Consider the following 46,700-nt stretch of genomic DNA (forward strand, 5'->3'; position numbering starts at 1 on the left):
GTGCGCCCGGATGAAGGCGTGCTTCATTGGGACCCTCGCGCGAAGTACGCCGTTGCTTTTTAGGATATCGCGCTCCTCGGTGACCCGAGCGAGTTCGCGCTTCAGGCGCCGGTTCTCCGCCTCCTTGGCTCAAAGCAAGAGCGCAAAGCGTCTACAAATCCAGGGGAACCTCAGTCTGATGCAGATCTTATTGCAGCAGCTCCAATGCTATTGAATAGCTATCTTGCCCCTTTGAAGCCTGTAACTCGGATCGAGCGAGAAAGCTCTTCATCAAACCATCAATGCCCTCAGCTGAGGTTAGCTCCAGGAAGGAGGAGGATCCCAAAAATCTTTCGGATGCATCGACAAACTCGTCGAGCTGCCTGTCTATCGGCAGATTTCCATAGTGTTTTCCGAAACCAAATGCACCAGAGAAAACCTCTTTCAGCGGTGGATTCCCGAGAACCTCGTACCATAAGGTTCGATCGCTAGATTCTCGCCCGACCATCGCCTGCAACTCACGCATCGCATTCAGTGCCAAGCGCAAGTTTTCGTCACCTTCGCCTACCCGGTACTCATACTCGCGTTGGATATATTCTTTTGATACGCTATCTTGAATGTTTGAAACATCGACGCTTCCGCCTTCAAAGTCAAATGCGCTCGCCAGTCGAAGGTACCGCGCGTCGCTCAGTCGGTTTACAAATGAATCATCATCATCGAGATCCGATTCTAGAACCTTTTGTATGAACGCCTTGCTGCCGATATCATCATCAAGCCCGAATGCGCGCAATGCAACATGCAATGTCTTATAATCTTTGACCAGCTCAGCTGCGGTTTCAATATCCCCGATCCGCTCCCGAAACGTGTTCGTCGATCGCTGAACAACTGGATCCTGAGAAACCATTTCAATGTGGCGTGATGCCTGATTTTGCAAAATTCGCCAGCCCTGAATGCCAGAGGCTCCGACAGAAATCGCACTCATGCTCTCTCCTGTTGGGCGATGGTGAGCAATCGGGCTTCACGTGGCAACAATCCGCGCAACTGTCGCAGTGACTGATAGAACTCGGCGCGAAAAACATGCTCGGTGGCTTCATTCAGAATTCTGCGGCTGTCCTGATCAAAGAACACCTGACTTAAATTCTCTATCGCCAAGGAAAGCTGCCTGCCTCCTTCATTTCGGCCTGCATCACCAGATAGAATAAGTTGCGCGATGTAACACGCGCGGGCAACCGGGGTATTTGCCATATCTGGGTGAATTGCATCGCGCAGTCGCAATACATTCACATCCGGTGTGACAATCGCGATTTTTGACCGACGCTCACCATTTTCTATGACGGCGCCATTGATCAAAACTCGTTCATGGGGGGCGAGTTTTAAAACCAAACCACTCATGCGTTTTGCTCTCCTCTCAACCCTTTCAGAACGGACATGTTAATATCGATCAGGATGTCCGAGCCAGCTTCACCGGAAAGAACCTTGTGGCCGTGGCGGATCGAAAACGCCGCCAATGACAACAAACCCGACTTGACATCATCTGGCAGTCGATTCCCAGGATCTGCGAGGTCGGTCGCGAACAACGTCCATAGCTCATTATTCTTGTGAACGGCCATAATCGCCTCTGCAGATCGACCCTCGCGATCGGCCTGGCGCAACAGTCGCGTGACACGAGAAATCACATCATATTCTGCGCTACGCTCGGTACGGATAATAGCTTCGCCATATCCGGTTGTTGACAAAGGAGTTACCGCGTTCACTGCTTATGACCTCGATTATCCGTGAAGAGAAAATCGGGGCGCCGTCAGGCGCCCCCATGGATCGTTAGCGGAACAGAGCCATGATCGAAGAAGGTGCCTGATTGGCAATGGACAGCGCCTGGATGCCAAGCTGTTGCTGCGTCTGCAACGCCTGCAGGCGTGCCGAAGCCTCTTCCATATCGGCATCGACAAGCGAACCAATGCCTGAATCGAGCGAGTCTGCCAGTTTCCCGACAAAATTTGCCTGATCCGCAATACGTTTGCCCGACGAACCGAGCGCCGCCGCACCATTCACAGCAACCTCGATCAACGCCTCGAGGTCGCCAACGGCAGTCTGGGCAGATGCACGGTCAGTGATCGCCGTCAGCGTACCACCGACGATATTGGCTTCAAAGTCGACCGAAGCGACCGCAATGGTTCCCGGGGTCGTTGCTGCCGCGCCAACCTGGCGATCCAGCGAAGCCAGAACCGTAAAGGTCGCACCACCGTCAACGCCGTTGGTGCTGAGCAAGTTGACCCCATTCATCTGCGTGCCCGACACGATCGACGTGATCTGAGCCATCTTCGCAGTGATATCGGTCTGAACCTTGTCATAGTCAAAGCCGTCCGTTCCTGCATTCAGAGCGAGATTCTTCATCTCTTTCAGCAGATCAGTGACTTGTTCAGCGCCCGTACGCGCAGTTGCCACGGTCGCCTCTGCCACGTTCAACCCGCTTTGCATCGTCTTGAACGCAGCCTGATCGGTTTCCATCACCTTCGAAATCGCCCAGATTGCGGCATTGTCTTTGGCATTGGAGATCGACTTACCAGTCGAGATTTCCGACTGGGCCTTGTTAAGATCGGTGTTGATCGACTTGAGCGTCTGCAGCGCGACCATTGCGCCATTGTTGGTCAGAATGCTGGACATGTTGTCCTCCTAGGATGGGGTGCTTTGCACCTGCGATTGAGACAATGGGCCTTCTGACCTTTTTCAGCGGCTAACCCGCAACGCATTTATTCTGATGCGCCCCACCTTTTTACCGGTGGTCCATTTACAAATAGTGAATTCGCCCTTTCTTCTCAAACGCGCTTCAATGCAAATTTTATTCAATATCTCTTGGCTGCATCGAGCGTGTTCGTTGATACCCGTCGTTTCCCCAACCCGTCATAGGTCTGCAAAATTCGCACGGATTGCACAGCAACCCTTACATCCTCGACGCCCTTCTTGGCCCCTCGCAATGATGCCTCCGCCAGATCCAGCAACTCTGAAATCTGGCGGCGCGTCTGTTCGCGGTCGCAAGCATCGGGCGTCGCATCAGCCAACCGTGCTGAAATTTTCTCTATTGTCTTCAATGCGACATCATGATCCGCCGACAAAATTGCAGCCTTCGATTTCGCAAGATCACGAGATAGATCACTCATGGTGCCCCCCTGGGGTCAAGCCCAAACCAAGATCCAACTTTTCGGCCATCATCGACGCATACTCCCTATTCAGAAAACTTGAGAACTGCCCCTCTCCGGCACCGCCCGAGAAGGCACCTTCCGACGGACCGGGCCCACAGTACTTCAGCATTTCTTCAAGAAAAGCTTCCTCCAAACGGTTCCCTACCGAGGAGCGCGCATGACTTGAAACAACAGGAAAAACCTGAACGACATCCATCTCATTCCCTCCACGAAATCAATACTTGGTCGAATTTAAGTCATTCGGGTAAATAATTGGTAATCAGTTTGGTCCATAAGCATGAAAAACAGTGGGCCGATCTGATGAATGGTGAACAGCTTGTAAATATTCTCTCGGCGTCACCAAAGGGGGGCGACAGGACACCGGCAATCGTCCTGCCGGTGGACCCGACTGATACTGCGCCCGCAGATACTGCGCCGGTTGATACCGGGTTTGAGCGGCTGTGGGCCTCTGACGTCGTTCAGCACGAGCCTGCGAAATCCGACCCGAAGCTCGCGCCTCATCGGGCGAACGATACCGCCGACCATTTGGCAGATGAGGACGTCTTGGATCTCGACCAGGCCGATACTCATCCTGAACCCTTGATTCTCATTCTCGAGCGCATGACCGGCGTGACCGCTTCGGTTCCTGAAATGAAGCGGTCTCTGCCTGTCGAAGCGACACCGACCGCAAACAAGAGCGCCGATTCGCGATTGCCGAGTATAGATCCGGATGTCTCCGAAGGCTCCGACGGTGTCGAGCTGCCTGAGGGTGACGCGAAACGGTTGACCGGCAAGACGGCAAATTCCGAGATGCCGGCCACCAGATCCCTGCCCCCAGAAACCCATCCTGCAAAGGCAGCTACGGCGCCCGCCGAGCTTGCATCAGACCACGATCCGGGTGCATCCCCGCAACCGTCGGAACATCTTCAAACCCTTGCCATGAAGGAACAAACACACGCGTTGCCGACACTGCCACAAGTAACCTCGGTTCATCAGACCAGGCCCGTAATGCGTCAAATCACGGATGCCATCGTCACGACCTTTGAAGATCAGGTCGAAATCACGCTTTCTCCCGAAGAACTGGGTCGCATCCGCATGACTGTCATGGGCAATGATCGTACGCCCAACATCGCCATCTGGGTTGAACGCCCGGAAGTCATGAACTTGATTCGACGCAACGCGGCCACCCTGCAGGAACAATTCGCTGAGGCAGGCTTTGACGGTGCGACATTCGAATTCCACGATGAGCCACCTTCGCATCCGGACAGCCAAAAGCACCGAGGCAGCAGGGATTCCGTCGTTTCCGTCGCCCCGCCTTCATCACAGGCGAATCCAACGGCGACAGGACGCGTATTTATCGATGGTCGCATCGATATTCGATTGTAAAAGGGGTAAATCACATGATCCAGGCAATTGGCACATCATCCTCGGCCGCCGTGACATCCACCGGCACCGCGACCTCTGCGGCCGGTGCGGCGGATTTTGACACATTCCTGCATATGCTGACGGCACAGTTGAAGAATCAGGATCCCCTGAACCCGATGGAGGGCACCGAATTCGCCGTTCAGCTTGCCACGTTCTCCGGGGTCGAACAGCAAACCAGAACCAACCAGTTGCTCGAACAAATGGTTTCTCAATCAGGGGCCGGGCTTGGCCAGTTGGCAGAGTGGATCGGCAAAGAAGCCCGCACCACACAACCGATCTGGTTCGGAGATACGCCGCTGACATTGGATATCGCGCCGGATCCCGCAGCAGACAGCGTTCAACTGATTGCCCGGGACCGAACCGGACGCGAATTGACACGCGAGGAAATCGGACCGGGGGCCGGGCAAATCGAATGGTATGGCAAGGACGGCACTGGCGAACGACTGCCCGAAGGGCAATACAGCTTTGAAATTCTCAGCATTCGAAATGGCCAAACCCTTCGTCACGATCAGGTCGGCGCATATGGCCGGATCGTCGAAGCACAGCTTGGCAATTCTGGAACCGAGGTGATTTTCGAAGGCGGATCAACCGCCCGGCCCGACGATATTACCGCTTTGCGTGACGGCGGTTGATGCACCCGGGCGCGTGCGGTCTTGACGCAGCCCGTGCAACGGGGCAGGCCATTGCAGGCTAGGCCGCTACGTGACCACAGGGGAAACCGCCATGACATTCGACCGAGAAACCAAGATCGCGCCTTCGATCCTTTCCGCCGATTTCGCCGATTTCGGCCGCGAAATTCAGGCTATCGAGGCCCAGGGGGCGGATTGGGTGCATATTGATGTGATGGATGGACATTTTGTACCGAACCTGACCTTCGGCCCCCCGGCCGTCAAAGCGTTTCGCCCCCATGTCAAAACCTTCATGGACGTGCATCTGATGATCGCCCCCGTGGACCCCTATATCGAAGCCTATGCCGAGGCGGGCGCAGACATGATTACCGCCCATGTCGAGGCAGGCCCACACCCTCACCGCACGCTGCAGGCCATTCGCGCGACCGGCAAGAAGGCCGGAATCGCGCTGAACCCCGGCACCCCTCTGGAGGCGGTCGAATATCTGCTGGACCTATGCGACATGGTTCTTGTCATGACCGTGAATCCCGGTTTCGGCGGCCAGAAATTCATTCACAGTCAGGTAGACAAGATCGCACGCTTGCGCGGCATGATCGGCGATCGTCCGATTCATATCCAGGTCGATGGCGGCGTGGACCCGCGCACCGCCCCCCTGGTGGCGAAGGCAGGGGCCGACGTGCTGGTTGCGGGTTCGGCAGTATTCAAGGGCGGTTCAGTCGATGCCCCGCAGGTCTATGGCGAAAACATGTCCGCGTTGCGCGAGGCGATCCTGGCACAAAGCTGATTCGACAAAGACCGGCTTGTCGCGGCAAGCAATATCGCAAGACATTCGAACCAACAGGAGCAGAACGACATGGATCTGGGGATCGCGGGAAAACGAGGGCTTGTCTGCGCGGCATCAAAAGGGCTGGGCCGCGGCTGTGCCGAGGCACTGGCCGAAGCTGGTGTCGACCTTGTGATAAACAGCCGCACTGAAGCGGACATCACCCGGACTGCGCAAGAGATTTCGCAGAAATACGGTGTATCCGTAACGCCCGTCGCCGCCGATATCACCAGTGACGAAGGACGCGCCAAGGTCTTGTCCGCGGCTGGTAAGATCGACATCCTTGTCACGAATGCCGGCGGACCACCGCCGGGAATCTGGACCGATTGGAATCGCGAAGATTTCATCAAGGCGATCGATGCAAACATGCTGTCTGCCGTCGCCCTGATGCAGGCGCTTGTGCCCGGAATGATCGATCGGGGCTGGGGGCGCGTGGTGAACATCACGTCGCAATCCGTTCGCTCTCCCATTCCCGAACTGGGGCTTTCCAATACGGCGCGGGCAGGTCTGACCGGCTTTGTCGCCGGCATGGCGCGACAGGTTGCGGGTCACGGCGTCTGCGTCAACAATATCCTGCCCGGCATTCACGCGACAGACCGCGCCGACAACCTCGACAATGCAATTGCACAGAAAAGCGGGCTCGATATCGAGGATGTTCGCCGAAATCGCAAAAGCGGGGTTCCCGCCAATGCCTATGGCCAGCCCGAGGATTTTGGCGCGACCTGTGCATTCCTGTGCAGCCAGCACGCGCGTTTCATCATCGGCCAAAACATCCTGCTGGATGGCGGCGCGTTGAATGTAACCATCTGACACTTGCTTGCGACCCGCGCCCGCCCCTGCTAGGGCGGGCCAGATCTTGGAACAGGAACGGCCAACTCGTGACTGAATCGCCGCGATTGCAGGTTCGGAATCTGATCCGTGCTTTCGACGGGCAACGGGTCGTCAATGATGTGTCCTTCGCCGTGTCAGCTGGCGAAGTGGCCTGCCTGTTGGGGCCGTCCGGTTGCGGCAAGTCGACGACGCTGCGCATTGTGGCCGGGGTCGACATGCAAGATAGCGGCAGCATTCATGTTGATGGTAATCTGATCTGCGACACGCATTTTCGCATCCCGCCCGAGCGGCGCGCGATCGGCCTGATGTTTCAGGACTTCGCGCTTTTTCCGCATTTGCCGGTATCAGAAAATGTCGCCTTCGGGCTGAAAGGTGGCTTTGTCGCCAATCGCGCACGTGTCGCCGCACTGCTTGAGCGGGTGCAGATGTCACGTCACATCGACAGCTACCCCCACGAGCTTTCGGGCGGTGAACAACAGCGGATCGCACTGGCCCGGGCCTTGGCGCCACGGCCGCGCGTGTTGTTGATGGATGAACCGTTCAGCGGCCTTGACGAACGGCTGCGCGACGGTATCCGCGATGATACGCTGGCCCTGTTGAAAGACGAAGGAACCGCGGTTCTTCTGGTCACGCACGAACCCCACGAGGCCATGCGGATGGCCGACCAGATCTTGCTGATGCGCAATGGATCAATTGTCCAACAGGGTGCGCCCTACAATCTTTACAACGCACCGGCCGATCGGATGGCTGCCGCATTCTTCAGTGACATCAATGTCTTGACGGGCCGCGTTCACGGCGCCTTGACCCAGACACCTTTCGGTCAGTTCCTGACACCGGGCATGGAAGACGGAAGCGAGGTCGAGATCGTCATCCGGCCACAGCATCTCAAGATCGATTTTGACCGTGCCGGACAAGGGCCCGCGCCCACGGCTGAAAACGGCACCGCAGCCTTGGCGCGTGTGACCCGCGCCCGCTACCTGGGTCGCGAATCACTTGTCGAGTTTTCGACCGATCAGGGCGGCATCGCTCTGAATGCGACGGTGCCGGGTGTGTTTCTACCCCCCGCAGGCACACCGATGTGGCTGATGCTGCGCCGCGATCGGGTCTTTGTCTTTCCCAGAACCTGAGACCGGTGGCGCGCACACCTCCCGATTGCGACCTTCTGGCCGACATCTACGACAAAAGGCTTGCGCCATCGTCGCCACGCAGATAGCTGTGAGCAAGGAATTCGGGAGAAGCTGGTGAAACGCCGGTGCCGAAGGAGCAGCCGCCCCGGCGAACTCTCAGGCAAAAGGACCGTCTTCCATCAAGACTCTGGAGAGAGGCCGAAAGGCCCGCCGAAGGGATAACGATCTCAGGCGTCCGCAAGGACAGGGACAGAGGGGGCATCGGAGCGCGGAGCTATCCGCAATCACGGTGCCGGTCTGTCCGGCGACACACAGAGGAGGCCACATGGCCGAGGAACTGCGCCGGACCGGTCTGTATGACCTGCATGTCGCCCAAGGGGCGCGCATGGTCCCGTTTGCGGGTTGGGAAATGCCCGTCCAATATCCGATGGGCGTCATGGCCGAACATCTGCATACCCGCGACAAGGCCGGCCTGTTCGATGTCAGCCATATGGGGCAGGTGCTGGTCCATCCGCTGGACGGCGATCTGGACAGCGCGGGTGCCGCGCTGGAGACCGTGATCGCGGCCGCCGTGCTGGGCCTGCCCGAGGGGCGCCAACGCTACGGCCTGTTCACCAATGACCGTGGCGGCATTCTGGACGATCTGATGTTTGCCAATCGCGGCGATCACTATCTGCTGGTCGTCAACGCCGCCTGTGCCGAACAGGACATCGCCTTTCTGCAAGGCCTGTCGGGGGTCGAGGTCACGCCGGTGACCGATCGCGGGCTGATCGCGCTGCAAGGCCCCAAGGCCGCCGAGGTGCTGGCCCGCCTGCTGCCCGCCGCCGCCGAGATGCGATTCATGGACAGTCGCAGCCTCGACTGGAACGGTGTCGATCTGTGGCTGTCGCGGTCGGGTTATACCGGCGAGGATGGTTTCGAGATTTCCGTTCCGAATGATTGTCTGGCCACATTCGCGCAGGCATTGCTGGATCATGATGAGGTCGCCCCGATCGGCCTGGGCGCCCGCGACAGCCTGCGGCTGGAAGCAGGAATGCCGCTTTATGGCCATGACATGACCGGTGATGTGACGCCGTCCGCCGCCGGGCTTGGCTGGGCGATTTCAAAGGCCCGCCGCGCCGATGGCGCACGCAAGGGCGGCTTTCCCGGTGCCGCGACCGTGCTGGCCGAGCTGGCAGATGGCGTCAGCCACACCCGTCGCGGGCTGCGCCCCGAGGGCCGCGCCCCGATCCGCGAGGGCGTGCAGATCTTTGCCGAAGCCGAAGGTGGTGTGCCGATCGGCGACGTCAGTTCCGGCAGCTTCGGTCCTTCGGTCGGCGGTCCGATCGCCATGGCCCGCATTCCGGTCGACTTGGCCGATGGCGCCACGGTCTTTGCCGAACTGCGCGGCAAGCGGATGCCCGTCACCGTCACCGCCCTGCCCTTCATCACCCCAAGCTACAAACGCTGAGGAGCTTCCCCATGCTGAAATATACCGTCGATCACGAATGGCTGCGCGCCGAGGGCGATGAGATCGTCGTGGGCATCACCAAACATGCCAGCGAACAGCTGGGCGATGTCGTTTTCATCGAACTGCCCGAAGAGGGCCGCGAGGTCGAGGCCGAGGAAGAGGTTGTCGTGATCGAGTCGGTCAAGGCCGCCTCCGACATCACCGCCCCCGTGGCCGGCGTCATCACCGCCGTGAACAGCGATCTGGCCGACAACCCGGGCAATGTGAATGACGACCCGATGACGGCCTGGTTCTTTCGGATCAAACCGGCGTCGCTGGATGTGCTGGACAGCTTCATGGACGAAGCCGCCTATGGCGAGCTGATCGGCTGAGGCGGTTTCCGGGGCCGGCCCGGCCCCGGTCCGGGTATTTGGACAAAGAAGAAGGGGCGGCTTGCCCCCTTATGGATAGCGGCATGACTTTGTGGACTCCGACCGACTACAACCCCGACGATTTCGCCAATCGCCGCCATATCGGCCCCTCGCCCGCCGAGATGGAGCAGATGCTGGCCGCGGTTGGGGCCGACAGCCTTGACGCGCTGATCGAGCAGACCGTTCCGAAGGCGATCCGGCAGGCCGACAGCCTTGACTGGCCCGCGCTGTCCGAAGCCGCGCTGCTGGCCCGGATGGAGCAGGTGGCGAAGAAGAACCGCGTCATGACCAGCCTGATCGGGCAGGGATATTACGGCACCGTCACGCCGCCCGCGATCCAGCGCAACATCCTGGAAAACCCGGCCTGGTACACAGCCTATACCCCCTATCAGCCCGAAATCGCGCAGGGCCGGCTTGAGGCGCTGCTGAACTTCCAGACGATGGTGGCGGATCTGACCGGCCTGCCCGTCGCCAACGCGTCCCTGCTGGACGAGGCGACGGCGGCGGCCGAGGCGATGGCCATGGCGCGGCGTCAGTCGAAATCCAAGGCCGATGCCTTCTTCGTGGCCCATGACCTGCATCCCCAGACCATTTCCGTGATCGAGACGCGCGCGGCCCCCCTGGGCATCCGCATCGTCACGGGGTCGATCGACGATCTGCAGGCCGATCAGGTATTCGGCGCGATCTTCCAGTATCCGGGCACCTATGGCCATGTCCGCGACCTGACCCCCGAAATCGAGGCGCTGCACGCCGCCAAGGCGCTGGCCATCGTGGCGACCGACCTGCTGGCGCTGTGCCTGCTGAAGGAACCGGGCGCGATGGGCGCCGATATCGCCGTGGGCAGCGCGCAGCGGTTTGGCGTGCCGATGGGCTATGGCGGCCCGCACGCCGCCTTCATGTCCTGCCGGGACGAGCTGAAGCGCGCCATGCCCGGCCGCATCGTGGGCGTCAGCGTCGACGCGGCGGGGAACCAGGCCTATCGCCTGTCGCTGCAGACCCGCGAACAGCATATCCGCCGTGAAAAGGCCACGTCGAATGTCTGCACGGCGCAGGCGCTGCTGGCGGTCATGGCCAGCTTTTACGCGGTGTTCCACGGCCCCGTGGGCCTGCGCGCCATCGCACAGCGCGTGCATCTGAACGCGGTCGCCATCGCCGACGCGCTGCGCGCCGCCGGGGCCGAGGTTGCGCCCGATGCCTTCTTCGACACCGTGACCGTCAAGGTCGGCGTCGGCCAGCAGGGCATCATGGCGGCCGCCCGCCATCGCGGCATCAACCTGCGCCGCGTGGGCCGCGACCGCGTGGGCATCAGCGTCGACGAGACCACCGATGCCGGCGTCATCGCCCGCCTGCTGGACGCCTTCGGGATCGAGGATCAGGCCGCCCGCGCCGACAGCCCCGCCATCCCCGAGGCGCTGCTGCGCGACAGCGACTACCTGACCCATCCGGTCTTTCACATGAACCGCGCCGAATCCGAGATGATGCGCTATATGCGCCGCCTGTCGGATCGCGACCTGGCGCTGGACCGCGCGATGATCCCGCTTGGCAGCTGCACCATGAAGCTGAACGCCGCGGCCGAGATGATGCCCATCACCTGGCCCGAATTCGGCGCGCTGCATCCCTTTGCCCCCACGGATCAGGCCGCCGGTTACCACGAGGCGATCACCGACCTGACCCAGAAGCTGTGCCGCATCACCGGCTATGACGCGTTTTCCATGCAGCCCAACAGCGGTGCGCAGGGCGAATATGCGGGGCTGCTGACGATCCAGGCCTATCACCGCGCCAATGGCGACGATCAGCGCGACATCTGCCTGATCCCGATGTCGGCGCATGGCACAAACCCCGCATCGGCCCAGATGTGCGGGATGAAGGTCGTGGTGGTGAAATCGGCCCCGAACGGCGATATCGACCTTGAGGATTTCGCGGACAAGGCGGCGAAGGCGGGCGACAAGCTGGCCGCCGTCATGATTACCTATCCGAGCACGCATGGCGTTTTCGAGGATACGGTGCGCGAGGTCTGCGACATCACGCATGGCCATGGCGGGCAGGTCTATATCGACGGGGCCAACATGAACGCGCTGGTCGGGCTGGTGAAACCCGGCGAGATCGGCGGCGATGTCAGCCACCTGAACCTGCACAAGACCTTTGCGATCCCGCATGGCGGCGGCGGTCCGGGCATGGGCCCTATCGGCGTGAAATCGCACCTGGCGCCCTTCCTGCCCGGCGATCCGCGCACGGGCGACGGCGCGGTCAGCGCGGCCCCCTATGGCAGCGCCTCGATCCTGCTGATCAGCTGGGCCTATTGCCTGATGATGGGCGGCGAGGGGCTGACGCAGGCGACCCGCGTGGCGATCCTGAACGCGAACTATATCGCGTCGCGGCTGGCCGGAGCCTATCCGATCCTGTTCATGGGCAATCGCGGCCGCGTGGCGCATGAATGCATCATCGACACCCGCCCCTTCGCGGATCATGGCGTGACCGTGGACGACATCGCCAAGCGCCTGATCGACAACGGCTTCCACGCGCCGACGATGAGCTGGCCGGTGGCCGGAACGCTGATGGTCGAACCCACGGAATCGGAAACCAAGGCCGAGATCGACCGCTTTGTCGCAGCCATGCTGTCGATCCGGGACGAGATCACCGACGTGGCCGAGGAACGCATCGCGGTGGAGCAAAGCCCCCTGCGCCATGCCCCCCACACGGTCGAGGATCTGGTCAAGGATTGGGACCGCCCCTATTCGCGCGAACAGGGCTGCTTTCCGGCGGGGTCGTTCCGCGTGGACAAGTACTGGCCGCCCGTCGGGCGCGTGGACAACGCCTATGGCGACCGCAACCTGATCTGCACCTGCCCGCCGCTGGACAGCTATGCCGAGGCGGCGGACTAGGCCCGGACAGGATGCTGTCTGGCAAATTACTCTGCCTTGCCTGTGGGCAACCGGGCCGCATTGCCGGGGATCAGGTAAATTCTGATCCCCGATGCGACATATGCGGTGCCGGGCTGCTGCCTGCCAAACCGCTATCCATTGATGTTGCGATTCTTGCCAAGGCCGCCAAACTTGACCAGATTCCCCTTTTGGTGGATTTCTGGGCACCATGGTGTCGCCCCTGTCGCGCAATGGCACCGGATTTCGAAAAGGCCGCCAAGGTGCTGAGGGGGCGGGCGCGCCTGGTCAAGCTGGATACACAGGCGCATAGTTCTGCGGCGACGCGCTGGAAAATTCGTGGCATTCCGACGCTTGTGCTGTTTCTTGGGGGGCGCGAAGTTGCAAGGCTTGCCGGAACGCGCAACGCAGCCAGCCTGGTCAGCTTTGTCGAACGGCGCGGCAAGAACTAGTCGAACAGATCCAGCGTCGCCAACAGCTCATCGCTGCGCAGATGAAAGATGTCATGGCTGCCTTCGGCCACCAGCAAACCAAAACGCTGGCCCAGACGGTCGCTTTGCTGTTTCAGGGTGGCTGCCACACGCTCTGGCGGTTGGATGGGAACAATCGCGGCACCTTCCGGCGCAACAGTCAGGCCATGAACCAGATGGCTGCCCTCGACGCCAACAATTGCCTTGGCGGCGGCGCAGGCGTCGATCAGTTCATCCACACTGACCGAAAGCGGATCAATAACCTTGAAACCTCGTTCTCGCTCTAGCAAAGCTGCGAGTTCCTGTTCATTGGTCAACAGGCGCTGATCGCCGGCCTGACCGCGCAACAGGAAAACCCCCGGAACAGGTTCTGGTTCGCGCCCCCTGACAAGGGTGTTCCGCAGGGCACGAGCACGGCCACCCTTGTGGCTGTTATTGGCAAGATCGTCCAGCATCACCAACTCATCGAAATGAATGTCGCCATCCAGATGAATCGGCGCCATCCCGATCAGCGTCTCGTATTCGGCCTGATGCGCCCCCGGCATCGAACGCGGCATCGTCGTGACGGGCTGGCCGATCCCGGCCGCCAGATCATAGGCAACGCAGGCATCCATAAGCCAACTGCCGAACCAACGATTCGTTGCCCAGGTTTCATACAGGACCCCGCTTGCCCGGCTTTGCGGGCGACGTCCCAATGACAAGGGGTGCTTGCGCTTGTGCAGATGATACTCGCCGCCATTGTGATAGAGAACGCCGTCGATCAGGTCGACATTCTCAAGACGCCATGCACGTGTCGGCCCCTCATGGGTCAGACCGGCGCGGGTCAGAGCCTCGATCGTATCTGGCAGGGGCGCGAAAACGGATGCACGTATTCGTTCGACCTGCCCCGGCAAATGAAATGACGATTGATATTGCAGCGTCTCTGCAGGGGCCAGTTCCCATGTTTCCACGGCACCATCAAAGAAATCGCGATGCTGCAATCTGGCAATCTTGCGAAACCGCGCGTTGAACGGTCTGAACAAATCAAGCATCTGATCCGGTGCACCCATGACGATTTACATCAGACAATTGTCCAGGCTTTGCCCACAATTGGCAATTGAAATTTCCTTTAAATGTCATGTTTCCGGTTGCAAGAACGGGTCAGGTCGGGAAACTCGCAACCAAGCAACGAGAACAGCCGAGGTTCCCATGTTCGTTCAGATCGTCAGTATTCAGGTCATCCCCGGTCACCGCGATGCGTTCATCGAAGCCTTTCGCATCAATTGCGAGGGAACCGCGCAGGAACCGGGCAACCTGCGCTTTGACCTGCTGGCAGATCCAGATGACGAAAACAGCTTCACCGTCTACGAGGTCTTCAGCAGCCGCGATGCCTTGCGCCAGCATGGGCAGACCGAACATTACCGCCGCTGCATCGAACTGATCACACCAATCACCACCGGACAGCGCAGCAAACGGTATTTTCATCCCGTGATCGTCGAAGATACCGCCCCGTCAGGACGCATCCCGGCCTGAGACCGGCGCCCGCAGCACCGGTCGTTCAGTCGATCAAAGCCCTTCGGCCTCGTCCGCGTCCAGCATGATATTCATGTTCTGGACCGCTGCACCCGAAGCGCCTTTGCCAAGGTTGTCCAGAACCGCGAATGCCGTCGCACAGCCGTTTTCTTCGCTTCCACACACGCCAATCTGCAACATGTTGGTTCCGTTCAATGCGGTCGGAACAATACGCGACCCGACCTGATCGGGCGCGATCATCTGAACGAATTTCTGCCCGTCGTAATGATCGGCCAAAGCCTCGAACAAGCTGCGAAGATTGCGTTCCTCGTCCAGATGCAACGGCAGCTGAACCACCATACCCTGTGCAAAGCTGCCGACAGAAGGCGAAAACACCGGCTGCGTGGCCAGCCCCGTATGGGCCATGATTTCGGGAATATGCTTATGCGCCTGGGTCAAGCCATAGAAAAAATGTGCTGGCGCCGACCCATCTTCGTATTCCGCGATCAATGCCTTGCCGCCGCCCGTATATCCGCTGACGGCGTTGATCGCGACCAGTTCTTCTTCGTCAATCAACCCCGCTTCGATCAGCGGCGCAATCAAGGCGATGGCGCCGGTTGCATAACAGCCGGGGTTGCTGACCAGTTGCGCATCGGCGATCTGGTCTCTCATTTCCGATGACAGCTCTGGGAATCCGTAAACCCAGTCGCCATGCACCCGATGAGCCGAGGACGCATCGATCAGCCGGACATCCAGATCCTGCGTCAGCTCGACCGCTTCACGCGCGGCGGCATCAGGCAGGCAGAGGATCGCGATATCGGCCTGGGAAAATGCCTCGCGCCGGGCATCGGCATCTTTTCGGCGTTCCGCAGCGATCTGAATCAGGTTGATATCTTCGCGCGTCGCCAGTCGCTCGCGGATCTGAAGACCCGTGGTGCCAACTTCGCCGTCGATAAAGATATTAAATGCCATGATCGGACCTCTCGTGGAACGCGCCGCTTATAGGTCAATCAGTGCATCATAACAATGCGCAGAGCGCGATCAGATCGAACAGATCTCCGAGCGCGTCAGAAAGCGCTTTTCACGCCCATTGTCCAAACTGAACATGCCGCCGCGACCGTCGACCACATCTATGATCAGATCGGTATGTTTCCATGTCTCGTATTGGCTGGCCGATATATAGAAAGGCATGCCCCCGATCTCGCCGATCCTGACATCGCGGTCGCTGACCTTGAAGTCATCTTGGGGGTAACACATCGGACTTGACCCGTCACAGCACCCGCCCGATTGGTGAAACAGCACCGGGCCATGATCGGCAACGATTTCCTCGATCAGCTTAATCGCCCCATCCGTGGCGGTAACAGTGCTCATGGCGTCGATCTCCCTGACTTGTGCGAAGGCACGGCCCGCGCGGGCCGTGCCAAACTGTTGTGGATCAGAAGAAGCCCAGTTTCTTGGGGCTATAGCTGACCAGCATGTTCTTGGTCTGCTGATAGTGGTCCAGCATCATGCGGTGGTTTTCGCGCCCGATGCCCGACTGCTTGTAGCCGCCGAAGGCCGCATGGGCCGGATAGGCGTGATAGCAGTTGGTCCAGACTCGGCCCGACTTGATCGCACGGCCAAAGCGATAGCAGGTATTCGCATCGCGCGACCAGACGCCCGCGCCAAGCCCGTACAACGTGTCATTGGCGATCGACAGGGCTTCGTCATTGTCCTTGAAGGTGGTCACCGACACCACGGGGCCAAAGATTTCCTCCTGGAAGACCCGCATCTTGTTGTGGCCCTTCAGGACGGTCGGCTTGATATAATAGCCGCTGGACAATTCGCCGCCCAGATCGGCCGCCTCGCCGCCGGTCAGAACCTCGGCACCCTCTTTGCGACCGATGTCGAAATAGGACAGGATCTTTTCCTTCTGCTCGCTGCTGGCCTGCGCGCCGATCATCGTGGCGCTGTCGCGCGGGTCGCCCTGCACGATGTCCTTCACCCGTTGCAGGGCACGGTCCATGAACCTGTCATAGATCGATTCGTGGATCAGCGCGCGCGACGGGCAGGTGCAGACCTCGCCCTGGTTCAGCGCGAACATCACGAAGCCCTCGATCGCCTTGTCGAAATAATCGTCATCCTCGCGGGCGACATCCTGGAAGAAGATGTTGGGCGATTTGCCCCCCAGTTCCAGCGTCACCGGGATCAGGTTCTCCGACGCGTATTGCATGATCAGACGACCGGTGGTGGTTTCCCCAGTAAAGGCGATCTTGGCGATGCGCGGATTGCTGGCCAGCGGCTTGCCGGCCTCCAGGCCGAAGCCGTTCACGATGTTCAGAACGCCCGGCGGCAACAGATCCCCGATCAGGTCGATCAGCACCATGATCCCGGCCGGGGTCTGTTCGGCGGGTTTCAGCACCACGCAGTTGCCGGCGGCCAGTGCCGGGGCCAGCTTCCAGGTCGCCATCAGGATCGGGAAGTTCCACGGAATGATCTGCCCCACCACGCCAAGCGGTTCGTGGAAGTGATAGGCGATGGTGTCGTGGTCGATCTCGGAAATTCCGCCTTCCTGCGCGCGCAGGACCCCGGCGAAATAGCGGAAGTGATCGACCGCCAGCGGCAGGTCGGCGGCCATGGTTTCCCGGATCGGCTTGCCATTGTCCCAGGTCTCGGCGGTGGCCAGCAGTTCCAGGTTGGTTTCGATCCGGTCGGCGATCCGCATCAGGATGTTGGACCGCTCGGCCACCGATGTCTGCCCCCATTTGTCCTTGACGGCATGGGCCGCGTCCAGCGCGGCTTCGACATCATCCGCGTTGGATCGGGCGATTTCGCCGATTTCACCGCCGGTGATCGGGGTTGTGTTGATGAAATACTTGCCTGATTTCGGGGGCATCCATTGCCCGCCGATAAAATTATCGTAACGCTTGGCAAAGGGCATCACGCCCACACCCTTGAATTCATGTGTCTGGTCGTTGGGCATTGTTGTCGTCCTCCTCTGAAGTCGCCCGAAATCTCCCGCTTTCGGGTGCTGACAAACAGGTTGCGTCTGCGTTGCGGCAATTCAATGGACCCGCGCAACGCCGGGCCTCCGGCTGTCTCACAGGTGAGACAGTCGAGGCTATTTTTCGTTCAGGCCCAGTCGCGCCATGCGCCGATACATGGTCGCCCGGCCAATTCCCAAAGCCCGCGCAGCGGCGGAAACATTGCCGCCGGCACGCGCCAGGGCGCGTGCGACCGCAGCGTGTTCGGCGCGGTCGAATCCGTGCAGATCATCTTGACGGCCCAGCAGATCAGCTGCCGGTCGCGGGCGCAGGTCGCCCTCTCGCTCCAGGCCCAATGCGCGGCGCGCGGCACGGGTCGCGCCGACGGCCAGATCATCCTTGTCCACCGCCAGAAGCATGGCCGCATCGCTGGGATCGTCCGAGGCCAGCACGATCCGCGCCCCGGGGAAGCTGGCCCGAAAAAAGGTGGCCTCGATGCTGCGGGCGGCCTGTGCCACCTGCGCCGCGATCAACCGGTTATATCTTTCGGTCTGGTCGGCGCGCGCGCTGCTGACATCCAGCGCGGCCAGCAATCGCCCATCCGGCCCCCAGATCGGCGCATCGATACAGGACATGCCGGTATTGCGCGTGTGAAAATGCTGTTCGCGATGAATGGTCACCTGCCGCCCTTCGGCCAGACAGGTGCCGATACCATTGGTACCCTGGCTGCGTTCGGACCAGTCAGCGCCCTGCCACAGCCCCCAGTCACGGAACTGCGCGGCATCGCCATCGCTGACACGTTGATCCAGCACGATCCCATCGGCATCGGTCAGCATGACATTGCATCCCGACATGCCCACCAACCCGTAAAGCTGGTCAAGCTGTGGCGCCGCAACATTCAGAAACCGATCGCGCGCGTCGCGCCGGTATTGCAACTCGGCATATGACAGGCGCTCGGGCTGATGCCGGTCGGCAGGATCGAGCCCATGCTTGACCATCGAGCGACGCCAGGACGCCGCCAAGGCCGATGTTGCGGATTTCGAACGTGACTGTTCGGCCACCAGATCGGCGTGGCTGCGGTTCGTCATATCTGTCCTCCCCCTGGGCCAAGTGTATCAGAGTCTCGGGCGGATAGGGAACAACTTTGACCCGCCTCGGCCAACGGCCCGACGTCTCCATGGCCCGAATTGCAATCGCGCGCTATCCGACCCACTCAGAGGGCGTTGTCTTGCGCGGATGATAGGGCGGCAGGTCCGCGCCATCACGATACAACAGCGATTGCCCGTCATGGAACAGGTGCAGCGTCTGGGGATTGGCGGTCAGGCGCACCGTCTTGCCATTCAGCCCGGTATGGATGCCCGGCAGCTTGGCGATCACCGGCACGCTGTCCTGATTGGTGCCGAAATATAGAAGCGTCACCTCGCCCAGGGCTTCGGTCAGATCTACCTGCCCTTCAAAGATCGCATCGCCGTCGGTTTCGCGCATGTCCTCGGGGCGGACGCCCAGATTGACGGCCATGCCCTGATCGCCCTCGCGGGTCGGGATCGCGACCTGCGCCACGCCGCCGCCATCCAGCGCGACGGTCGTCATGTCGCCCACCGCCGTGACCTTGCCGGGCAGCAGGTTCATCGCCGGGCTGCCGATGAACTGGGCGACGAATTCATTCACCGGCCGTTCATACAGTTCCAGCGGCGCGCCGACCTGCGCGATGCCGCCCCCGGCCAGAACCACGATCCGGTCGGCCAGCGTCATCGCCTCGGTCTGATCATGGGTGACATAGATCATGGTCCGGTCGGGCATGGATGCCTTCAGCTGCGCGATCTCGATCCGGGTGGCGACGCGCAGCGCCGCGTCCAGATTGGAAAGCGGTTCGTCGAACAGATAGACCTTGGGGTCGCGGACGATGGCCCGGCCGATGGCCACGCGCTGTCGCTGGCCACCCGACAGCGCCTTGGGCAGGCGATCCAGATAGGGCGTCAGTTGCAGCATCTTGCCCGCGTGGTCGGTCGCCTCGCGGATCTGGTCCCGGGACTGCCCCGCGATCTTCAGCGCGAAGGCCATGTTGTCGCGCACCGTCATATGCGGATAAAGGGCATAGGACTGAAACACCATCGCGATGCCGCGCTGGCTGGGCGGGATGTCGTTCATCCGCTGGCCGTCGATCTGCAGCGTGCCGCCGCTGATCCGTTCCAGCCCCGCGATCATCCGCAGCAATGTCGATTTCCCACAGCCCGAAGGGCCGACGAAAACGATGAATTCGCCCGATGCGATAGTCAGGTCGATATCGCCGAGGACCTGAACCTCGCCATATGATTTGGCGACGCCTTCCAGTTTCAGATCGGCCATCCGGTTTCCTCCCCTGAACCTGCCCTAGCCTTCGATGATCTGGACCTGCCAGGGCGCAAGGCCGGCGGCCTCGTCATCCGACAGGTTGGCCCTGATCCGAAGGGTCTGTTCGCTGTCTGCGCGGATGAAGGACAGGACCGGCCCCTGGGCCGACATATCCGACATGCTGCCCAATCGCAGCGCGCTGTGCTTGTTGCGCAGCCCGATCGCCCACCGATAATGATGCAGGACGGACTGGGCGTCGGCCTCTTGCCCGACGACGGTGCGTTGCAGATGGGCGTGGGGCACCGGCAGCCATGGCTGGCTGGTCGAAAAGCCGCCATTGACACCCATGTCCCAGACCATCGGCGTCCGGCACCCGTCGCGGCCCTTGTATTCGGGCCAGAATTCGATGCCATACGGGTCGCGCAGATCCTCGAACTGCAATTCGGCCTCGGGCAGGCCCAGTTCCTCGCCCTGATACAGGCAGACGGAACCGCGCAGGCACATCAGCACCGTCGCATAGGCCTTAGCCGCCTGATCGGTCAGATTCCAGCGGCTGATATGGCGCGCGACATCATGGTTCGACATCGCCCAGCAGGGCCAGCTGTTCGGCGCCGTCGCCTGCAACTGGTCAAAGACCTGCACGATCCGCGCGGCGGGCAGATCCTCGCCCGACAGGAAGTCGAACACATAGGACATCTGCACCCGGCCCGGCACGCCGGTATATTCCTCCAGAAGTTCCAGCCCACGTTCGCTGTCGCCGATCTCGCCCACCACGACCGCGCCGCGCGGCGCAAGCTTGGCGGCAAAGCGTTCCAGAAAGGGCAGATTCTCGGGCTGCGACTTGTCATATTTGTGGCTTTGATGGTTATAGGGGTTCACTGCGGGCGCGGTGTCGGCCTTGCGCAGCTCCGGGGCCAACGGCGGGTTGTCGCGCAGCTGGGCGTCGTGGAAATAGAAATTGATCGTATCCAGACGGAAGCCGTCGACGCCCTTGTCCAGCCAGAATTCGGCCATCTGCAATAGCGCGTCCTGCACCTCGGCATTGTGGAAATTCAGATCCGGCTGCTGGCTTAGAAAGTTGTGCAGGTAATATTGTTCGCGCCGCGCATCCCATTGCCACGCGCTGCCGCCAAAGATCGACAGCCAGTTCGTCGGCACCGTGCCGTCGGGCTTGGGATCGGCCCAGACATACCAGTCGGATTTCGGGTTGTCGCGGCTGGCGCGGCTTTCCTTGAACCACGGATGCTGGTCCGAGGTATGCGACATCACCAGATCGATCATCACCTTCAGGCCCAGATCATGGGCCCGTTCGATCAGCCAGTCGAAATCCTCCATCGTGCCGAACAGCGGGTCGATGCCGCGATAATCGCTGACATCATAGCCGAAATCCTTCATCGGAGAGGTGAAGAAAGGCGATATCCAGACCGCATCCACCCCCAGCGAGGCGACATAGGGCAGGCGCTGCGCGATGCCCGCCAGATCGCCGACGCCATCGCCGGTCGTGTCCTGAAAACTGCGGGGATAGATCTGATAGATGATCCCGCCCTTCCACCATTCCGTCTTGTTTTCCGTCAAATCATCCACCTTTCACGGATCCGGCCAGCAGCCCGCGGACCAGATATTTCTGCATTGCAAAGAACACGATCAGCGGCACCGCGATCGAGATGAAGGCCGAGGTCGCCAGAATTTCCCATTCCCCGCCTTTCGAGCCCATCAATTCGCGCAGAACGCCGGTCATCACCAACTGTTCCCGCGTGTTGCCCAGAAACACGGTCGCAACCAGCAGATCGTTCCACACCCACAGGAACTGGAAGATCGCGAAACTGGCCAGCGCCGGGAAGGACAGCGGCAGGATGATCCGGCGGAAAATCTGGAACTCGGTCGCGCCATCCACGCGGGCGCTTTCGATCACCTCGCGCGGCAAGCCGACCATGTAGTTGCGCAGCAGATAGACCGCCAGTGGCAGGCCAAAGCCGGTATGGGCCAGCCATATCCCCAGATAGCCCTTGCCGATGCCGATCTCATTATGCAGCCTCAGCAGCGGGATCAGCGACACCTGCAACGGCACCACCAGCAGGCCCACCACGGCGGCGGTCAGGATCGCGCGGCCGGGAAACTCCATCCAGGCCAGCGCATAGGCCGCGAAGGCCGCGATCAGGATCGGGATCACCGTCGCCGGGATCGTCACCGTCAGCGTGTTCATGAAGGCGCGGCCCAGACCCTCGGCGGTCAGGACGCGCTGATAATTGCCGGTGGTGAATTTCGGCGGCACCTCGGTGGTGGTAAAGATCCGCTCGCCGCGCCGCATCTCGAACGGTTCGGGCGAGGTCAGGCGATAGCTGCCATCGGCATCCACGGTCAGTTGCCAGCCATCCTCGATCTCGGTCGTGTCGCCGGGCTGAAACCGGGCCGGGTCGCGCGCGCCAGTGCCCCAGGCGACCAGCGTCTGATCGCCCTCGGTCACGTTCCCCTCGATGACATACAACCCGCCGTCCTGCACCGCATCGTCATCGGTGCCGGTACGCACAAAGCCGGTCTGTTCGGCCGCGGAAAACGACTGCCACCAGCCGCTGTTTGCGATCTGGTCGCGATCGCGGAACGACGACACGAACAGGCCCAGCGTGGGAATCGTCCACAGCAGAACCAGAAGGAAGGCACAAATATTGACGACCCATACCAGCGTGGATTTCTGTCCGGCCATCCCGTCCATCAGCGGACCTCCTTGCGGGCGTTGCGGATGTTCCAGACCATGATCGGCGTCACCAGGATCATCAGCACGATGGCAATGGCCGAGCCGCGCCCGTAATCGGGGCTGCCACGGAACATCCAGTCATACATCAGATTCGCCAGAACCTGCGTGCCCCATTGGCCGTTGGTCATGACAAAGACGATATCAAAGACCTTCAGCACGACGATGGTGATGGTGGTCCAGACCACCGCGATCGTGCCCATGATCTGCGGCACCTTGATCTTCATGAAAACCTGCAGCGGGCTGGCGCCGTCCAGAATCGCGGCCTCGATGGTTTCCTCGGGGATGCCGCGCAGGGCCGCCGACAGGATCACCATCGCAAAGCCGGTCTGGATCCAGACCAGCACGATCATCAGGAAGAAATTGTTCCACGGGATCAGCGTCAGCCAGATCTGCGGATCGCCGCCCAGCCGCGTCACGATCCAGTTCAGAAGCCCGATCTGGGTTTCGCCCTCGGCGCGGAATTCGTAGATGAACTTCCAGATCACGCCCGCGCCGACAAAGCTGATCGCCATCGGCATGAAGATCAGCGACTTGCCGATATTGCCCCATCTGATCCGGTCGGTCAGCTGCGCCGCAATCAGCCCGAACAGCGTGGACAGCGCCGGCACGACCAGCAGCCACAGCATGTTGTTGCGCATGGATTCGCGGAATTTCCCGTCGCCCAGCAGCCATGTATAGTTGTCGACACCGACGAAACGGCTGCCGGTGGAGTTGTGCAGCGACCGCCACAGGCTGTCGATGACCGGATAGACCAGATACATGGTCAGAAACAGGATTGCCGGGCCCAGAAACAGCCAGGGCCGGATCTGGTTGGCCTTGCGGATATTGTCGCCCGCATTCGGCCCCTTGGGCGGGTAGATCGTATCAAGGACCATATTCGATCCCCAGAACCACGCCACGCATCCGAAGACGCCGATGGCGATGGTGCTGATGGCCAGCCAGAACAGTTCCATCCCGTTACCCCCGCTTTGCTATGGCGCGTCGCGGGGTCTGCCCGCGCCGCGCCCTGTCTTGGGTGGTGCTACTTGATCGTGTCCCAGGTCTGCTGGATCTGGTCGCCGACCTCTTGCGCGGATTTGCCGCCGGTGAAATCAACCATGCCGGTCCAGAAGGCACCCGCGCCGATGGCCCCCGGCATCAGGTCCGACCCGTCAAAGCGGAAGGTCGTCGCATCCTGCAGGATCTGACCCATCTTTTGCAGCGTCTCATCGCCATAGGCGTCGGTGTTGACGCCGGTATGGGGCGTCAGGAAGCCCTTTTGCGCCATCCAGATCTCATGCGCGGCGGGCGTTTTCAGGAAATCGATGAAGGCCAGCGCAGCCGGATTGTCGGACAGCGCCGAAAACAGCGTGCCGCCGCCCAGAACCGGTTGCCCCAGATCGCCCTCGGCGGGGGCCGGGAAATAGAAGAAATCGGCATCCAGCCCGATCTCGACCCCTTCCGGGAAGAAGGACGGGATGAAGCTGGCCTGACGATGCATGAAACAGGCGGGCGGGCTGTCGAACAGACCTTTCGGGCTGTCGCGGAAATCGGTCGAGGCCACGGCCCCGGACCCGCCCGCGACATGATCTTCGTTCTTGGCGAACCAGCCGAATTCCTCGATCGCGGCGACGACCTTGGGATCGTTGAAGGGCAGGCCGTTGGTGGTCCAGGCGTCGTAATCCTCGGGGCTGTTCATGCGCAGCATGATATCCTCGACCCAGTCGGTCGCGGGCCAGCCGGTCGCGCCACCCGAGCCCAACCCGATGCACCAGGGCGTTTCGCCATCCGCCACGATCTGTTCGGTCAGCGTCTTCAGATCCTCGTAGGTTTCGGGAACCTCATAGCCCATGTCCTCGAAATTCTCGGGGACATACCAGACCAGCGATTTCACATCCGCCTTGTAGGGAAAGGCATAGGTATGTTCGGCCCCGTCCGCACCTTCATAGGTCGACAGCGCGGCCCAGCTTTCGCCGGCGGCGTAATTGTCCCTGATCCACTGGCCGGTCTCGTCGCCCAGATCGGTCAGATGGCCCTTTTTGGCCAGATCGGCGGCCAGGCCGGGTTGCGGGAACACCGCGACATCGGGGGGCGAGCCTGCCTCGCTGTCGATGACGATCTGCTGTTCGAAACTGTCCGACCCGGAATAGTTGACCGTCGCACCGGTCGCGTCCTCGAAATAGGGAAAGATCGAGCTGAACAATTCCTGATCCGGGCCAAGCCACGGACCCAGCACGGTAAAGGACTGGCCTTCAAGATCGCCATGCGCGGCTTTGAAATCCTCAAGGCTTTGCCAGTTGATGCGGTCGTCGCTGCCCGGCTCGATCACCATCTGGGCCAGTGCAGGCCCCGAAATCAGAATGGCCATGGCAGTTGTCATGAACATAACTTGTTTCAACGTCTTCCTCCCATCATTCAAAGGCGGAATCGGCTATCAAACCCGCCGTTCCATCAAACGTTGGACAGGGGCTGACGATATGTCAAAGATTAATCCTCCCATTCCAGTTCCTTGAAAGCTGCCGTCGCGTCACGCGCCACGGTTGCATCAAATGACTGCCATCCTTCACGCAGATGCGACATGTTCTGCACGATTTCGGGCACTGCACGCGACATGGGCAGCCCGGCGTCGATGCTTGCCCGCGTGCTGTCGCGCAATGCGCTCAGAAACTGTTTCTGCGGGGCGATCGCATCCGCAAAGTCGCGCGCAACCGGCCCGTGACCGGGAACGATCAGGGCGGGACTTTGCGATACTGGCATCTCGGCCCAGTCGATCCAGCCCAGCAAGGATCCATCCACAACCGGCGTCAATTCGCGAAACAGCAAATCGCCGGTGAACAACGTGGCGGTTTGTTCGTCAAACACGGTCAGGTCATTATCGGTATGGGCGGTTTTCACCGGCTGCAACAACAGCGACCGCCCTCCCAGATCCAGCGCCATCGGTTCGGACAATGACTGATCGGGCAACACCACCTCGGTCCCGATCATGCGCGCGGGACCGAACAGGCGGCCCGCACTGTCGAGATAGCTTTGCGACCGGGATGCCAGCGCCAGAGGCAAGGCTGAATGCGCCAGAACCTGCGCGCCCGCCTCGGCAAAGAACGAGGCCCCCAGAACATGGTCGGGATGCATATGCGTCAGGATGACATGGCTGATCGGCTTGTCCGAGATCCGCCGGATAGCGACCAGAAATTCCTGAGCCTGCTGACGCGACACGCCCGCATCGATCACCGCAATCCCATCCCGACCGATCACCACGCCCAGATTCGCAATGCGCCCATCCGGCGTTTCATCCATTTGCGCGATCCGACCCTGAAAAAAATGGACGCCCGGCGCAATCTCGGCCAAATCCAGCGCCGGAAGCTGCTCTGTTGGCTGACACCGGATATCGCGGCCTGTCAGCTCGGGGTGCGAGGCCAGCCATGCATCCGCGATTCGCACCGCATCCTTCTGACATGCCGATCGCGTGGCGCGCTCTCCTTCCGGCAACATCATCATCGCACATTCATGGGAAGAAACGGCAAGGCAGGCGGTCAATACAAGATGAAACATAGGGCGGATTATCCCGTGGCTACTTACATGCAGAGTGATTTTCGCTCTGCTACCTTAGTAGTGTTGACCTATCCTGCCTCTCATTTAACATGAAATACAGTCGCCGACCCATTTTACGGCATTCGGAGGAGAAACATATGGCCTGGACCAAGCCTGTCCTGAAAGAAATCGCCTGCGGCATGGAAATCAACATGTATGCCCCGGCTGAGGACGAACCCGTACTGTTCTGAGGCAATCTGACGAACAGTCGGAATAAACGGCCCTGTCCGATCCCCTCGGACAGGGCCGTCTGCTCTGGTGAGATATGAAAACTGTCATTCTGGGTGCCGCTGCGGGCGGCGGGTTGCCACAATGGAATTGCGGCTGCGACAATTGCAACGCGGCGCGACGGGGGCGGATTCCGTCGTTGACCCAAAGCTCGCTTGCCGTCAGCGCCGATGGGGTCGAATGGGCGATCCTGAACGCCTCGCCCGATATCCGGATGCAGCTGGCCGCGACACCGGCATTGCATCCGTCCGGGCCGCGACAGATGCCGCTGCGTTCGGTCCTTGTGACCAATGGCGATATCGACCATGTCGCGGGTCTGCTGACCCTGCGCGAAAGCCAGCCCTTCGATCTGTTCGCGACCGCCGCGATTCACGACGCGCTGGCGCAGAACCCGATGCTGACCGCGCTGCGCGACGATCTGGTGCCGCGCCGGACGGTGGCGCTGGATCAGACCATCGACCTTCTGCCGGGCCTGACCGCGACGCTGTTTGCGGTGCCCGGCAAGGTGCCGCTGTATCAGGAAGGCGCCGTGGTCGAGACCGGGCTGGTCGGCGAAACCACCGTCGGGGTCGAACTGCGCAGCAGGGATCGCCGCGCGCTGTATATTCCCGGTTGCGCCGATATGCCCGACTGGCTGGCCGACCGCATCAGCGGCGCGGATGCGCTGTTTTTCGACGGGACCCTGTGGGAAGATGACGAGATGATCCGCATGGGGCTGGGCCAGAAAACCGGTCGCCGCATGGGCCATATGTCGGCACGGGACAGCATCCGCAGCCTTGCGGACCTGCCCATCGGGCAACGCATCTTCGTGCATCTGAACAATTCGAACCCGCTGACCGATCCCGACAGCCCGCAAACCGCCGAGGCGCGCGCAGCCGGCTGGCGGATCGCCCGCGACGGAATGGAGATCGCGCCATGAAAGACCTGCCGCAGGGACCGCAAGGCCGCGACGACTTCGAAGCCCGCCTGCGGGCCATCGGGGCCGAACGCTATCACGACCGGCACCCGTTCCACGCCCGTCTGCATGGCGGCGACTGCACCCCGGATCAGGTCCGCGCCTGGGTCATCAACCGCTGGATGTACCAGTCGCGCATCCCGATGAAGGACGCCGCCTTCATGTCGCGGGTCGAGGATCCCGCCCTGCGCCGCGCCTGGCGCAAACGGATCGAGGATCACGATGGCGGCGTGACCGAAGGCGGCGGCATCCGGCGCTGGCTGGCACTGGCGCAGGCGGTCGGGCTGGACCCCGATTACGTCGCCAGCGGCGCCGGCATCATGCCCGCCACCCGCTTTGCCGTGGACGCCTATGTACGCTTTGTCCGCGATATGCCGCTGCTGGATGCGGTGGCCGCCAGCCTGACCGAATTGTTCGCCCCCCGGATCCATGCCCAACGGATCGAAGGCCTGCTGGCGCATTACGATTTCGCCGATGACAGCAGCCTCGCCTATTTCAGGAAACGCCTGACCGAGGCCCCCGAGGATGTGAAATTCGGTCTGGATTACGTGCTGACCCATGCCGATACCCGCGAAAAACAGGATGCGGCGGCCGCGGCGCTGATCTTCAAGACCGATGTCCTGTGGGCCCAGCTGGACGCGCTGTGGCACGGCTATGTCGAGGGCAATATTCCCCCCGGCGCCTGGCGCCCCGGCGAGGGGATGGCCCGATGACCGCTGCCCCGCTGATCGCGCCCGAAGACGTGCCCTATCTGCCGCGCGGCGTGCGGCTGCAGGATGATCGCGTGCGCGGCATCCGGGTGCTGCAGGCCCCGGAACGCGCGATGCAACTGGATGCGATCGGCGATGCGATCCTGTCGGAGCTGGACGGAAAACGCAGTCTGGACAGCATCGCCGCCGCGCTTGCCGCCCGCTATCACGCCCCGGTCGAACAGATCGCCGGCGACATCCGCGACTTTCTGACCGGCCTGATCGAAAGACGCATGGTCTTCGTGAAGGGCGCGCCATGAAGGACCAGCCCACGCCCCATGATCTGGATGGCAACCCCGTCACGCCGGGCCTGCCGATGGCGATGCTGGCCGAAATCACCCATCGCTGCCCGCTGGCCTGCCCCTATTGCAGCAACCCGGTCGAACTGACCCGCGCGGCGCAGGAACTGCCGGCCGAGGATTGGGGCCGGGTTTTCCGCGAGGCCGCCGAACTGGGCGTGCTGCAGGTCCATATCTCGGGCGGGGAACCGGGGGCGCGGCGCGATCTGGCGCAGATCGTCGGCCATGCCCGCGATGCGGGCCTTTACGTGAACCTGATCACCTCGGGCATCGGGATCACCCGCGACCGGCTTGAGGAACTGGACCGCGCAGGCGTCGATCATGTGCAATTGTCACTGCAGGGCATCCGCCCCGACATGGCCGACCGGATCAGCGGTCATCCCGGATCATGGGACAAGAAGATGGGCTTCGCCGATTGGGTCACCCAGATCGGCTTTCCCCTGACGATCAACGCCGTTGTACACCGCCAGAACATGGAACGCCTGCCCGACATGATCGCGCTGGCCGAACGGCTGGGCGCGCGCCGGATCGAGGTCGCGACCGTCCAGTTCCACGGCTGGGCCGACCTGAACCGCGCCGCGCTGATGCCGACGCGCGATCAGGCGGGCTTTGCGCGTCAGGTGGTCAATGACGCCCGCCTGCGGCTGCGCGGGCGCATGGTCATCGACTATGTTCCCGCCGACCATCACGCCGTCTATCCCAAGGCCTGCATGGGTGGCTGGGGCAGCACCGGGCTGAATGTCGCGCCGGACGGATCGGTCCTGCCCTGCCACGCGGCGCAATCCATCGGCTGGATGCGGTTCGACAATGTCCGCGACCGCAGCCTTGGCGAGATCTGGCACCACTCGGACGCGTTCAACGCCTTTCGCGGCACCGAATGGATGGCCGAACCATGCCGATCATGTGAGCGGAAAACCGTGGATTTTGGCGGCTGCCGGTGTCAAGCTATGGCATTGGCCGGGGATGCGCGGGCCACCGATCCGGTTTGCTCGAAATCCCCGCTGCATGCGCAGGTCGTCGCACGCGCCGAACAGGACGCGGACAGGACGGAATTCGTCTATCGGCGCATGAAAAAGGGAGGATGAGACGATGAAAGCATGGCTTCTGGCCGGGCTTTTTCTGGCTTCGCCCGTCTTGGCGCAGGAAAACCCGTTGCAGCCATCCCAGACATGGAACGACCTGCGCGAAAGCGTCGTGGGTCTGTCCGCCGAACCGCCTTTGGACCCCGCGACACTGGATCTGGACGCGCCGACCCGCGCCCATGATGCGGCCATCGTTCCGATCCGGCTGACGCAGCCCAGCGACGCCGCGCCGCTGACCGGACTGACCGTGGTGATCGACGAAAATCCCGCCCCCGTCGCGGCGGAATATTCCTTCGGCCCCGCCTTGATGCCCCTGGATTTCGAGATCCGGGTCCGCGTCGATGCCTATTCCGATATCCGCGCGATTGGCGACCGGGCGGATGGGTCCAAGGTCATGGCGGGGCGCTTCGTCAAGGCATCGGGCGGCTGTTCGGCCCCGGCGGGCAAGGACATGGCCGCGGTCGAATCCAGCATGGGGCAGATGCGCTGGAAAACCGCCAAGGCCGATGGCCGCACCATCGGCACGTTGATGATCCGCCACCCGATGTTTTCGGGACTGCAACGCGATCAGGTCACGCTGCTGAACATTCCGGCGAATTTCATCGACAAGCTGCAGGTCCGTCAGGGCGATGAACTGCTGTTTTCCATGCAGGCCGGCATTTCCGTCAGCGAGGATCCGGTTTTCCGCTTTGCATTCGAACCCAATGGCCAACCGATCAACGTCCATGCCGAGGATCTGGATGGCCATGTCTGGGAACACAGCTTCGAGGCCAAAGGTTAGGCGCGATCGGCCGCCCGCACGACGGACGGCCGAAACAGGCGGCACTGTTCAGTTCTTGCGTGACTGGCGTTCCTTGGCCATCCGATCCAGCTCGGCGCGGGTCAGGACCCCATCATCGTTGCGATCCATGCGCGCAAACATCTCTTCGGGGTTCATCCGCTTGCGGGCCTTTCCGTTTTGCGGACTGGCCTGATCGGCATGGCGGGCAGCGCCCTGAAGGAACTCTTTCTTGCTGATCTGTCCGTTCCCGTTCATATCCAGTTGCTGCATCATTACCGCGGGTTCCATCTTGGGTCGCTGCGGCGCAGCGGACACCGCCCCCGACACGAGAACCGCAATTCCGGTTGCAACAAACACAAGTTTCTTTTGCATATTCGCCCTTTCCAAATGCCGTCGATTTCGTCACGGCTGGGCATGGTCTAGATTGGCAGAACGAAATGGCAGGTAAACGGCAAATGATGCTGCGCTGCGGCGGAAATTCAAACGCTTGCGCGGGGTTGCTTTACCCCGCCGCGCCTCTACAATCTTGGCATGAGACGGGCCGACCAGAGAGATCGACCCGATCATGTAAACGGGAGGAGTAGCCATGACCACCGCAGCCACTCCGGCGCGCGTGACAGGGCAATCGCGGCCGAATGCAGATCAGGTGAAGGAAATCCTGATCGTGGATGACCATCCGCTGATGTGTGATGCGCTCGCGCTGACCCTGAAGATCAGTTTTGGGCTTAAACATGTCAGAACGGCCCGCAGCCTTGCGGCCGCGATTGAACAGATCAAGGACCAGGGCGCGCCCGACGCCGTTATTCTGGACCTGAATCTTCCCGATGCGCGGGGATCGGAAGGAATCGTCGCACTTCGCCGGCAATTGCCTGATGTGCCGATCACGATGATCTCTGCGGACCTGGAAGCCGCGATGATTTCCGCCGCCATGGCCGCAGGCGCACAAGGCTATATCAGCAAATCGCTCAGCCGCGAGGCGCTGGTCGACAGCCTGCGCCGCATGTGGGACGGCGAACATGTCACGCCAGATGGCTATCACCCCGAAGAGGCGGGTGCCGATGATCTGGCCAAGGCGGAACTGATGCGCCGCTTTGCATCGCTGACCCCCCAGCAGATGCGTATCCTGCGGCTGATATGTCAGGGCAAGGCGAACAAGGAAATCAGCTATGACCTGTCCATCGCCGAAGCCACGGTCAAGACCCATATCACGGCGATCATGTCCAAGATAAACGCACGCCGCCGCACCCAGGCGGTGCTGCTTGCAAATTCGATCCGGCTGTTCGAGGCCGGATAATGAATACCGGCCCGATCGCAAAGGAGGGTGCCATCGGGCCGGTGGCTGTGCAGGCCGACCAAGACGCAAGCGACGCATCCGCGATCCTGCTGGCCGGCCTGCGCGCCGTCAAACCATCGCTTGTCCTGCTGTTCACCGATGATGAGGCGCGATTGCGGGAACTGGCTACGGCATTGCGATCCGGCCTGCCGGACGGGTGCCTGATTGCCGGCTGTTCTTCCGCCGGCGAAATCGGTCCTTGCGGATATGCCAGCCAAAGCGTTGTCGCCATCGGCTTTCCCGAAGCCGAGTTTCGCGCACAGGCGCTGCAACTTTCGAATCTGTCCGGCCTGCCGGTATCGGAATGGATGACCGCTTTGCGCGGGATGCAGAAATCCTTTGCCGCCAAGGCCGACAGGGAATTGTTCGGCCTGCTGCTGGTCGATGGCATGGCCGGGCAAGAGGATGCGCTGGTTGCCACGATTGACGCCGCCTTGCCTGCGGTTCCGACACTGGGCGGATCGGCCGGAGATGGCCTGAATTTCAACAAGACGTTCCTGTTGCTTGGTGACGAGGTTGTTTCGAACGCAGCGCTGTTCGTGATGGTCGAAACCACGCTTGCGGTCCGCGAAGTGACTTTCGCGCATTTCAGCCCGACGACAATCCGGGCCGTCGTGACCGCAGCGATCCCGGACAAGCGGCGCATACTGGAATTGAACGCCGAACCCGCGGCCGAAGAATATGCCCGCATCATCGGCATCGCCCCCGATCAGCTGACCCCAACCGAATTTGCCCGCCATCCGTTGTTATTGCGCATGGGCCGGCGTCATCATGTCCGTGCCATCAGCGCGATAACCGAAGATGGCGGGCTGTCTTTGATGTCCGCCATTGATACCGGCACCGTCCTGACGCTGGGGCGCGCCGATGACATGACGCGGGGATTCGCGGACGCATTGGACGGCCTGCCACGCGAACCGCTGATGGTGCTGGGATTTGACTGCATCCTGCGGCGGCTTGCACTTGAACGTGCCGGCCTCAGCGCGACAATGAGCGATCTGTTCAACAGATACCGCGTTGCGGGCTTTAACACCTATGGCGAACAGCACAGCGGCATGCATGTGAACCAGACATTTGTCGGGCTGGCCTTCATGGCACCTGACAGCGACACCAAGGCAGGCAACCCCGATGCTGCGTGACGATGACCCGCCTGCGCGAAAGATCGAAAAGCTGGGCCGCATCAATGAGGTGCTGATAGACCGTATCGACCGGCTGGAAGAATCGCGGGGGTCCGCATGGTCAATGTTTCAGGCCGCCGTCGCACTTGAACAAGAGGTCCTGACGCGCACGCGCCAGCTGGAACAGGCCCTGGCCGATCTGTCGCAACGCAACCGCGAACTTGCGGTTGCCCGTGCCGCCGCCGAAGAGGCCAACCGATCGAAAACCCGCTTCCTGCGCGCCGCAAGCCATGACCTGTTGCAGCCCCTTTCAGCCGCGCGGTTGTTCCTTGCTGCTCTGTCCGACACCGCGATGAACGAACAGCAACAGGAACTGACCGAACGCCTGTCGGGGGCATTCGAATCCGTCGAACAGCTTATGCATGCGGTGCTCGATATCTCGCGCCTCGACAGCCAGCGAATCGAGTTCAACCGCCAGCCTGTCCCCCTGAGCGAGCTGTTTCGCAAGCTGGCAACGGAATACGCCCCGCTTGCCGAAGCCAAGGGCCTGAAGCTGTCATTTGTTGCAACCGACGCCATCGTGGAAAGCGATCCGGTATTCCTGCGCCGTATCGCGCAGAACCTGATCTCGAATGCGATCAAATACACGAATCGCGGTGGCGTGGTGATCGGGGTGCGCAGGCAGAAAAAGACCATCTGGCTATGCGTCTATGACACAGGCGCGGGCATTGCAGCGGTGGACCGCAATCGCATCTTCGAAGAATTCCAGCGCCTTGGGCATGATGCCGCCACGCCCGGAATGGGGCTTGGACTGTCCATCGTCCGCCGAGCCTGCAACAAGCTGGGTCATCCGATCAGCCTTGATTCCGAAGCGATGCGTGGAACGGTTTTCAAGGTCGGGCTGCCCCCCGGTGACACCGCCGACACCCCATCGCCACCCCAGACCGAAACCCCAACCAGAACGCTGCGCGGGCGCGTCGCGCTGATCGTCGAGAATGACCATGCGATGCGCCGCGGCTATGAGCTGACATTGCAGGACCAGCTGGGTATGGTCGCGCGCCTGTGCGGCAGCACTGCCGAAGCCGTGGCCACGATGGGGGATGAACCGCCCGAAGTCATCATCGCCGATTATCACCTGGAAAACGGGGATACCGGCGTCGCGGCCATCGAAGCCCTGAGATCACGGCTGAACCTGCCTGTTCCTGCGATCATGATCACCGCCCATCGCGACCCGGAAATCGCCCGGACCTGCGCGGCAATGGGGGTGCATCTGATGGAGAAACCGTTGCGGCCCTCGGAACTGGGCGAGGCATTGGGCCGGGTTCTGGAATGATCTGCGACAAAGGGCTGAGGTGGCGGTCGCAAGGGCTTGCCCATGGCCCGCGCCTTCGCAACTGTGAACCAAACAGAAGGGAGGGGACATGAAAGGCGCAGTCGCATTTCTGCTGGCAGGCTGCCTGGCGGCCCTGGCCACCGCACCGCTCAATGCAGGGGAAGCCGGTGACATCGTGTTCGCGGATCGTGGTCCCTGGTCGCTGGAGGATCAGGGGATCGTCTGGGCGGTCAATGTTTCTGGTCCGGCGGCCCCCGGCTTTCTGCCCGTACACGACGGAACCGTCGCCCTGCATGAGATCATTGATCCATCGGATCACAAACCGGCTCTGCAACTGGAGCGAAGGACAGACCAGCGCAGTCAGAAGATCGGCCCGTTTCCGGTTTCCGGCGGCGATCCGGTGCTGACCTTCTTTCTTGAACAAACCTCGCGCGACATGGCGCGCCTGACCGGCGGCAGCCCGTTCTATATTCGCAATCGCATCAAGGATGCCGTGTTTCGCGGCGGCCATCTGGATCAGGGCGAAGGCAATATCATCGCGACATTTCGCCCATTCGAAAATGATCCCAATGCGGAAAAGATGAACGGGTTTCAGACCCTGCAACTGACCTTCGTTCTGGATTCACCTGACGCGCCGATCCGCGAGATGCGGGCCGCGACCGATGGCGATACCCCCGGATACCTCAACAGCATGGTCATGCAATGAAGACAGTGATTTCGATGGCGACCCTGATGTTGGCGCTGCTCTTGCCGGCTGCGACCATGGCGCAGGCCGTCAATGATTATCCGACCAACGCACGGGCAGAGTATGTGTTCACCTGCATGGCAACAAACGGGCAGAACCGCGAAATGCTTGACCGATGCGCCTGCGCGATCGACCAGATCGCGACAGTTCTGCCGTTTGACGACTATGTGCGGGCCGAAACCGTGCTGCGTATGCAGCAGGTCAGCGGCGAACGTGCCTCGATGTTCAAGGGCATGGCCGAAATGAACGAATTCGTCGCCCGTCTGCGCCGTGCCGAGGCCGAAGCCGAGATCCTCTGCTTCTGACCTCTTAGCCCAGGGCCAGCCCGATCGCCGCACCCGCCGCCAGGGACAGCACCGTCACCAGCCAATAAGGCAGATAGCCCGCGCGACGGCCCTCGGACTTGGGGGTGGCGTCTTCGGGATGGGCGCGTTCCCACAGCGCCTGTTCGACGATCCGGGGTAGCAACGGGCCGAACCGGCCAACCGTCTGAACGACCTTGCTCATATCCGAGGCCAGGGATTTTGGCCCGAGATTGGACTTGATGTAATCCGACACCACGGGTTTGGCGGCATCCCAGATGTTCAATTGCGGATCGACCGACCGGGCTACGCCCTCGACCACGACCATTGTGCGCTGCAACAGGATCAGCTCGGTTCGGGTGCGCATCCCGAAACGTTCGGTCACCTCGAACAGATATCCCAGCAGGTTGGCCATCGAAATGCGGCTGGCATCAGCGCCGAAAATAGGTTCACCAACGGCGCGCAACGCCCGTGCAAACGCCGCTTCGTCCTGATCGCGCGGCACATAGCCCGCCTCGAAATGCACGCGGGCGACGCGGCGATAATCGCGGCGGATGAACCCCATCAGAATTTCCGCGTAGACCCGGCGTGTATATTCGTCGATCTCGCCCATGATCCCGAAATCATAGGCCAGAACGTCACCATTCGCCGCGACCTTCAGGTTGCCGTGATGCATGTCGGCATGAAAGAAACCGTCGCGCAGCGCGTGTTGCAGGAACAGCTGAATCACCCGCGTCGCAATACGGGTGACATCATGCCCCGCCGCAATCAGCGCCTCGCGGTCCCCCATCGGCAGACCTTCGGCCCAATCCGAGGTCAGCACCCGGCGACCGGACAAATGCCAATGCGGCGCCGGCACGGCAAAGCGCTCATCCTCTTTCGTGTTCTCCGCGAATTCCGAAGCTGCCGCGGCCTCTAGGCGCATGTCCTGTTCGCCTGCGACGACGCTTTCGAAATGACTGACGACATCGCGCGGACGCAGACGACGGCTGCCCGGCGACAGGAATTCGATGAAGCCCGCGGCAAAATGAAAGGCATCGATATCGCGCCGAAACGCAGCCGCAATTCCGGGGCGCAACACCTTGACCGCGACCTCCTGGCCGGTCTCCGCCACTCGCGCGCGGTGAACCTGCGCAATAGAGGCTGCCGCAACAGGTTCGGAAAACTCCGAGAACAGCGTTTCGATGGACTGGCCAAGTTCGGTTTCAACGATGCGCTTGGCAGTTTCGGTCGGGAATGGCGGCAAACGGTCCTGCAGCATCCGCAACTGATCGGCCAGTTCCGTGCCCACGACATCCGCCCGGGTCGAGAGGATCTGCCCGAACTTGATATATGCCGGTCCCAGCGCGGTTATGGCACGGGTGACCGGCGGAAGATCAGGATCCCCCTTGTAACCCAACCAACGGAATGGCCACCCCAATACGCGCGCCGCAACCCGCAGGCGCGGCGGCGCCTCGACCGCGTCCAGGGCGACGCGCATCGCGCCCGTGCGCTCGAATGTGGCACCGGTTCGGATCAGGCGAAGAATATTGTGCGGTCCGCGCATCTACAGCTTCCACCCCGAATGCAGTGCAGCAATTCCCATCGACAGGTTGCGATACTGCACCCGGTCAAATCCCGCCGCAGAGATCATGTCGGCGAATGCCTGCTGTTCGGGAAAGCGGCGGATGGATTCGACCAGATACTGATAGCTGTCACGATCCCCGGTCACCGCCTGCCCCATCGCCGGAATGACATTGAAACTGTAGCGATCATAGGCCCATTGCATCGCCGGGACGGGAATCTGATTGAACTCAAGCACCATCAGCCGCCCGCCGGGGCGCAGCACGCGAAACGCCTCGCGCAGCGCATCGGGAATGCGGGTGACGTTGCGGATACCGAAACTGATCGTATAGCGATCAAAGCTGTTATCGGCAAAAGGCAGGGCCATGGCATCGCCGGTCACCCATGCCAGCCGGTCGGCCCGCTCAGCGGCATCGGCGCGCTTGCTCCCTTCGACCAGCATTGATTCGGTCATGTCACATACGGTCACCCGCGCATCCGGCGCACGTTCCAGAAAACGAAACGCGATATCACCCGTGCCGCCCGCCACATCCAGAAGATGCTGCCCCGGACGCGGTGCCAGCCAGTCCATCATCGCGTTCTTCCAGGCCCGATGGATCCCCGCGCTCATCAGGTCGTTCATCAGGTCATAGCGTGACGCCACGCTGGAAAACACCTCGTGCACCATGCCGGCCTTGGCGTCTTCATCGACCGTGCGGAAACCGAAATGTGTCTGCTTCTTGTCACTCATGGCGCTTGCCGTTCCTTGCCTCAGCCGCCAGATAAGCCCCGTGCGACGCGCGCACAATGCAGCGAAAGGAAGCAGATTGCCAGAACTGCCGGAAGTGGAAACCGTCAGGCGGGGCCTGATCCCCTATCTCGAAGGCCAGCGGATCGCCCGCGCCGAGGCGCGCCGACCGGATCTGCGCTGGCCCCTGCCCCCCGATCTGGTACAGGTCCTGACTGGCGCGACGGTCACCGGATTGCGCCGCAGATCGAAATACATCCTGGCCGATCTGGATCGCGGCGGGGCATTGCTGCTGCATCTTGGGATGTCGGGCAGAATGGTGATCGAAGATCAGAGAATCGCGTCCTTCCATCGCGATCCGGCAATCCTGGCTCGGCACGATCATGTCGTTCTGACAACCGACGCAGGGACGGTCATCACCTTCAACGATGCGCGGCGTTTCGGCATGGTCGACCTGTTGCGCGACGGAACATCGCACCCGTTGCTTGACCATCTGGGCCCCGAGCCATTCGACGATATATTCACGCCGGAATATCTTGCCAATGCGTTCAAGAACCGCCGTCTGCCCGTCAAGCAGGCGTTGCTCGACCAGAAAATCGTGGCCGGGCTTGGCAATATCTATGTCAGCGAATCCCTCTATCGCGCCGGAATCGATCCGCGCCGCGCCGCAGGCCGGATCGCGTTGCGTCGCCTTGCCATACTGGCTGACCATATCCGCAACGTGCTGTCCGAGGCGATCAACGCCGGAGGCTCATCGTTGCGCGATCATCGGCAAGCCAGTGGCGAACTGGGCTATTTTCAGCACAGTTTCAGGGTCTATGACCGCGAAGGTCAGCCATGCCCACGCGACGAATGTGCAGGGCAGATAAACCGAATCGTTCAATCCGGCCGATCCAGCTTCTTCTGCCCGCGCTGTCAGCACTGAACCCGGCGGTATGGCTAATGCTTGGCTTTCCGTTCGCCATGCTGTTAGGAATCGGCGCAACGCTTATTCGCAACGAGGTCCAAGCCAATGGCTTATGAAACCATCATCGTGGAAATCGACGACGAGGTCGCGCTGGTCAAGCTGAACCGGCCCGAGGCGCTGAACGCGCTGAACGCCACGCTATTGGGCGAATTGTCGGCGGCTCTTGCCGAGGCGGACAGGAACGACAAGGTTCGCTGCATCGTGTTGACCGGCAGCGAAAAAGCCTTTGCTGCAGGTGCCGACATCAAGGAAATGGCCGAAAAGAGCTTTGTCGATGTCTATTCCGAGGATCTGTTCGGCGCCAATATCGAAACCATCCAGCGCATCCGCAAACCGATCATCGCCGCCGTCAGCGGCTATGCCCTGGGCGGCGGCTGCGAGCTTGCGATGGTGTGCGATTTCATCATCGCGGCCGAGAATGCCAAATTCGGGCAACCGGAAATCAACCTGGGTGTCGTGGCCGGAATCGGTGGCACCCAGCGACTGACCCGCTTTGTCGGCAAATCCAAGGCGATGGACATGAACCTGACAGGTCGTTTCATGGACGCCGCCGAGGCCGAACGTTCAGGCCTGGTCAGTCGCGTGGTGCCGACCCCGAAACTGATCCCCGAGGCCATGGGCGCGGCGCGCAAGATTGCCGAAAAATCCGCCGTCGCGACCAAGGTGGTCAAGGAATCGGTCAATCGCGCCTATGAAACGACATTGCGCGAAGGGCTGTTGTTTGAACGCCGCGCCTTCCATTCGCTGTTTGCCACCGATGACCAGAAAGAAGGCATGGCAGCATTTCTGGAAAAGCGCGAAGCACAGTTCCGCGACCGCTGATTAGGGGTTTTCATTCAATCATTCTTGCCTTAAGGGGCTACGCTTACATGCGCGTGGGCCCGCTTAGGCAAGAATCATGTCCGTTCCCCAGGGAACGGCAGGCATGGGTCTTTTGCGCAACTGAAACGTTAAAGACCCGATAGGACCTGTATCATGGCCAATACGCCCCAATCCAAAAAGCGCGCACGCCAGGCGCTGCGTCGCACCGACATCAACAAAGCCCGCCGTTCGCGCATCCGCACCTATCTGCGCAAGGTTGAGGAAGCCATCGCATCCGGCAACGCCGATGCCGCGCGTGAAGCCCTGAAAAATGCCCAGCCCGAACTGATGCGTGGCGTCACCAAGGGCGTAGTGCACAAGAATACTGCAGCGCGGAAAATCTCGCGCCTGGCATCGCGCGTCAAAGCGCTGTCGGCTGCCTGAGACGGCTGCCCTTCGGGCTGAAAAATCCAGCGTTTCGGCCCCTGAAGGCCGTAATTACATCAACGGGCGCAAGCGGTTTGCTTGCGCCCGATTTCGGTTGCTGCATCTGCAAAACGACTTAATAAATTGTTAATTTTCAATGCCGTTAAGTTTTTTTACTGTAGAGTCAAAGGCATCCGAGATTCGAATTCACAAACAACCTGTCAAGCGCATAGTTCGGTTGCGCGGCGCTTCGGGCTGTTGCTAATTTCACCATGCGATTCACGTCGCTTTTGGGGGACGGGCCGCTCCGCCCATATGGTCCGAAGGACTGTATCAGGAACGGCCAGGCGACGAAGCAGAGCCTTCTCTCTTCTGCCCTCGGGTTCATCAGGTCGGCTGCCACCGGCCCGGAAGAGCCCGTGTCTATTATGGTTTCGGGCTGCAAGCCCACTCATGCGCGTCCGTCCGGGCGGCAGGGGTGTTCTGTTGCCTGTTCCACCCCAAGGGTCGAGAATCGATCATCCTGTCGGCAATCCGGCAGGAGCGGGGACAGGAAAGATAGGGCGAGAAGAATGGACGAAATCTGGGGGCAGGCATGTGCGGAACTGGAAAAAAGCGTTGGGCCGAATAACTTCAATCACTGGATCAAGCCGCTCCGCCTGACCTCGGTCGAAGAAGGCGTTGCCCGGTTCGCAAGCCCCACCCGGTTTGTGTCGGATTGGGTCAACCGCCACTTTGCCAAGGACATCATCGTCGAGCTGAACCGTATCGAACCTTCGGTCGAACGCATCCGGTTTGATGTGGCCCCTCAGGGCGCGACCGCTCGCGCTCGCTCGGTCGCCGCGCAAGCCGCACCCTCGCAATTTCGTGCCAATGGCCCCGCAGTTTCCCCGGCTGCCGCGGAACCCCGCGCCTCTGGCAAATCGGATCTTTGCGCCCCCCTGGATCCGCGCTTCACCTTTGGCAATTTCGTTGTCGGCAAGCCCAACGAACTGGCCCATGCAGCCGCACGCCGCGTCGCCGAGGGCGGCCCTGTCGGTTTTAACCCGCTGTTTCTTTACGGTGGCGTCGGCCTGGGCAAGACCCACCTGATGCACGCGATTGCCCATGATTATCAGCAACGCCACCCCGCCGCACAGGTGCTGTATCTGTCGGCTGAGCAGTTCATGTATCGCTTCGTCCAGGCGCTGCGCGAAAGCACGATCATGGATTTCAAGGGCATGTTCCGCAACGTGAACATGCTGATGGTCGATGACGTGCAGTTCATCGCCGGCAAGGACAGCACGCAAGAAGAATTCTTCCATACATTCAATGCGCTGGTCGATCAGGGCAAGCAGATCGTCATCTCGGCGGATCGCGCCCCTGCAGAAATCAAGGGGCTGGAAGAACGCATCAAGTCGCGCCTGGGCTGCGGATTGATCGTTGACCTGCACCCGACCACTTACGAACTGCGTCTGGGCATTCTTCAATCCAAGACCGAGGCCTTCCGCAAGCAGCACCCGGATCTGGAAATCGGTGCCGGTGTGCTTGAATTCCTTGCGCATCGCATCACCAACAACGTGCGCGTTCTGGAAGGCGCGTTGCAGCGCCTGTTTGCCCATGCCAGCCTGTTGCGCCGCGAAATCACCCTGGATGTCGCACAGGAATGCCTGGTCGATATCCTGCGCACCAATGACCGCAAGATCAGCATCGATGACATTCAGCGCAAGGTCGCCGAACATTACAACATCAAGCTGGCGGACATGATGGGGCCGAAACGCGCGCGCAATGTTGCCCGCCCGCGCCAGATTGCAATGTATCTGTCGAAACAGCTGACCAGCCGTTCGCTGCCCGAAATCGGTCGTCGTTTCGGCGGGCGCGATCACACCACGATCATGCATGGTGTTCGCAAGATCGAAGAACTGGCAATCGAGGATCACGGCCTGGCCGAAGATATCGCCATGCTCAAGCGCCTTCTCGAAGCCTGAACCTTGGCCCGAGCTGTGGCGTGGCCCGAAGCTTGGAAAAGACCCCGAACGAAAACCTTGTGACCGCCGACGCAGGCGGTTACAAATCAGGTCCGAAACGGGGCCTGCACGGCCATAGGGACAGGGAAAAGCTATGAAATTCTCGATCGAACGCGCCGTTCTGGTCAAAGCGGTCTCTCAGGCCCAGTCGGTTGTCGAACGCCGCAACACCATCCCGATCCTGGCCAACGTGCTGATCGAGGCCTCGGCAGATGGGGTCAGCTTCCGCGCGACGGATCTGGATACCGAGGTCGTCGATCGCGCCGCAGCCCAGGTCGAACGCCCCGGCGCGACCACGGTCAGCGCGGTCATGCTGAATGAAATCGCCCGCAAACTGCCCGATGGTGCGCTGGTTCAGATCACATCCGATGACGCCACCGGCCGGTTGTCGGTTCAGGCCGGGCGCTCGAATTTCAGCCTCGCGACCCTACCACGCGAAGACTTCCCGGTCATGGCCTCGACGGAATACAGCGCGAATTTCAGCGCCCCGGCCGCAGTGTTGCGCCGCCTGTTCGACAAGTCGAAATTCGCGATCTCGACCGAAGAAACCCGCTATTACCTGAACGGCGTCTATATGCATGTGGCGCAGTCAGATGACGGCCCGACCCTGCGCTGCGTGGCCACCGACGGCCACCGCCTTGCGCGCATCGACGCCGCTCTGCCCACCGGTGCCGAAGAAATGCCCGGCATCATCGTGCCCCGCAAAACCGTCGCCGAGCTGCGCAAGCTGCTGGATGACGACGAGGCGGATATTGCCGTTTCAGTCAGCGAGACCAAAATCCGTTTCGCCACGCCGACCCTGACGCTGACATCCAAGGTTATTGACGGAACATTCCCCGACTATTCCCGCGTCATCCCCGCCAACAACACCCGCAAGCTCGAGGTGGACGCAACCGATTTCGCCCGCGCCGTGGATCGTGTCGCCACTGTCAGCAGCGAACGTTCGCGCGCCGTCAAGCTGGCGCTGGATGCAGACCGGCTGATCCTGTCGGTGAATGCCCCTGATTCCGGGGCCGCCGAAGAAGAACTGATCGTCGCCTATGCCGACGAACCGCTGGAGATTGGCTTTAACGCCAAATACCTGCAGGAAATCGCAGGTCAGGTCGATCGGGACAACGCTGTCTTCATGTTCAGCGGATCGGGGGATGCAGCGCTGATCCGCGAAGGCAGCGACCTGAGCGCGGTCTATGTCGTCATGCCGATGCGCGTGTGACGCTCGACCAGATTTCTCTGGCGCAGTTCCGGTCCTGGTCACGGCTGGAGCTGCAGATTGATCACAAGCCTATCGCGATCCATGGGCCGAACGGCTCGGGCAAGACAAATATCCTTGAAGCGGTGTCCATGCTGGCCCCGGGCCGGGGGTTGCGCGGCGCACCCGCACCCGATCAGGCCCGACAGGCCAAGGGCGCAGGCTGGCGCATCCGGGCGCAGATCGATGATCACCAGATTGATACGACTGCCCCCCCCGGCAAGAACCGCCAGGTTAGCCTTGACGACAAGCAGGTGCCCCAAACAGCTTTGGCGCGACTTCTGCGAATTATCTGGCTGGTGCCGTCCATGGACCGGCTTTGGACCGATCCCCCGGATACGCGCCGCCGTTTCCTTGACCGGCTGACCCTCAGCCTGTTTCCAGATCATGCCGAATTGGCGCTGACCTATGAAAAGGCGATGCGCGAACGCAATCGATTGCTGCGCGATCAGATCAATGATCCGGGCTGGTATCGTGCGCTGGAAGGGCAGATGGCACAATCTGGCAGCACCCTGACCGCCAACCGGATTGGCGCACTGGCCGCGATCATGGCGGCGCAACGCTACGACCCGGGCGGTTTTCCGGCTGCAACCCTGTCGCTGCTACCGGGCGAAGGCCATGCCGACGACACGCATGCCGACAGTATCGCGGCACGACTGGCCGAGATGCGCCCCCGCGATCTTGCCGCCGGTCGCAGCCTGACCGGCCCGCATCGCGCCGATCTGGGCGCGCATTGGGGACCGCAGGAAATGCCTGCCGCGCTGTCTTCGACCGGAGAGCAGAAGGCCTTGTTGCTGTCGCTGATTCTGGCCAATGCCCGCGCCCTGCCCGATCAACCGGTCATCCTGCTGCTGGACGAGGTTGCCGCGCATCTGGATGCCGATCGCCGCGCAAGGCTGTATGACCAGATTGTCGACCTGAAAGCACAAACCTTCCTGACTGGAACCGGCGCCGAACTTTTCCAGTCCTTTGGCTCGCGTGCGCGACGCCTTGAAATCGGCAAGACGGACGGCCAGTCACACTGTTCCGAGCTGCCCTGACACCGCCTGTATCGTCTTTTGGGCGCGATTGGGCATTGTTCACGCAGGAATGCGCCCGCTCCTCCCGAAAAACTGTGTCTTTGCCGTGACTTTGCCTGCGTAAACGCTTATATCACCATAAGATTCACAGGATTATTCTCGCATGACCGACACCGCCCCCCAGCCCACCGAATACGGAGCCGATTCCATCAAGGTTCTCAAGGGATTGGAAGCTGTCCGCAAACGGCCCGGCATGTATATCGGCGATACCGATGACGGCAGCGGTCTGCACCACATGGTCTATGAAGTTGTCGACAACGGCATCGACGAGGCGCTGGCCGGCGAAGCTGATTACGTCAAGGTCAAGATCCACAACGACAACAGTGTCAGCGTGCGTGACAACGGTCGTGGCATTCCCGTCGACCTGCATCCCAGCGAAGGCGTCAGCGCGGCCGAGGTGATCATGACCCAGCTGCATGCCGGGGGCAAGTTCGACCAGAACAGTTACAAGGTGTCCGGCGGATTGCATGGCGTGGGCGTATCGGTCGTGAATGCGCTGTCGGATTGGCTGGAACTGCGGATCTGGCGCAATGGCAAGGAACATTTCGCGCGTTTCGAACATGGCGAAACGACCGAGCATCTGCGCGTGGTCGGCGATGCGCCCGATGGCGAAAGCGGCACCGAAGTGCGCTTTCTGGCCTCGGCCAAGACCAGCGACACCAATGGCACGTTCAGCAATCTGGATTATAATTACAAGACGCTTGAAAACCGCCTGCGTGAACTGGCCTTCCTGAACAGCGGCGTGCGCATCATTCTGGAAGATTCGCGTCATGCCGAGCTGCTGCGGACGGAACTGTTCTATGACGGCGGCGTGCGCGAATTCGTCAAGTTCCTTGATCGGTCGAAAACTCCGGTGATGCAGGATCCGATCTTCATGACGGGCGAGAAGAACGGCATCGGCGTCGAAGTGGCGATGTGGTGGAACGACAGCTATCATGAAACGGTGTTGCCCTTCACCAACAACATCCCGCAACGCGATGGCGGCACGCATATGGCCGGCTTTCGCGGCGCCCTGACGCGCGTCATCAACCAATATGCGCAATCCAGCGGTATCGCCAAGAAAGAAAAGGTCGACTTCACGGGTGATGACGCCCGTGAAGGATTGACCTGCGTGCTTTCAGTCAAGGTTCCCGACCCGAAATTTTCCAGCCAGACCAAAGACAAGCTGGTCTCCTCCGAGGTCCGCCCGGCCGTCGAGGGGATGGTCCACGAAAAGCTGACCGAGTGGTTCGAGGAAAACCCCGCCGAGGCCAAGAATATCGTCGGCAAGATCATCGAGGCCGCACTGGCCCGCGAAGCCGCCCGCAAGGCGCGCGAATTGACGCGCCGCAAATCGGCGATGGATGTCGCCTCGCTGCCAGGAAAGCTGGCTGATTGCCAGGAAAAGGACCCGTCCCTGTCAGAGCTGTTCATCGTCGAGGGTGACTCGGCAGGTGGATCGGCAAAACAGGGACGCTCGCGCCAGAATCAGGCGGTCCTGCCCCTGCGCGGCAAGATTCTGAACGTCGAACGGGCGCGGTTTGACCGCATGCTGAGCAGCGATCAGATCGGCACGCTGATCACCGCGTTGGGCACCGGCATCGGGCGCGATGAATTCACGCTCGACAAGCTGCGCTACCACAAGATCGTCATCATGACCGATGCCGATGTCGACGGCGCCCATATCCGGACATTGCTGCTGACATTCTTTTTCCGCCAGATGCCCGAACTGATCGAAGCAGGGCATCTGTATATTGCCCAACCCCCGCTCTACAAGGTCGGCCGCGGTCGTTCCGAAGTCTACCTCAAGAACGAGGCCGCTCTTGAAGATTACCTTATTCAACAAGGGGTTGAGGGTGCGGTTCTGCGGCTGGGAAGTGGCGAAGAGATTACCGGAAACGACCTGTCACGCGTTGTCGAAGAGGCCCGCACCGCCCGGCGCGTCCTGCGCGCCTATCCAACACACTACCCCCCCCATATCACCGAACAGGCAGCCATCGCCGGTGCGCTTGTGCCAGGCCGCGTCGACGCCGATGCGCAGGGCGCAGCCAATGCGGTGGCCGCACGGCTTGACCTGATCGCGGAAGAATACGAACGTGGCTGGGCCGGACGCCCGACACAGGATGCCGGCATTCGCCTCACCCGCACGCTACGCGGCGTCGAGGAATCGCGCACCCTTGATGGCCAGATGCTTCGCAGCGCGGAAAGCCGCCGCCTGGGGGAAATGACCGAATCCTTGCAGGAGGTCTATGGTCAGACGGCCCATCTTGTCCGCAAGGATCGCGACCAGCCGATCTATGGCCCGCTCAGCCTGCTTTCAGCGATCTTCCTCGAGGGCGAAAAGGGCCTGTCGCTTCAACGCTACAAGGGCTTGGGTGAAATGAACCCCGACCAATTGTGGGAAACGACGCTGGACCCTGTTGCCCGCACCATGTTCCAGGTACGGATCGAAGACGTTGCCGAAGCCGAGGACTTGTTCACGAAGCTCATGGGAGATGTCGTCGAACCGCGCCGCGAATTTATCCAAAGCAATGCGCTGAACGTCGCCAATCTGGATACCTAGCAACTATATCTTTCAGTGTTGTCTGGGCTCCCATTTCTGCGGTCTTTTGCATAGCGCATTGGCGATGATGACGAGCTTGCGCGCGACGGCCGTGACGATGACCTTGTGTGGTTTT

General features: G+C 61.1%; 48 protein-coding genes, 1 pseudogene and 2 riboswitches. Of the genes and pseudogenes, 28 read left to right on the plus strand and 21 right to left on the minus strand.

From position 1 onward, the window contains the following. The 7 genes and pseudogenes from PAF17_RS17140 to PAF17_RS17170 form a co-directional block, all read right to left on the minus strand. Window positions 1-123 (minus strand): annotated as a pseudogene (locus PAF17_RS17140) (IS3 family transposase); the annotation flags it as partial. 64 nt (window positions 124-187) lie between these two features. Then, window positions 188-961 (minus strand): DUF1217 domain-containing protein, encoded by a 774-nt coding sequence (locus PAF17_RS17145; RefSeq protein WP_271890323.1) that lies wholly within the window; start codon window positions 959-961, stop codon window positions 188-190. After that, window positions 958-1,371 (minus strand): flagellar biosynthesis repressor FlbT, encoded by a 414-nt coding sequence (gene flbT, locus PAF17_RS17150; protein WP_271890324.1) that lies wholly within the window; start codon window positions 1,369-1,371, stop codon window positions 958-960. The genes PAF17_RS17145 and flbT overlap by 4 nt, the downstream gene beginning before the upstream one ends. Next, window positions 1,368-1,733, minus strand: a complete 366-nt coding sequence (gene flaF, locus PAF17_RS17155; protein WP_271890325.1) for a flagellar biosynthesis regulator FlaF — start codon at window positions 1,731-1,733, stop codon at window positions 1,368-1,370. The genes flbT and flaF overlap by 4 nt, the downstream gene beginning before the upstream one ends. 64 nt (window positions 1,734-1,797) lie before the next feature. Beyond that, window positions 1,798-2,640, minus strand: coding sequence for a flagellin N-terminal helical domain-containing protein (locus PAF17_RS17160; RefSeq protein ID WP_271890326.1), 843 nt, complete (start codon window positions 2,638-2,640; stop codon window positions 1,798-1,800). A 179-nt stretch (window positions 2,641-2,819) separates the two neighbouring features. After that, a complete protein-coding gene (locus PAF17_RS17165; protein ID WP_271890327.1) occupies window positions 2,820-3,134 on the minus strand; it encodes a hypothetical protein in 315 nt (104 codons plus the stop codon). After that, window positions 3,127-3,372 (minus strand): rod-binding protein, encoded by a 246-nt coding sequence (locus PAF17_RS17170; RefSeq protein WP_271890328.1) that lies wholly within the window; start codon window positions 3,370-3,372, stop codon window positions 3,127-3,129. Before PAF17_RS17170 ends, PAF17_RS17165 begins: the two co-directional genes overlap by 8 nt. A gap of 104 nt (window positions 3,373-3,476) precedes the next feature. Here PAF17_RS17170 and PAF17_RS17175 point away from each other — a divergent pair, with 104 nt between their 5' ends. From PAF17_RS17175 to PAF17_RS17215, 9 genes are all read left to right on the plus strand, one after another. Next, a complete protein-coding gene (locus tag PAF17_RS17175; protein WP_271890329.1) occupies window positions 3,477-4,541 on the plus strand; it encodes a flagellar hook-length control protein FliK in 1,065 nt (354 codons plus the stop codon). Between the two features lie 14 nt (window positions 4,542-4,555). Beyond that, a complete protein-coding gene (locus PAF17_RS17180) occupies window positions 4,556-5,212 on the plus strand; it encodes a flagellar hook capping FlgD N-terminal domain-containing protein (RefSeq protein ID WP_271890330.1) in 657 nt (218 codons plus the stop codon). Window positions 5,213-5,303: 91 nt separating this feature from the next. Then, window positions 5,304-5,993 carry a ribulose-phosphate 3-epimerase gene (gene rpe, locus PAF17_RS17185; RefSeq protein WP_271890331.1) on the plus strand — a complete coding sequence of 230 codons (690 nt, stop codon included), beginning with the start codon at window positions 5,304-5,306 and terminating at the stop codon, window positions 5,991-5,993. 69 nt (window positions 5,994-6,062) lie between these two features. Beyond that, complete coding sequence (locus tag PAF17_RS17190) at window positions 6,063-6,842, plus strand: SDR family oxidoreductase (protein ID WP_271890332.1); 780 nt, start codon at window positions 6,063-6,065, stop codon at window positions 6,840-6,842. A 68-nt stretch (window positions 6,843-6,910) separates the two neighbouring features. After that, window positions 6,911-7,990 carry an ABC transporter ATP-binding protein gene (locus PAF17_RS17195; protein ID WP_271890333.1) on the plus strand — a complete coding sequence of 360 codons (1,080 nt, stop codon included), beginning with the start codon at window positions 6,911-6,913 and terminating at the stop codon, window positions 7,988-7,990. Between the two features lie 92 nt (window positions 7,991-8,082). Continuing rightward, a riboswitch (glycine riboswitch) is annotated at window positions 8,083-8,172 on the plus strand. 3 nt (window positions 8,173-8,175) lie between these two features. Further along, window positions 8,176-8,239, plus strand: a riboswitch (glycine riboswitch). A gap of 76 nt (window positions 8,240-8,315) precedes the next feature. Beyond that, complete coding sequence (gene gcvT, locus PAF17_RS17200) at window positions 8,316-9,440, plus strand: glycine cleavage system aminomethyltransferase GcvT (RefSeq protein ID WP_271890334.1); 1,125 nt, start codon at window positions 8,316-8,318, stop codon at window positions 9,438-9,440. Between the two features lie 14 nt (window positions 9,441-9,454). Then, window positions 9,455-9,811 carry a glycine cleavage system protein GcvH gene (gene gcvH / locus PAF17_RS17205; RefSeq protein ID WP_271890367.1) on the plus strand — a complete coding sequence of 119 codons (357 nt, stop codon included), beginning with the start codon at window positions 9,455-9,457 and terminating at the stop codon, window positions 9,809-9,811. Window positions 9,812-9,894: 83 nt separating this feature from the next. Next, complete coding sequence (gene gcvP / locus PAF17_RS17210) at window positions 9,895-12,732, plus strand: aminomethyl-transferring glycine dehydrogenase (protein WP_271890335.1); 2,838 nt, start codon at window positions 9,895-9,897, stop codon at window positions 12,730-12,732. Between the two features lie 11 nt (window positions 12,733-12,743). Further along, window positions 12,744-13,181 (plus strand): thioredoxin family protein, encoded by a 438-nt coding sequence (locus PAF17_RS17215; protein ID WP_271890336.1) that lies wholly within the window; start codon window positions 12,744-12,746, stop codon window positions 13,179-13,181. Here PAF17_RS17215 and PAF17_RS17220 read toward each other — a convergent pair. After that, a complete protein-coding gene (locus PAF17_RS17220; protein ID WP_271890337.1) occupies window positions 13,178-14,230 on the minus strand; it encodes a glycosyltransferase family 61 protein in 1,053 nt (350 codons plus the stop codon). The genes PAF17_RS17215 and PAF17_RS17220 overlap by 4 nt on opposite strands. A 157-nt stretch (window positions 14,231-14,387) precedes the next feature. On the opposite strand from PAF17_RS17220, the gene PAF17_RS17225 reads away from it, so the two are divergent. Next, on the plus strand, window positions 14,388-14,711 hold the full coding sequence (locus PAF17_RS17225; protein WP_271890338.1) for an antibiotic biosynthesis monooxygenase: 324 nt from the start codon (window positions 14,388-14,390) through the stop codon (window positions 14,709-14,711). Between the two features lie 33 nt (window positions 14,712-14,744). On the opposite strand, the gene argC is transcribed toward PAF17_RS17225, so the two are convergent. The 10 genes from argC to PAF17_RS17275 form a co-directional block, all read right to left on the minus strand. Next, the gene (gene argC, locus PAF17_RS17230; protein WP_271890339.1) at window positions 14,745-15,662 is read right to left on the minus strand and encodes an N-acetyl-gamma-glutamyl-phosphate reductase; all 918 of its coding nucleotides are present in this window, start codon (window positions 15,660-15,662) and stop codon (window positions 14,745-14,747) included. Window positions 15,663-15,731: 69 nt separating this feature from the next. Further along, window positions 15,732-16,061, minus strand: a complete 330-nt coding sequence (locus PAF17_RS17235; RefSeq protein ID WP_271890340.1) for a DUF779 domain-containing protein — start codon at window positions 16,059-16,061, stop codon at window positions 15,732-15,734. A gap of 64 nt (window positions 16,062-16,125) precedes the next feature. Further along, on the minus strand, window positions 16,126-17,652 hold the full coding sequence (gene adh, locus PAF17_RS17240; RefSeq protein ID WP_271890341.1) for an aldehyde dehydrogenase: 1,527 nt from the start codon (window positions 17,650-17,652) through the stop codon (window positions 16,126-16,128). Between the two features lie 138 nt (window positions 17,653-17,790). Beyond that, entirely contained in the window at window positions 17,791-18,741 is a 951-nt protein-coding gene (locus PAF17_RS17245) for a GAF domain-containing protein (protein WP_271890342.1), read from the minus strand. 112 nt (window positions 18,742-18,853) lie between these two features. Further along, window positions 18,854-19,999, minus strand: a complete 1,146-nt coding sequence (locus PAF17_RS17250) for an ABC transporter ATP-binding protein (RefSeq protein WP_271890343.1) — start codon at window positions 19,997-19,999, stop codon at window positions 18,854-18,856. Between the two features lie 24 nt (window positions 20,000-20,023). Then, the gene (locus tag PAF17_RS17255) at window positions 20,024-21,559 is read right to left on the minus strand and encodes an alpha-amylase family glycosyl hydrolase (protein WP_271890368.1); all 1,536 of its coding nucleotides are present in this window, start codon (window positions 21,557-21,559) and stop codon (window positions 20,024-20,026) included. Between the two features lies 1 nt (window position 21,560). Further along, window positions 21,561-22,694, minus strand: coding sequence for a carbohydrate ABC transporter permease (locus PAF17_RS17260; RefSeq protein WP_271890344.1), 1,134 nt, complete (start codon window positions 22,692-22,694; stop codon window positions 21,561-21,563). After that, complete coding sequence (locus PAF17_RS17265) at window positions 22,694-23,689, minus strand: carbohydrate ABC transporter permease (RefSeq protein ID WP_090732614.1); 996 nt, start codon at window positions 23,687-23,689, stop codon at window positions 22,694-22,696. Before PAF17_RS17265 ends, PAF17_RS17260 begins: the two co-directional genes overlap by 1 nt. 68 nt (window positions 23,690-23,757) lie before the next feature. Further along, window positions 23,758-25,083 (minus strand): ABC transporter substrate-binding protein, encoded by a 1,326-nt coding sequence (locus tag PAF17_RS17270; RefSeq protein WP_271890345.1) that lies wholly within the window; start codon window positions 25,081-25,083, stop codon window positions 23,758-23,760. Window positions 25,084-25,202: 119 nt separating this feature from the next. Further along, entirely contained in the window at window positions 25,203-26,210 is a 1,008-nt protein-coding gene (locus tag PAF17_RS17275; protein ID WP_271890346.1) for a quinoprotein relay system zinc metallohydrolase 2, read from the minus strand. A gap of 191 nt (window positions 26,211-26,401) precedes the next feature. Here PAF17_RS17275 and pqqA point away from each other — a divergent pair, with 191 nt between their 5' ends. From pqqA to PAF17_RS17305, 6 genes are all read left to right on the plus strand, one after another. Beyond that, on the plus strand, window positions 26,402-26,494 hold the full coding sequence (gene pqqA / locus PAF17_RS17280; protein ID WP_145398009.1) for a pyrroloquinoline quinone precursor peptide PqqA: 93 nt from the start codon (window positions 26,402-26,404) through the stop codon (window positions 26,492-26,494). A 74-nt stretch (window positions 26,495-26,568) separates the two neighbouring features. Continuing rightward, on the plus strand, window positions 26,569-27,450 hold the full coding sequence (gene pqqB, locus PAF17_RS17285) for a pyrroloquinoline quinone biosynthesis protein PqqB (protein WP_271890347.1): 882 nt from the start codon (window positions 26,569-26,571) through the stop codon (window positions 27,448-27,450). Further along, window positions 27,447-28,199 (plus strand): pyrroloquinoline-quinone synthase PqqC, encoded by a 753-nt coding sequence (gene pqqC / locus PAF17_RS17290; RefSeq protein WP_271890348.1) that lies wholly within the window; start codon window positions 27,447-27,449, stop codon window positions 28,197-28,199. Before pqqB ends, pqqC begins: the two co-directional genes overlap by 4 nt. Then, complete coding sequence (gene pqqD / locus PAF17_RS17295; protein WP_271890349.1) at window positions 28,196-28,495, plus strand: pyrroloquinoline quinone biosynthesis peptide chaperone PqqD; 300 nt, start codon at window positions 28,196-28,198, stop codon at window positions 28,493-28,495. The genes pqqC and pqqD overlap by 4 nt, the downstream gene beginning before the upstream one ends. Beyond that, complete coding sequence (gene pqqE, locus PAF17_RS17300) at window positions 28,492-29,619, plus strand: pyrroloquinoline quinone biosynthesis protein PqqE (RefSeq protein WP_271890350.1); 1,128 nt, start codon at window positions 28,492-28,494, stop codon at window positions 29,617-29,619. Before pqqD ends, pqqE begins: the two co-directional genes overlap by 4 nt. Before the next feature lie 4 nt (window positions 29,620-29,623). Continuing rightward, complete coding sequence (locus PAF17_RS17305; protein ID WP_271890351.1) at window positions 29,624-30,397, plus strand: quinoprotein dehydrogenase-associated SoxYZ-like carrier; 774 nt, start codon at window positions 29,624-29,626, stop codon at window positions 30,395-30,397. A gap of 48 nt (window positions 30,398-30,445) precedes the next feature. Here the strand turns inward: PAF17_RS17305 and PAF17_RS17310 are convergent, their stop codons facing one another. Beyond that, window positions 30,446-30,769 carry an EF-hand domain-containing protein gene (locus tag PAF17_RS17310; protein WP_271890352.1) on the minus strand — a complete coding sequence of 108 codons (324 nt, stop codon included), beginning with the start codon at window positions 30,767-30,769 and terminating at the stop codon, window positions 30,446-30,448. A 214-nt stretch (window positions 30,770-30,983) separates the two neighbouring features. Between PAF17_RS17310 and PAF17_RS17315 the strand changes: the two genes are divergently transcribed. The 5 genes from PAF17_RS17315 to PAF17_RS17335 all read left to right on the plus strand — a co-directional run bounded on the left by PAF17_RS17315 (window position 30,984) and on the right by PAF17_RS17335 (window position 35,228). After that, window positions 30,984-31,691: a response regulator gene (locus PAF17_RS17315; protein ID WP_271890353.1), complete on the plus strand. Its 708-nt coding sequence runs from the start codon at window positions 30,984-30,986 to the stop codon at window positions 31,689-31,691. Next, window positions 31,691-32,866 (plus strand): FIST N-terminal domain-containing protein, encoded by a 1,176-nt coding sequence (locus PAF17_RS17320; protein ID WP_271890354.1) that lies wholly within the window; start codon window positions 31,691-31,693, stop codon window positions 32,864-32,866. Before PAF17_RS17315 ends, PAF17_RS17320 begins: the two co-directional genes overlap by 1 nt. Beyond that, window positions 32,856-34,178: an ATP-binding response regulator gene (locus tag PAF17_RS17325; RefSeq protein WP_271890355.1), complete on the plus strand. Its 1,323-nt coding sequence runs from the start codon at window positions 32,856-32,858 to the stop codon at window positions 34,176-34,178. The genes PAF17_RS17320 and PAF17_RS17325 overlap by 11 nt, the downstream gene beginning before the upstream one ends. A gap of 88 nt (window positions 34,179-34,266) precedes the next feature. Beyond that, window positions 34,267-34,884, plus strand: coding sequence for a hypothetical protein (locus PAF17_RS17330; RefSeq protein ID WP_271890356.1), 618 nt, complete (start codon window positions 34,267-34,269; stop codon window positions 34,882-34,884). Continuing rightward, window positions 34,881-35,228, plus strand: coding sequence for a hypothetical protein (locus PAF17_RS17335; RefSeq protein WP_271890357.1), 348 nt, complete (start codon window positions 34,881-34,883; stop codon window positions 35,226-35,228). The genes PAF17_RS17330 and PAF17_RS17335 overlap by 4 nt, the downstream gene beginning before the upstream one ends. A 4-nt stretch (window positions 35,229-35,232) precedes the next feature. On the opposite strand, the gene ubiB is transcribed toward PAF17_RS17335, so the two are convergent. After that, window positions 35,233-36,771 carry a 2-polyprenylphenol 6-hydroxylase gene (ubiB, locus tag PAF17_RS17340; RefSeq protein ID WP_271890358.1) on the minus strand — a complete coding sequence of 513 codons (1,539 nt, stop codon included), beginning with the start codon at window positions 36,769-36,771 and terminating at the stop codon, window positions 35,233-35,235. Continuing rightward, window positions 36,772-37,518 carry a bifunctional demethylmenaquinone methyltransferase/2-methoxy-6-polyprenyl-1,4-benzoquinol methylase UbiE gene (gene ubiE, locus PAF17_RS17345; RefSeq protein WP_271890359.1) on the minus strand — a complete coding sequence of 249 codons (747 nt, stop codon included), beginning with the start codon at window positions 37,516-37,518 and terminating at the stop codon, window positions 36,772-36,774. 76 nt (window positions 37,519-37,594) lie between these two features. Between ubiE and mutM the strand changes: the two genes are divergently transcribed. The 7 genes from mutM to gyrB all read left to right on the plus strand — a co-directional run bounded on the left by mutM (window position 37,595) and on the right by gyrB (window position 46,585). Further along, window positions 37,595-38,440, plus strand: a complete 846-nt coding sequence (mutM, locus tag PAF17_RS17350) for a bifunctional DNA-formamidopyrimidine glycosylase/DNA-(apurinic or apyrimidinic site) lyase (RefSeq protein WP_271890360.1) — start codon at window positions 37,595-37,597, stop codon at window positions 38,438-38,440. 87 nt (window positions 38,441-38,527) lie between these two features. Next, entirely contained in the window at window positions 38,528-39,304 is a 777-nt protein-coding gene (locus tag PAF17_RS17355; protein ID WP_271890361.1) for an enoyl-CoA hydratase, read from the plus strand. 153 nt (window positions 39,305-39,457) lie between these two features. Beyond that, window positions 39,458-39,727 carry a 30S ribosomal protein S20 gene (gene rpsT, locus PAF17_RS17360; RefSeq protein WP_271890362.1) on the plus strand — a complete coding sequence of 90 codons (270 nt, stop codon included), beginning with the start codon at window positions 39,458-39,460 and terminating at the stop codon, window positions 39,725-39,727. Window positions 39,728-40,281: 554 nt separating this feature from the next. Continuing rightward, complete coding sequence (gene dnaA / locus PAF17_RS17365; RefSeq protein ID WP_271890363.1) at window positions 40,282-41,676, plus strand: chromosomal replication initiator protein DnaA; 1,395 nt, start codon at window positions 40,282-40,284, stop codon at window positions 41,674-41,676. Window positions 41,677-41,809: 133 nt separating this feature from the next. Further along, the gene (gene dnaN, locus PAF17_RS17370) at window positions 41,810-42,928 is read left to right on the plus strand and encodes a DNA polymerase III subunit beta (RefSeq protein WP_271890364.1); all 1,119 of its coding nucleotides are present in this window, start codon (window positions 41,810-41,812) and stop codon (window positions 42,926-42,928) included. Next, a complete protein-coding gene (gene recF, locus PAF17_RS17375) occupies window positions 42,925-44,004 on the plus strand; it encodes a DNA replication/repair protein RecF (RefSeq protein WP_271890365.1) in 1,080 nt (359 codons plus the stop codon). The genes dnaN and recF overlap by 4 nt, the downstream gene beginning before the upstream one ends. Before the next feature lie 142 nt (window positions 44,005-44,146). Further along, window positions 44,147-46,585 carry a DNA topoisomerase (ATP-hydrolyzing) subunit B gene (gyrB, locus tag PAF17_RS17380; RefSeq protein WP_271890366.1) on the plus strand — a complete coding sequence of 813 codons (2,439 nt, stop codon included), beginning with the start codon at window positions 44,147-44,149 and terminating at the stop codon, window positions 46,583-46,585. Window positions 46,586-46,700 lie beyond the last annotated feature (115 nt).

This window comes from Paracoccus onchidii (assembly GCF_028294535.1).
Classification (GTDB): Bacteria; Pseudomonadota; Alphaproteobacteria; order Rhodobacterales; family Rhodobacteraceae; genus Paracoccus; species Paracoccus onchidii.

Coding starts and splice junctions, on each gene's coding strand:
- PAF17_RS17145 (WP_271890323.1), bottom strand. CDS start 961: ATGAGTGCGATTTCTGTCGGAGCCTCTGGCATTCAGGGCTGGCGAATT.
- flbT (WP_271890324.1), bottom strand. CDS start 1,371: ATGAGTGGTTTGGTTTTAAAACTCGCCCCCCATGAACGAGTTTTGATC.
- PAF17_RS17160 (WP_271890326.1), bottom strand. CDS start 2,640: ATGTCCAGCATTCTGACCAACAATGGCGCAATGGTCGCGCTGCAGACG.
- PAF17_RS17165 (WP_271890327.1), bottom strand. CDS start 3,134: ATGAGTGATCTATCTCGTGATCTTGCGAAATCGAAGGCTGCAATTTTG.
- PAF17_RS17170 (WP_271890328.1), bottom strand. CDS start 3,372: ATGGATGTCGTTCAGGTTTTTCCTGTTGTTTCAAGTCATGCGCGCTCC.
- PAF17_RS17175 (WP_271890329.1), top strand. CDS start 3,477: ATGAATGGTGAACAGCTTGTAAATATTCTCTCGGCGTCACCAAAGGGG.
- PAF17_RS17180 (WP_271890330.1), top strand. CDS start 4,556: ATGATCCAGGCAATTGGCACATCATCCTCGGCCGCCGTGACATCCACC.
- rpe (WP_271890331.1), top strand. CDS start 5,304: ATGACATTCGACCGAGAAACCAAGATCGCGCCTTCGATCCTTTCCGCC.
- PAF17_RS17190 (WP_271890332.1), top strand. CDS start 6,063: ATGGATCTGGGGATCGCGGGAAAACGAGGGCTTGTCTGCGCGGCATCA.
- gcvT (WP_271890334.1), top strand. CDS start 8,316: ATGGCCGAGGAACTGCGCCGGACCGGTCTGTATGACCTGCATGTCGCC.
- gcvP (WP_271890335.1), top strand. CDS start 9,895: ATGACTTTGTGGACTCCGACCGACTACAACCCCGACGATTTCGCCAAT.
- PAF17_RS17215 (WP_271890336.1), top strand. CDS start 12,744: ATGCTGTCTGGCAAATTACTCTGCCTTGCCTGTGGGCAACCGGGCCGC.
- PAF17_RS17220 (WP_271890337.1), bottom strand. CDS start 14,230: ATGCTTGATTTGTTCAGACCGTTCAACGCGCGGTTTCGCAAGATTGCC.
- PAF17_RS17225 (WP_271890338.1), top strand. CDS start 14,388: ATGTTCGTTCAGATCGTCAGTATTCAGGTCATCCCCGGTCACCGCGAT.
- argC (WP_271890339.1), bottom strand. CDS start 15,662: ATGGCATTTAATATCTTTATCGACGGCGAAGTTGGCACCACGGGTCTT.
- PAF17_RS17235 (WP_271890340.1), bottom strand. CDS start 16,061: ATGAGCACTGTTACCGCCACGGATGGGGCGATTAAGCTGATCGAGGAA.
- adh (WP_271890341.1), bottom strand. CDS start 17,652: ATGCCCAACGACCAGACACATGAATTCAAGGGTGTGGGCGTGATGCCC.
- PAF17_RS17245 (WP_271890342.1), bottom strand. CDS start 18,741: ATGACGAACCGCAGCCACGCCGATCTGGTGGCCGAACAGTCACGTTCG.
- PAF17_RS17250 (WP_271890343.1), bottom strand. CDS start 19,999: ATGGCCGATCTGAAACTGGAAGGCGTCGCCAAATCATATGGCGAGGTT.
- PAF17_RS17260 (WP_271890344.1), bottom strand. CDS start 22,694: ATGGACGGGATGGCCGGACAGAAATCCACGCTGGTATGGGTCGTCAAT.
- PAF17_RS17265 (WP_090732614.1), bottom strand. CDS start 23,689: ATGGAACTGTTCTGGCTGGCCATCAGCACCATCGCCATCGGCGTCTTC.
- PAF17_RS17270 (WP_271890345.1), bottom strand. CDS start 25,083: ATGGCCATTCTGATTTCGGGGCCTGCACTGGCCCAGATGGTGATCGAG.
- PAF17_RS17275 (WP_271890346.1), bottom strand. CDS start 26,210: ATGATGATGTTGCCGGAAGGAGAGCGCGCCACGCGATCGGCATGTCAG.
- pqqA (WP_145398009.1), top strand. CDS start 26,402: ATGGCCTGGACCAAGCCTGTCCTGAAAGAAATCGCCTGCGGCATGGAA.
- pqqB (WP_271890347.1), top strand. CDS start 26,569: ATGAAAACTGTCATTCTGGGTGCCGCTGCGGGCGGCGGGTTGCCACAA.
- pqqC (WP_271890348.1), top strand. CDS start 27,447: ATGAAAGACCTGCCGCAGGGACCGCAAGGCCGCGACGACTTCGAAGCC.
- pqqD (WP_271890349.1), top strand. CDS start 28,196: ATGACCGCTGCCCCGCTGATCGCGCCCGAAGACGTGCCCTATCTGCCG.
- pqqE (WP_271890350.1), top strand. CDS start 28,492: ATGAAGGACCAGCCCACGCCCCATGATCTGGATGGCAACCCCGTCACG.
- PAF17_RS17305 (WP_271890351.1), top strand. CDS start 29,624: ATGAAAGCATGGCTTCTGGCCGGGCTTTTTCTGGCTTCGCCCGTCTTG.
- PAF17_RS17310 (WP_271890352.1), bottom strand. CDS start 30,769: ATGCAAAAGAAACTTGTGTTTGTTGCAACCGGAATTGCGGTTCTCGTG.
- PAF17_RS17315 (WP_271890353.1), top strand. CDS start 30,984: ATGACCACCGCAGCCACTCCGGCGCGCGTGACAGGGCAATCGCGGCCG.
- PAF17_RS17320 (WP_271890354.1), top strand. CDS start 31,691: ATGAATACCGGCCCGATCGCAAAGGAGGGTGCCATCGGGCCGGTGGCT.
- PAF17_RS17325 (WP_271890355.1), top strand. CDS start 32,856: ATGCTGCGTGACGATGACCCGCCTGCGCGAAAGATCGAAAAGCTGGGC.
- PAF17_RS17330 (WP_271890356.1), top strand. CDS start 34,267: ATGAAAGGCGCAGTCGCATTTCTGCTGGCAGGCTGCCTGGCGGCCCTG.
- PAF17_RS17335 (WP_271890357.1), top strand. CDS start 34,881: ATGAAGACAGTGATTTCGATGGCGACCCTGATGTTGGCGCTGCTCTTG.
- ubiB (WP_271890358.1), bottom strand. CDS start 36,771: ATGCGCGGACCGCACAATATTCTTCGCCTGATCCGAACCGGTGCCACA.
- ubiE (WP_271890359.1), bottom strand. CDS start 37,518: ATGAGTGACAAGAAGCAGACACATTTCGGTTTCCGCACGGTCGATGAA.
- PAF17_RS17355 (WP_271890361.1), top strand. CDS start 38,528: ATGGCTTATGAAACCATCATCGTGGAAATCGACGACGAGGTCGCGCTG.
- rpsT (WP_271890362.1), top strand. CDS start 39,458: ATGGCCAATACGCCCCAATCCAAAAAGCGCGCACGCCAGGCGCTGCGT.
- dnaA (WP_271890363.1), top strand. CDS start 40,282: ATGGACGAAATCTGGGGGCAGGCATGTGCGGAACTGGAAAAAAGCGTT.
- dnaN (WP_271890364.1), top strand. CDS start 41,810: ATGAAATTCTCGATCGAACGCGCCGTTCTGGTCAAAGCGGTCTCTCAG.
- gyrB (WP_271890366.1), top strand. CDS start 44,147: ATGACCGACACCGCCCCCCAGCCCACCGAATACGGAGCCGATTCCATC.